The following is a 55905-nucleotide window of genomic DNA, read 5'->3' on the forward strand; positions in this document are numbered from 1 at the left end:
TGGTCGATTACTGGGCTGAATGGTGTGGCCCGTGCAAAATGATTGCGCCGGTTCTTGACGAGATTGCCCAGACTTACCAGGGCAAGCTGAAAGTCTGCAAACTGAACATCGACGAAAACCAGGAAACCCCGCCAAAGTATGGTGTTCGTGGTATCCCAACGCTGATGCTGTTCAAGAACGGCAATGTTGAGGCGACCAAGGTCGGCGCGCTGTCGAAGTCGCAACTGACCGCATTCCTGGACAGCAATATCTAAGCTGTTTTGCGAGCAAGCCCCGAAATATCGGGGCTTTTTTGTGTTTTAAGGCTAGACGTGCGCGTTTGCACGATGTTACATTCGGCCTCGCTGTATTTCCTATACAGCCCCCTGCATAGCCGTCGCCGACGCATTCCTTTTTGAATCACTTCGCGATCCAGTCGCCTTCAGTGCGGCGCGGCCTCCCAAGCTAATAGCTTATTTTCCCTCCTCACAATGATTACGTCATTCCTATGAATCTGACCGAACTCAAGCAAAAGCCGATCACTGAACTGCTCGAAATGGCCGAACAGATGGGCATAGACAACATGGCCCGCTCGCGCAAGCAGGACGTGATTTTCTCGCTACTGAAACGACATTCCAAAGGCGGCGAAGAAATTTCCGGTGATGGCGTGCTGGAGATTCTCCAGGACGGTTTCGGCTTTCTCCGCTCTGCTGATGCCTCGTATCTCGCTGGCCCAGACGATATCTATGTCTCGCCAAGCCAGATTCGCCGCTTCAACTTGCACACTGGCGATACCATCGTCGGGAAAAACCGCCCGCCCAAAGAAGGCGAGCGCTACTTCGCACTGCTCAAGGTCGATACGATCAACTACGATCGTCCAGAGAACGCGAAGAACAAAATTCTGTTCGAAAACCTGACGCCGCTGTTTCCCAACAAGCGCCTGGTCATGGAAGCCGGTAACGGTTCCACCGAGGACATCACCGGTCGCGTTATCGACTTTTGCGCCCCTATTGGCAAGGGCCAGCGTGGCCCGATCGTCGCACCGCCAAAAGCGGGCAAGACCATCATGCTGCAGAACATCGCCAGCAACATCACGCGTAACAACCCCGAGTGCCACCTGATCGTCCTGTTGATCGACGAGCGCCCGGAAGAAGTGACTGAAATGCAGCGCACGGTGCGCGGCGAAGTGGTTGCTTCGACCTTCGATGAGCCGCCAACCCGCCACGTGCAGGTTGCTGAAATGGTGATCGAGAAGGCCAAGCGTCTGGTTGAGCACAAGAAAGACGTGGTCATCCTGCTCGACTCCATCACTCGCCTGGCGCGTGCCTACAACACCGTAATTCCAAGCTCTGGCAAGGTATTGACCGGTGGTGTCGATGCCCATGCCCTGGAGAAGCCCAAGCGCTTCTTCGGCGCTGCGCGTAACATCGAAGAAGGCGGCTCGCTGACCATCCTCGCCACCGCGCTGGTTGAAACCGGCTCGAAGATGGATGAAGTGATTTACGAAGAATTCAAAGGTACCGGCAAAATGGAGCTGCCTTTGGATCGCCGTATCGCTGAAAAGCGCGTTTTCCCTGCGATCAATATCAACCGCTCCGGCACCCGCCGTGAAGAGTTGCTGACCGCCGAAGACGAGCTGCAGCGCATCTGGATTCTGCGTAAGTTGCTGCACCCGATGGATGAGATTGCCGCCATTGAATTCTTGATCGACAAGCTTAAAGCGACCAAGACCAATGACGAGTTCTTCATGTCCATGAAGCGTAAGTGATTGGTTTGCGGCCGTGTGTGCTGCGGTGATGCTGCGTTAGCAATTACCTCGGCCGCTCGTACACTGCGCGGCCTCGGTAATTTCTGCCTTGCCTGACCTTTGCGTACGCAGCCGCGGTTTGCGGTGAGTCGTGCTTAGATCAAGTGACTTATTGCGTTCCAAGATTTCACAAAAGCCGGGTAATCAGTACTGATCCCGGCTTTTGTGTTTGTGTGAATTGGCTTTTGGCCTTCTGAATAACCCAGCGGGGCGTTAAACTTTGCGCTTCGACGGCTCTGCCTGACACGAGGCTCCTGCATGCAGTATCGCGACTTGCGCGACTTTATCAGCGGCTTGGAAAAGCGCGGCGAACTCAAGCGTATCCAGGCTCTGGTTTCCCCGGTGCTGGAAATGACTGAAATTTGTGACCGTACCCTGCGCAAGGCCGGGCCTGCGTTGTTGTTCGAGAACCCGACCGGGTTCGATATGCCGGTGCTCGGCAACCTGTTTGGTACGCCACAGCGCGTCGCCCTGGGCATGGGGGCCGAGGCCGTCAGCGAGCTGCGTGAAATTGGCAAGCTGCTCGCGTTCCTCAAGGAGCCGGAGCCACCCAAGGGCCTGAAAGATGCCTGGGACAAGCTGCCGATCTACCGCAAGGTACTGTCGATGGCGCCCAAGGTGCTCAAGGATGCGCCGTGCCAGGAAGTAATCGAGGAAGGCAATGACGTCGACTTGAGCAAGCTGCCGGTGCAGACCTGCTGGCCAGGCGATGTTGGTCCGCTGATCACCTGGGGCCTGACCATTACCAAGGGGCCGAATAAAGAGCGCCAGAACCTGGGCATCTACCGCCAGCAGGTCATTGGCCGCAACAAGGTCATTATGCGTTGGCTCAGCCATCGCGGTGGTGCCCTGGATTTTCGCGAGTGGTGCCAGAAATACCCGGATCGTCCCTATCCGGTAGCAGTTGCCTTGGGGGCTGACCCCGCGACCATTCTTGGCGCCGTGACACCGGTTCCGGACAGTTTGTCCGAATACGCCTTTGCCGGCTTGTTGCGCGGTAACAAGACCGAGCTGGTCAAGGCCCGTGGCAGCGATCTGCAGGTGCCGGCCAGTGCTGAAATCGTGCTTGAAGGGGTGATACATCCCGGCGAGATGGCCGATGAAGGTCCCTATGGCGATCACACCGGTTATTACAACCAGGTCGATCGTTTCCCGGTGTTTACGGGGGAGCGCATCCCCCGGCGGAAAAAGCCGATCTATCACAGCACCTATACCGGTCGACCACCTGATGAGCCGGCGATCCTGGGCGTGGCGCTCAATGAAGTGTTTGTGCCTATCCTGCAAAAGCAGTTTCCGGAAATCACCGATTTCTACCTGCCGCCCGAAGGCTGTTCCTACCGCATGGCGGTGGTGACCATGAAAAAGCAGTATCCGGGCCATGCCAAGCGCGTAATGCTGGGTGTCTGGTCGTTTTTGCGCCAGTTCATGTACACCAAGTTCGTTATCGTCACCGATGATGACGTCAATGCCCGTGACTGGAACGATGTGATCTGGGCAATAACCACGCGTATGGATCCGGCACGGGATACCGTAATGATCGAGAACACACCGATCGATTACCTGGACTTCGCCTCGCCCGTTTCGGGCTTGGGGTCGAAGATGGGCCTGGATGCAACCAACAAATGGCCGGGCGAGACCACGCGCGAGTGGGGCAGGGCGATCGTCCAGGATGATGCCGTCAAGCGTAAGGTTGATGACATGTGGGCCGAGTTAGGGATTGATTGATGTGGGCCACGTTATGAAAGTCATCTTGCAGCCCTCGGGCGCCGAGGTCGAAGTGCAGCCTGGCGAGCCTATTCTCGATGCGGCGCGTCGCCAGGGCTTTGACTGTCCGCAGAGCTGTCGCAACGGCAACTGTCACATTTGTGCGGCGTTGCTGGTTGAGGGCAGGGTTAGCCAGAATGGCAGGGAGATCGATCACGGTGAATTATTCACCTGCCTTGCCGAACCCTTGGAGGACTGCGTCCTGCATTGGGATGGGGTGCTGGCGCCAGGCGAGCTGCCGGTGCGCGAGTTTTCTTGCCAGATTGTGAGCTGTACAGCGGTGGGTGGCGATGTTTATCGCTTGTGCCTGCGTGCGCCGGCGGGCAAGTTGCCCCGTTATCACGCCGGCCAGTACTTGCTGTTGCAGCGCGCAGAGGACGACTACACGGCATTCTCCCTGGCTTCCGCGCCACATGCCGGGCGCGACCTTGAACTGCACATCCTGGCCCGTGACGATGACACCCAGGCGCTGATCAAGCGCTTGCAACAGCAGGGATTCGTCCGCGTGCAATTGCCGTTTGGCGACACCCACCTGGCCGAGTTGCCTGATGGGCCCTTGGTATTGATCGCCGCAGGCACAGGCATGGCGCAGATGCACAGTTTGATCGAGCATTGTCGCCAGGCGGGCTTTAAATACCCCGTGCATTTGTACTGGGGCGCACGCAACCCGGATGATTTCTATGATTTACCGCACTGGGCCGACTGGCAAAAACTGGAAAACCTGACCCTGCATAAGGTTGTCAGTGATCAGTGTGGTTGGCAGGGCCGCTGTGGTTTGCTGCATGAGGCGGTCAGTGAGGATTTCAGTGATCTAAAACCGCTGCACGTCTATGCCAGCGGCTCGCCGCCAATGGTCTATGGCACGCTCGATGCCTTGGTTGATGCAGGCATGGATGCACACCAGATGCGTGCCGACGTCTTCGCCTATGCGCCGCGTGATTAGCTGAGCCGCATTCTTGGCCCGATAAGCCGTGCAGCCTTCACCCGAGGATGAAGGCTGCAGCGTTGCCTAGCGAACCTGGACCACGACCTTCCCAACAGCCTTGCGCTGACCGAGCAGGTTGATCGCATCGGCGGCTTTTTCCAGGAGGAAGGTTTCAGAAACCAGCGGCTTGAGTTTGCCTTCGGTGTGCCAGGCGAAGAGTTGCTGGAAGTTGGCCAGGTTGTCTTGTGGCTGGCGCTGGGCGAATGAACCCCAGAACACGCCGACTACCGCCGCGCCTTTGAGCAGCATCAGGTTTACCGCTACTTCAGGAATGCGTCCGCTGGCAAAGCCAACCACCAGCAAGCGACCATTCCAGGCAATGCTGCGCACCGCCAAGTCAAACAGGTCACCGCCGACTGGATCGTAGATGACGTCGGCTCCCTGGCCGTCGGTCAGACGTTTGACTTCTTCCTTGAGATTACTTTCGCTGTAATTGATCAGTTCATCGGCGCCCGCGGCTTTAGCCACTTCGAGTTTTTCCGCGCTGCTGGCTGCCGCAATCACCTTGGCGCCCATGGCCTTGCCGATTTCAACGGCCGCAAGGCCCACACCGCCCGATGCACCGAGAACCAGCAGGGTTTCTCCAGGCTGCAGGTTGGCGCGTTGCTTGAGGGCGTGCATCGAGGTTCCGTAGGTCATGCCGAAGGCGGCTGCACTTGGAAAGTCCATGGACTTGGGGACGGGCATCACATTGTAGCTGGGCACTGCCACTTGTTCGGCAAAGCTGCCCCAGCCGGTAAGCGCCATGACCCGGTCTCCGACTTTCAGGTGGCTGACCTTTTCGCCAACAGAGCTGACCACGCCGGCTGCTTCGCCGCCCGGAGAAAAGGGGAAGGGCGGCTTGAACTGATACTTGCCTTCGATGATGAGCGTATCCGGGAAGTTGACGCCCGCGCAGTGAACGTCAATGATCACCTCGTTCTTTTTCGCTTCGGGGTTGGTGGTTTCTTCCACAACCAGCGTCTCGGCCGGGCCAAAGGCTTTGCATAGCACTGCTTTCATCGGGCGCATCCTTATTCAAGTTATGAGCCGCAGTGTAGAGCGCCGATAAGGCTGGTCAACAAGCATGGTTGCTTGTAATGGTGCAGCATAAGCATTGTGCTTGGGGGCTGGCGTCGTAGTCGCTATGCTTGGCACAACCCTTACGGAGACTGAGTCCTGTGAAAGTCATACTCGCATTACTGATTGCCCTGATCCTGCCGTTGCATGCCATGGCCGAAGAAGCTGAAGCCGAAGGCGAGGCCGTGGCGCCTGCCGTTGCCTACATCAGCCTGACGCCGGCGTTGGTGGGCAACTTCGGTTCCGGGCCCAAGCTGAAGTTCTACAAGGCGGATGTGTCGCTGCGGGTGGCCGGGCCAGAGGCCGAAGCCAAGGTGGCACATCATGAACCCTTGATTCGCAATCAACTGGTGATGCTGTTTTCCCAGCAAACCGAGCAGGACTTGAGTGCGCCAGATGCAAAAGAGAAATTGCGCGAAGAAGCGCTCAAGCAGGTCCAGCAAGTGCTGACTCAGGAGGAAGGCGAGCCCTTGGTTGAGGATTTGCTGTTCAATAACCTGATCTTGCAGCAGTAGCCGCGCCAATGCCGTGCCTGTTCAGTCAGCTGTGCTGGCGATACAGGTGCGGTTGCGTCCATCTCGCTTGGCCTGGTACAGCGCCTTGTCACTGCGCTCGATAAGACTGTCCGGCAGGTCTTCGTCATCAGCGCTGATACTGGCAATGCCAATGCTCAGGGTCAGCCGGCCGAAGGGGCTGCGCAAGTGCTTGATGCGGGCCTCATCCAGTTTTTGGTGAAGTTGGGCGGCAATGTGGCTGGCGCCTTCGGCATTGGTGTTGGCCAGGATAATCGCGAACTCTTCGCCGCCATAGCGACAGGCTGAATCCCCTTCACGTTGCAGGCAGTCTTGCATGATCTCGGCAACCTTGCGCAAGGCGTCATCTCCTGCCAGGTGGCCGCGCTGATCGTTATAGGCCTTGAAGTAGTCGATATCGAGCATCATCAAGGTCAGCGGCGCGCCCGTGCGTTGCAGGCGTCGCCACTCACTCGCCAGTTGGCTGTCAAAGTAGCGCCGGTTGAACAGGCCGGTTAAGCCATCCTGCTGCGACAGGGTTTGCAGTTGTGCTTCAAATTTCAGGCGCTCACTGTTGTCGCGCGACACGCAGATCAGGTATTCGTGGTCATTGATCACCACCAGTTGTGCGCTGATTTCAGCCGGTTGAGTGCTGCCGTCGCGCCTGAGCAATTGGTGCTGTGACACATTCCCGCCCAGGGATTTACGCACCTCCCCGAGCCAGTTCTCATAGCCGGGCAGCAGGCTGTCGGGTTTATCTTTGAATAACTGGCTGAACAGCTGCGCGTCATAGCCAAGCGAGCGATAGGTCGCATGGTTCATGTAAAGGATTTCGCGGCTATGCGGATTAACAATAAACAAGCCGTCGGTGCTGGAGTCGGTCAGGTCGATGACCAGTTGCAAGCGTTCGCGACTCTCGATAAGCACGTTCTCGATGTGTTCGCGCTGCGATATTTCCCGGTTGAGACGGCGGTTGATGCGTTGCAAGTCGGTAGCGCGCTGATGGCTTTGCAGTGCCAGTGCCAAGGCGGCAACCAGCAAGGTGCTGATGATCAGGCTGGCGCTGAGGACAAAGGTCGGCAATGGCGAGCGCAGTTCATCCAGCAGCTTCTGGCTGGGTTTCAGGATGATAGAGAAATTTCGGTTATTGAGCAGGTGCAGGGAAATGCCCTGTTCAAAGCCAGCCTCTGTGCTGGGTTGTTCGCGGCTGTGGATGGGCTTGCCGTTTTCCATCAGGTAGGCGCTGAAATAATCGCGATCCACTTCTGATAGCAACTGGTCCATGAGCTGTTCGACCTTGAATACGCCCTGGATAAAGCCATCGAACACCCGCTGGCCTTGCTCGTTCTTTATAAAGAGCGGGGTGTACAAGACAAAGCCGCGCCCACCCTGAACCAGGGCGAAGCTGTTTGAGAACTGGGCTGTGCCGGTATCCCGGGCGCGTAATGCAAGCGGGTAATTGGGGTGATCGGGCTTGAGGACGAAGTCGAGCGCCGCTTCGTTGCCGGTAGTGGGTACCAGCCAGCGCATGTGCAGGTCCGGGCCGAGCCACTGAATCGATTGGTAGGCCTTGAAGTGATCCAGGCAAAACTGGCTTTCAAGCAGCCATTCATCTTGCGGGATACGCCCACGGTGGTTCCAGAGTTGTGCGATGCGATGCAGGTCATCAACCTGGTCATGCAGGCTGCTTTGCAACCGTCTTGCGAGATCCCTGGCCTGAAAGTCGACGCGCTCGGCGATGGATTTTTGCTGATCCTTAACCATCTGCTGCCAAACGGTCAGGCTGGCAAAATAAAGGCCACTTAAGAGCACTGCCAGTGCAAATCGAGCAATCCATGTCTGTGGCAGGCGTTGCGCCATATGGCTGAGTCCGTTGTATTGATAGTGGGTCGTCTTGTTATTGGGCTTGAGCAGCGAGTCGCACCACAGTCTACAAGTCGGGCGCGTCCCTAGTTTGTGGTGGCTGGGCGCATTTGCATGATTGTTTGCCAGTGAGCATCCGACACCGGCATGACGGAAAGGCGGCTACCTTTTTGCACAAGCGGCAACTCCAGTAGGCCATGCTGTGCCTTGAGGTCGGCGAGGCTGATAACCTGCTTGAAGGCTTCTACGAATTCGATGTCGACGGCGCTCCATGGATTCTTCTCGGCAGTGGCTTTTGCATCAAAGTAATGGCTTTTATCATCAAGTGCGGTTGGGTCGGGGTAAGCCTCGCGGTTGATGCGAGCGATGCCTGCAATGCCGGGTTGTGGGCAACTTGAGTGGTAGAAAAAGAATAGATCCCCGGTTTTCATGCTGCGCATAAAGTTGCGTGCTTGATAATTACGCACCCCATCCCAGCGCGCAACCGTTAAGCGCTGCAGATCATGAATTGAGAATTCGTCCGGTTCTGATTTCATCAGCCAATTGGGCATGAACTTTGCTCCATCAATTTAGTCCTTAACTCTTTAAGGATACCTGCACAGCGGTAAATTGCAGGGGCTCGGGTTGTAAGACGCCCAACAGTTGACCGTTGGGCACTTGCAATTGCCGAGCGCTAAGCACAAGCCCACAATGCCAGCGCTTTTGTGGGTTTGGTAGTTGCTGGATCTATAAAAAAAATGCCGCCGGTAACACCGTGCGCAGATTGCCTCAAAGGGGGAGGCATTCAATGAGACGTAAACCAGATTTATTGTGGGTGTTGGTGATTCTGTTCAGTTTGGGCGTGGTTACAACCGGTTATACACAGAGCCTGTGGGATCGTCAGGCTGATACTGCAGTGAGTGAGTCGCAGCAGTCATAGTTGAAAGGCGCTGCAGGACGCAGCGCAACTCAATGGAAGATTTTAGTGTCGCTGTTCAGTACCACTTCCGATCCGTTACCGTCGCGTTAAGCGCCAAATCCCACCTGGCCACGGCCAGTCTTTTGACCTGTTGGCATTCATGGGCGAGACCGAGAAGTGTCGGTTTGTGACAATTCTTGCGCCTTGCCCGGTAAGCCAGGCTGCGATCATAGAAGCCGCCACCCATGCCGAGGCGTCCGCCTTCGCTATCAAAGCCGACCAGCGGCAGCAGGATCAAATCGAGTGCCCAGACTTTGCGTTGCAGTGCTGGATTGGCGCTTGGCTCGGGTATTCCGAAACGATTGGCTCGCAATTTATCTGCAGGGCGAATGCGCTGAAACACCATTTTGGTGCGCGGCCAGGCATTTAGCACCGGCAGGTAAGTGGCTTTGCCGCGTCTCTGGGCGGCGCGCAGCAACAGTCGCGGATCTATCTCGCCGTCATTTGGCAGATACAGGGCGATGTGCCTGGCGCGACGGAAGACCGGATGCTGCGCCAGTTGCCGATACAGGTTGCGTGCCGCGCGGCGTTGCTCGCAAGGCGAGAGCTGGCGCCGCGCCTGACGTAATGTCCGGCGTAACTGGGCGCGACTGAGGAGGGCTGGATCGAGCATCGCGAACATCTGCAAGATCGCGTGCTGCCAAGGCAGGCAACACGCATGAATTGAGTGACTCCCCGACATGCCGCTGTCGGTGTAGCCCTTGAACCCGAAAGTTCAAGGTGGAGGTTGAAGGAGGCGTTAAGGCTTTCCGTCGAGCGGACATGCACACCGGCCCCAGCTTGCAACCCCCGGGGTTGTGCGTATCGGCTCAGGGACATGACCAACTGGCGCACACTTCAGGGAGCGGGGGCCAGTATACCTGAAAGCAGCGCTTTGATCAGCCCGGCCGACCACCGACATCATCGGCCAGTGCATTATCGACCCTTTGCAGCAGGTCTCGTACCTGTTCGCGGGTTGATGAAGTCTGCTGATCCAGGTCGTTCTGCTTGTGCAGCAACTCGTGGGTGATATTCAGTGCCGCCATCACCGCCACGCGGTCGGCGCCGATGACTTTGCCGCTGCTGCGGATCTCACGCATTTTGGCGTCCAGATAGCGCGCGGCGCCCTCTAAGTTGGCGCGTTCGTTCTGCGGGCAGTTGATGCAATATTCTTTATCGAGGATCTGAACGTTTACGGTATTCGACTGTGTCATGAGTCCTGCTCCAGGGCTTTAAGGCGCGAAATCATTGATTCGACCTTGTGCCGGGCCAATTCGTTCTTTTCAATCAGATGAGCGCGCTCCCCGCGCCATGCTTGCTCGTGTGCAATCAATATTTTGTTCTGGGCCTTGAGCTGCTCGACACGCTGGACAAGTAGCTCCAGTTTACTCGTCAGGGCTTGCAAATCGGCGTCTTCCATGGGGTCTCGCTAGGGCAGGGATTGATATATGACTAGAGCATTTCGTCACTTAGGATATAGGCGTGATGCGCTTCGGGGTCAAACTGCATGTGCCAATATACGACGCGGTGGTCATCCTGCAGACCTTGGTCGGCAGTTGCAATATCCTTCAGGCTGCCAGCTTGAGACTGCCGATCAGCAATTTGGTTGCCTACTGGCGTAGCGTCGATGGTCTTGGCGTGCCTGCCAATGCTAGGATACCAAGCCTCTATTCTAGTGATTGCGCTGTCTGGCGCCTAGTAATCTATGCCAACTTCTAGTTCTCCCTATTCTGCATTCGCCGCCTTGCTGACCAGCAACGGTTTTTCTATTTCTCCTGCTGAACTCCACGGCTTGCTGCTGGGCCGCAGTTGTGCCGGCGCCGGTTTCGAGGTCGACACCTGGATGGTCGATGCCGCCGAGCTGCTCGGTGCTGCGCCTGTTGATAACGTGCGCCAGGCGCTGATTGGCTTGCAGGAAATGGTCAAGGCCGAGCTGACCGGTAGCGAGGTTACCGTGGTCTTGTTGTTGCCATCCGATGATGCGCCCCTGAGCGAGCGTGCCGCTGCTCTTGGCCAGTGGTGCCAGGGCTTCCTTGGTGGTTTCGGCCTGGTTGCCGGCGACACCGCGCTCAGCACTGAAGCAATGGAAGTCTTGCAAGACCTGTCGGCAATCGCCCAGGTGCAAAACGCCTTGGAGGAATCCGAGGAGGGTGAAAGTGACTATATGGAAGTCATGGAATACCTGCGCGTGGCGCCATTGCTGTTGTTCAGCGAGTTTGCCAAACCTGAAGCGCCGGTCGAGAAGCCGTCGCTGCATTGATTTCAAGGGACCCCCTTAGCCATGATCAGCATCCCAAAGTCGGAATATGCCCGTCGGCGCAAGGCGCTGATGGCGCAGATGGAACCCAATAGCATCGCAATTCTGCCTGCTGCTCCGGTGTACATCCGTAATCGCGATGTCGAGCACATTTTCCGTCGGGACAGCGACTTCCAATACCTCTCCGGCTTTCCTGAGCCCGAGGCGGTGATTGCGCTGATCCCGGGGCGTGAGCATGGCGAGTACGTATTGTTTTGCCGTGAGCGTGATCCCGAGCGCGAGTTGTGGGACGGTTTGCGCGCAGGCCAGGAGGGCGCCATGAGCCGTTTTGGCGCAGATGACGCATTCCCTATCGGCGATATCGACGACATCCTGCCCGGCCTGATTGAAGGCCGTGAGCGGGTTTATTATTCGATGGGCACCAACCAGGAATTCGACCGTCACCTGATGGACTGGATCAATATGATCCGTTCCAAGGCGCGCCAGGGGGCGCAGCCGCCGAATGAGTTTGTCGCGCTCAACCACCTGCTGCACGACATGCGCCTGTACAAGAGCGCCAACGAGGTCAAGGTGATGCGTGAAGCCGCCGAGATTTCGTCGCGTGCCCATGTGCAAGCCATGCGCGTGAGCCGCCCCGGTTTGTTTGAGTTTCACCTCGAGGCCGAGCTGGATTACGAGTTCCGCAAGGGCGGGGCGAAAATGCCTGCATATGGTTCGATAGTCGCAGCAGGCAAGAACGCCTGCATCCTGCATTATCATGAAAATGACGCGGTGCTGAAGGACGGCGATCTGGTGCTGATCGATGCTGGCTGCGAGATCGACTGCTATGCCAGCGACATCACCCGCACATTCCCGGCCAACGGCAAGTTCTCGCCTGAGCAAAAAGCCATCTATGAGTTGGTGCTGGCCTCGCAAGAAGCTGCATTCCTCGAGATCGCCCCTGGTAAACACTGGAATCAGGCGCACGAAGCCACGGTGCAGGTGATTACCGCAGGTTTGGTGGAGCTGGGTCTGCTGGAGGGCGATGTCGAGCAACTGATCGCCAGCGAAGCCTACAAGGCGTTCTACATGCATCGCGCCGGTCATTGGCTGGGCATGGATGTACACGATGTTGGCGACTACAAGGTCGGTGGCGAATGGCGCGTGCTTGAGGTCGGCATGGCGATGACGGTCGAGCCCGGTATCTATATTGCCCCGGACAATCAGAATGTCGCGAAAAAATGGCGTGGCATTGGTGTGCGTATCGAGGATGACGTGGTCGTCACCAAAAAGGGTTGCGAAATCCTTACCACCGGCGTTCCCAAGACGGTTGCCGAGATCGAGGCACTGATGGCTGGAGCGGCCCAAGTTGCCTGAGTCAGCGCAACGCGTCGAGCTGGCAATCATTGGCGGCGGCCTGGTCGGTGCCAGCCTGGCGCTGGCGCTGCAGGGCGAGGCGAAAAAGCGCGGTTGGCGGATTTGCCTGATCGAAGCCTTCACGCCGGGCTCGGGCTATCAGCCAAGCTATGACGCGCGCTCGACTGCCTTGTCGTTTGGCTCGCAGCAAATCTATCAGCGCCTGGGCATCTGGCCGCAGATCGCCAAGCATGCCGAGCCCATCAAGCAGATCCATGTCTCTGACCGCGGGCGCTTTGCCGCTGCCCGCCTGAGTGCAGCCGATGAGGGCGTGCCCGCCCTGGGGTATGTGGTCGAGAACGCCTGGATTGGCGAGTGCCTGTGGCAGGCGCTGGACCAGTCGGTCGTGAGCTGGCGCAGCCCTGCACAAGTCACTCGTCTTGACGCGCTGGGCGATGGTTATCGGCTTACCCTGCATGATGGTACTGAGCTCGACTGCGACCTGGCCATTCTTGCCGAGGGTGGTCGTTCTGGCTTGCGCGAGCAGTTGGGCATCAACGTCAAGCAAACACCTTATGACCAGAGCGCCTTGATCGCTAACGTCAGCACCCGTGAGGCCCATGCTGGCCAGGCTTTCGAACGTTTCACCGACGATGGGCCTATGGCCATGTTACCGCTGGGGGGCAACCGCAGCGCCCTGGTCTGGAGGCGTTCGACCGCAGATGCAGAGCGTTTGCTGGGCGTGCCTGATGCCGCGTTTATCGAACAGTTGCAACTGGCATTCGGTTATCGTCTCGGGGCCATCAGCCAAATCGGCGAGCGACACCTGTATCCACTGGCACTGGGCGAGGCGCAGGAGCAAATCCGCCCGCACTTTGTGTTGTTGGGCACCGCCGCGCACAGCCTGCACCCCATTGCCGGGCAGGGCTACAACCTTTCATTGCGTGACACCATTGCCCTGGCAGACTGCCTGCTGGACAGTGCTGCGCCACTCGGTGACTTCGCCACATTGCAGGGTTATCTGCGCAGCCAGCAACTTGATCAACAGCTGACCGTGGGCTTTTCCGACCAGGTCACGCGCCTGTTCAGCTCTGGCGAGCCATTGCGCGTTGCCGGGCGTAACCTCGGGTTGCTTGGGCTTGACCTGTTGCCACCTGCCAAACGCTGGTTTGCACGTCAGGCCATGGGCTTGGGCACGCGATCGCAACCATGAGCCACAACCCGAAAAAAACGGCGCGCAAGGCGCGTTTGCTGCGTTGGGCAATGAATCTGTACCCGCCATACTTAGGCGCGGGTATTCGTGTGCGACATATCAGCGCGGACTTTCAGCGTGTCCAGGTAAAAATGGGCCTGGGCTGGTATAACCGTAACTACGTCGGCACCCAATTCGGCGGCAGCCTGTATTCGATGACGGATCCATTTTTCATGCTGATTTTGATGGAGAACCTCAGCCGTGACTACATCGTCTGGGACAAAGCTGCGAACATAGATTTTATTGCGCCAGGCAAAGGCCCGGTGTTTGCCGAGTTCAGCATTGATGACGCCCTGCTCGATACCATTCGTGCACGCACTGCCAAGGGTGAGAAATACTTGCCCGAGTTGCAGGTTGAAGTGCGCGATGGCGCGGGTACCCTGGTCGCCAAGGTGCACAAAACCCTGTACGTGCGGTTAAAGCCGCGCGCCAGGCAGGCCGCTTAAGGAATGAATATGCACGCGGATATGATCATTGTCGGCGCGGGAATGGTTGGCAGTACGCTGGCGCTGGCCATGCAATCGAGCGGGCTGGAGATTCTGGTTATCGACGGCGGCCCGATGCGCTTGGAACCATTCGATGCTGGCGCGCCATTCGAGGCGCGGGTCAGTGCCTTGTCCATGGCCAGCCAGCGGGTGCTTGAACGACTCAATGCGTGGTCGGGAATTGCTGCCCGCCGCAGCAGCCCATACCGCGACATGCATGTCTGGGACGGTGCCGGTACAGGCAATATTCATTTCAGCGCTGCCAGCGTGCACGCCGAAACACTGGGACATATTGTCGAGAATCGCGTTGTGCAAGACGCGCTGCTTGAACAGCTGCATGAAAGCACTATCGGCCTGTTGGCCAACGCCCGGCTGGAACAACTGCGTCGCTCTGGTCGTGAGTGGTTGCTGACCCTTGAAGATGGTCGCGAACTGCGTGCGCCGCTGCTGATCGCGGCCGATGGTGCCAACTCGGCGGTACGTCGTTTGGTGGGGACCGCAACCCGTGAGTGGGATTATCTACACCACGCCATCGTCACCAGTGTGCGTACTGAGAAACCCAACAAGGCCACCGCCTGGCAGCGTTTTACCGATGACGGCCCGCTGGCACTCCTGCCCCTGGCCAGTGATAAGCCTGACGAGCATTGGTCGTCGATTGTCTGGTCGACAGTGCCGAGCGAAGTTGAACGCTTGATGGCCCTTGATGACTCGCAATTCTGCGTGGAGCTTGGCAAGGCCTTCGAGCAGCGCCTGGGCAAGGTGCTGCACAGTGATCGCCGGGTCGCCATTCCACTGCGCCAGCGCCATGCCAAGCGCTACATTGAACAGGGGCTGGCGTTGATCGGTGATGCGGCGCACAGCATTCATCCACTGGCCGGACAGGGCGTCAACCTTGGCTTCCTTGATGCTGCTGTGTTGGCGGAGGTCTCGCTGCATGCCCTTGAGCGGGGCGAGTCGCCGGCCGATGAACGTGTGCTGAGCCGCTATGAGCGTCGGCGCATGCCGCACAACCTGGCGATGATGGCAGCGATGGAGGGCTTCGAGCGCTTGTTCCAGGCCGATCCCCTGCCGGTACGCTGGCTGCGTAACGCCGGGCTCAACTGGGTGGATGACATGCCCGAAGCCAAAGCGCTGTTCGTGCGCCAGGCGTTGGGCTTGAGTGGCGAGCTGCCACCGCTTGCCAAGGCTTGGTGCCCGTGGCCTGAAGCTCGGCGCCTGGGGTTGTGTAATCCGCCGTAACATCTGCGGACAGTCGTTTGTTGAGATGCCAAATGCTATTCAATATCATTTGCGCCTTAACTTATCGACTATACCAAGAGGCAACGCCCATGCAGCCAAGCAAGCGATTACTCGCCGCGTTTACCCTGACAGCCCTTGCCGGTGGCGCCCAAGCCGCTGATGAAGTGGTGGTTTACTCTTCGCGGATCGACGAGCTGATCAAGCCTGTGTTTGATGCATACACCGCCAAAACCGGCGTGCCAATCAAGTTCATCACTGACAAGGAAGCACCCCTGATTGCGCGGCTCAAGGCCGAGGGCGCCAACACCCCGGCGGATATGCTGATCACCGTGGATGCTGGCAACCTGTGGCAGGCCGAACAGGCGGGTGTGCTGCAACCCTTCAAGTCGGCAACCATCGATGCCAACATTCCGTCTCAATCCCGTTCAAGCCCCGACAGTTGGACCGGTTTGTCGCTGCGTGCGCGGACCATCTTCTATTCAACCGAGCGGGTAAAACCGAGTGAGTTGTCGACCTACGAAGCGCTGGCCGACAAAAACTGGGAAGGGCGCCTGTGCCTGCGTACCAGCAAGAAGGTGTACAACCAGTCGCTGACGGCCACGCTGATCGAAACCCATGGCGAGGCGAAGACCGAAGAAATCATCAAGGGTTGGGTGAATAACCTGGCCACCGATGTATTTGCTGACGACACTGCGCTGTTGCAAGCAATCGATGCCGGCCAGTGCGATGTCGGCATCACCAACACCTACTATTACGGTCGCCTGCACAAGGCCAACCCGGATCTAAAGGTCAAGCCGTTCTGGCCTAACCAGCAAGACCGTGGCGTGCACGTCAACCTGGCGGGCGCCGGTATCACCAAGAATGCACCCCATGCAGAGGCTGCCAAGAAGCTGCTGGAGTGGATGACCACTGAAGAAGCCCAGGCGTTGTTCGCGGGCCTGAACCAGGAGTTCCCCGCTAATCCGAAAGTCCCGGCATCTGAAGAGGTCCAGGCATGGGGCACCTTCAAGGCCGATGCTATCCCGGTTGAGGTCGCCGGTAAGCGCCAGGCTCAGGCCATCATGTTGATGGATCGCGCGGGCTGGAACTAAACACTGCGCTAGCTCGCCGATAGAACACGCCCCGGCATCGTCCGGGGCGTTGCTGTTTTTGCTTTGAGGATAGTGCGTGGCCCATCTTGCCCAGCGTCGCTGGTACCCCATCGCCTTTGTGGTCGCCTTGTTGGTGCTGTTGCCCTTGACGGTGATGCTGTTCAGTTGGCATGAGGTTGACCGCGAAATCTGGTCGCACCTGTGGCAAACGCAAATGCCCCGGCTGATTGGCAATACAGTGATTCTGGTTGCAGGCGTGAGTGTGGGCGTGACCCTGCTCGGCGTGAGCCTGGCGTGGCTGACCAGCCTCTGTGAGTTTCCCGGCAGGCGCTGGCTGGATTGGGCGCTGATGCTACCGTTTGCGATTCCAGCTTATGTGCTGGCCTTTGTATTTGTCGGGTTGCTGGATTTTTCCGGGCCGGTTCAGACGCTGTTGCGTGAGTGGTTTGGTGCGGGCGTGCGTTTCCCGAGCGTACGCTCGACCGCTGGTGTGATCAGCGTTCTGGTGCTGGTGTTCTATCCCTACGTCTACCTGCTCGCGCGCAATGCCTTTCTTGCCCAGGGTAAAGGCCTGATGGAAGCGGCGCGGGTGCTGGGGCATAACCCGTGGCAGGCATTCTGGTGCGTGGCGTTGCCGATGGCGCGCCCGGCAATCGGTGCTGGTCTGGCCCTGGCCATCATGGAGACGCTGGCCGATTTTGGCGCCGTCTCGGTGTTTAATTTCGACACCTTCACCACTGCCATCTACAAGACCTGGTACGGTTTCTATAGCCTGAGCAGCGCCACCCAGTTGGCCAGCCTGCTGTTGCTGGTGGTGATGCTGGTGCTTTATGGCGAACGGCGTGCGCGCGGTGCCGTTCGCCCAGCCAACGAGCGTCCATGCGGCAAAGCGCTTTAACAGCTCAGGGGTTTCAAGGCGCTGGCCGCCAGTGGTTGGTGCCTATTGGTCTTCGCTTGCGCCTTTGTGATTCCAATGCGCCACCTGCTGGTCTGGTTCTGGCAGCGCGGCCGTTTCGACCTGGATGAACGCTACACTGCGTTGATCCTGCATACCTTGTACCTGGGTTGTTTGGCTGCGGTGCTGACGGTCAGCGTCGCCTTGCTGCTGGCCTTTGCCCGGCGTATGACACCGACCCGGCTGATGCGCTCCACCGTCAGCCTGGCCAACACGGGCTATGCCTTGCCCGGCTCGATGTTGGCAGTAGCGATCATGCTGGCGTTCAGTTACCTCGATAACCAGTTGGTGATCCCGCTTTCAACGTTGCTTGGAGGCGCAGGCAAACCGCTGCTGCTTGGCAGCCTGGCAGCGCTGCTGTTGGCTTACCTGATCCGCTTTATGGCCGTTGCCTACGGCCCGTTGGAAAACAGCCTGGCGCGGATCCGGCCTTCATTGCCTGAAGCGTCGCGCAGCCTGGGCGTGGGTGGTGTCAGGTTGTTTTTCCGTGTTTACCTACCTTTATTATTGCCCGGGGCGTTATCTGCAGCATTGTTGGTATTTGTTGATGTACTCAAGGAAATGCCCGCTACCCTGTTAATGCGTCCGTTCGGCTGGGACACCCTGGCGGTACGGATTTTTGAAATGACCAGTGAGGGTGAATGGGCCCGCGCGGCATTACCGGCGCTGACGTTGGTGGCGGTAGGATTGCTGCCGGTGATCGGCTTGATTCGTCGTTCGGCACAGACTCGCGGCTGAGACCAAGGCGCTTGCAGCCGTTTGCGCGCCTTGGTGTACATCCAAGATGACCCGCCCGCACCTTGTAGATACAATGCACGCCATTCGCTGTAGCCAACCTCATTAGAATGGGTGTTTGCTGGCTGGCGCAAGGCCTGCTCGACCAGGCCGTTGTACAGGCGCAAACAGTGTTGCAGTTTTGCCAAAGCCCGGAAGGAGAACCCCATGGGGCAGCGCACACCTCTTTATGACCTGCACCTTGCCTTGGGTGCCAAGATGGTCGATTTCGGCGGTTGGGACATGCCGCTGCATTATGGTTCGCAAGTCGAAGAGCATCACGAAGTCCGCCGCGACTGTGGCGTGTTTGATGTCTCCCACATGACCGTGGTCGATATCCACGGTGATCAGGCAAAACAGTATCTGCAGCATCTGCTGGCCAACGATGTTGAACGCCTGCAAGAACTGGGCAAGGCGCTGTACAGCAGCATGCTCAACACCGAAGGCGGCGTGGTTGATGACCTGATGGTCTATCTGACCGAGTTTGGCTACCGGGTGGTGGTCAATGCCGCGACGCGGGACAAGGACCTGGCCTGGATGAACCAGCAGGCCGAGGGTTTTGCTGTGCAGTTGCATGAGCGTAGCGACCTGGCGATGTTTGCTATCCAGGGCCCCCATGCGCGGGAAAAAACCTGTGAGCAGGTCAGCCAGGCCTGTGCCGCGCTGATCAATCAACTGCTACCTTTCCAGGGATTGCCCGAAGGTGACTGGTTTATCGCGCGTTCGGGTTACACCGGCGAAGATGGCTTGGAAATCATGCTGCCGAGCGATCAGGCCGTGGCCTTTTTCAATGACCTGGTCGGTGCCGGGATTTCACCCATTGGCCTGGGCGCACGTGACACCTTGCGCTTGGAAGCGGGGATGAACCTGTACGGCCAGGACATGGACGAAAGCGTAACGCCCCTGGCCTCGAACCTGGCCTGGAGTGTTGCCTGGGAGCCAGTCAATCGGGATTTTGTCGGGCGCAAAGCCTTGCAGCAGCAGTTGCAGCGCGGTATTTCGACAAAGCTGGTTGGCCTGGTGTTGGAGGAGCGCGGCGTGTTGCGTGCCCACCAAGTGGTGCGTGTTGACGGTGTGGGCGAGGGTGAAATCACCAGCGGAAGTTTTTCACCGACGCTCAACAAGTCGATTGCCCTGGCACGCTTGCCTGTTGCAACCTGCGAGCGGGCTGAAGTCGAAATTCGCGGTAAATGGTATCCCGTTCGAGTGGTTAAGCCAGCCTTCGTTCGTCATGGCAAGGCGCTGATTTAATCCGGCTATTGGCGGTTCTGAAAAACAATTACAGAACTGTTTTGTATGACCAACGGTTTGGTTGAAAACTGTCGAAGTTGCCAAGCCCTGCTAAATTTTCATGACGGCGCGGTCGCCGTCATGCCATATGAGGAATCCGACATGAGCAATATCCCCGCCGATCTGCGTTACGCCTCCAGCCACGAATGGGCTCGCCTGGACGCTGATGGAAACGTAACAGTGGGCATTTCCGACCACGCTCAAGAAGCGCTGGGCGATGTGGTTTTCATTGAGCTGCCTGAAGTCGGCAAGACCTTCGCCGCGGGCCAGGCAGCGGGTGTGGTTGAGTCGGTAAAAGCAGCATCGGATATCTACGCCCCTATCGGCGGTGAAGTGATCGCGGTCAATGACTCGCTGGCTGACAGCCCGGAGAACGTCAACACCGATCCTTACGGCAGCTGGTTTTTCAAGCTCAAGCCGAGTGCCGCAGACGAACTCGACAAACTGCTCGATGCGGATGCGTACAAAGCCTCTGCGGACGCTTAAAACGCTGCAAAGTCCCGGCTCGCTGCGAGCCGGGACTTGCTGCCGGGTAGCTTTGACATGACCTGATCAACGCGGGTTTGAAAACCTTCGTGCAGATAGTTGAGAGTTTTCTAAGCTAATAAGGCCTCGTATTGCAGCGCATGAATGCCCGGTTGGGTGTTACAAGCGGGCGCAATGGCGAGGCCTTGTCATTTCTAGAGGCTCTCAACCATGTCTGCAATGCCGTCATTGTCGCAACTCAAGCAGCCGGATGCATTTCTACGACGCCACCTCGGCCCTGATGCCGCCGAGCAGCACGCCATGCTCGGTACATTGGACCTGCCTAGCCGGGCAGCATTGATCGAACAGACAGTGCCGCCGTCTATCCGCTTGACTCGACCATTGGCACTGCCTGATGCGCTGGATGAGCAAGCAGCGCTGGCCAAGCTGCATGGTTATGCCGAGCAGAACCAGGTGTGGACCAGCCTCATCGGCATGGGCTATCACAACACCATCACGCCGACCGTAATAGTGCGCAATGTGCTGGAAAATCCTGGTTGGTACACCGCCTACACGCCCTATCAACCGGAAATCGCTCAAGGTCGGCTTGAAGCGCTGCTCAATTTCCAGCAATTGACCATCGACCTGACCGGGATGGAGCTGGCCAGTGCCTCACTCCTGGATGAAGCCACGGCAGCGGCTGAAGCCATGGCCTTGGCCAAGCGGGTCGCCAAGTCGAAGAGCAACCTGTTCTTTGTCGATCACAATTGCCACCCACAGACCATTTCAGTGGTGCAGACCCGGGCCGAGGGCTTTGGCTTCGAACTGGTGATTGCCGATGTTGCGAGCCTCGCAGAACATCAGGTCTTTGGCGCGCTGCTGCAATATCCGGACAGTCATGGCGAGATCCGTGACCTGGAACCCTTGATCGGTCAGTTACATGCCCAGCAAGCGCTGGCGTGTGTCGCGGCAGACCTGATGAGCTTGCTGCTGTTGACCCCGCCCGGAGAACTGGGCGCCGATGTGGTGCTGGGCTCGGCCCAGCGCTTTGGCGTGCCCATGGGGTACGGCGGGCCCCACGCAGCCTTCTTTGCCACGCGCGATGCCTTCAAGCGGGCGCTGCCGGGGCGCATTATCGGCGTGTCTAAAGACTCGCGCGGCAATATGGCGCTGCGTATGGCACTGCAAACACGCGAGCAACATATTCGTCGTGAGAAAGCCAATTCAAACATCTGCACCGCGCAGGTATTGCTGGACAACATAGCCAGCTTCTATGCGGTGTACCACGGTCCGCAACGGCTCAAAGCCATTGCCCAGCGGATTCACCGGGTCACGGCAATTCTTGCGGCCGGCCTCAAAGCCAAAGTTATAGAGCGCGACAACCAGCATTTTTTCGACACCCTGACCCTGGAGGTGGGCGGTAGCCAGACGGCGATTATCGAGTCGGCGCAGGCAGCGCAAATCAATCTGCGAATTCTGGGGCGCGGCAAGCTGGGCGTCAGTCTTGATGAAAGTTGCGATGAGCACACGGTCGAGCGTTTGTTTGCGGTATTTCTGGGGGCTGATCATGGTTTGAGTGTCGCTGAGCTCGACGCCAGCGAGATCGAGGACGGTATTCCAGCGGACCTGCAGCGCCGCTCAGGCTACCTAGCGCACCCGGTATTCAATACCCATCACAGCGAAACCGAGATGCTGCGCTACATCAAGCAGCTCGAGAATAAAGACCTGGCGCTCAACCAGGCGATGATCCCGCTGGGCTCGTGCACCATGAAGCTCAACGCCACCAGCGAGATGATCCCTATTACCTGGCCCGAGTTTGCCAATCTGCACCCCTTTGCTCCGCTGGAGCAGGCCCATGGCTATGCCTTGATGATCAACGAGCTGGATGAATGGCTGCGCGCCATAACCGGATTTGATGCGATCTGCATGCAGCCCAACTCCGGGGCACAGGGCGAATACGCAGGCCTGCTGGCCATCAGCAAATATCACCAGAGTCGCGGTGACACACAGCGCAATATCTGTCTGATTCCGGCCTCGGCGCACGGCACCAATCCAGCTTCGGCGCAGATGGCCAGTATGCGCGTGGTGATTGTCGAGTGCGATGCCGAGGGCAATGTCGACCTTGCCGATCTCAAGCTCAAAGCGGCCGAGGCGGGTGATCGCCTCGCATGCCTGATGGCGACGTACCCGTCGACCCACGGTGTGTATGAAGAGGGTATTGTCGAGATCTGCGAGGTAATCCATGCCCACGGCGGCCAGGTCTATATGGACGGCGCCAATCTCAATGCCCAGGTCGGCCTGGCGCGCCCGGCGGATATCGGCGCAGACGTGTCGCACATGAACCTGCACAAAACCTTCTGCATTCCCCACGGCGGCGGTGGCCCCGGCATGGGACCAATCGGCGTGCGTGCGCATTTGGCGCCCTTTGTGGCCAACCACCCGGTGATCGAGCTGAAAGGCCCTAACCCGGAAAACACCGCAGTCAGCGCGGCGCCATGGGGCAGTGCGAGTATCTTGCCTATCAGTTGGATGTACATCGCAATGATGGGCCCGCAATTGGCTGATGCCACCGAGGTGGCAATCCTCAGTGCCAATTACCTGGCAAACAACCTCAAGGATGCATTCCCGATACTGTTCAGCGGTCGCAACGGTCGCGTTGCCCATGAATGCATCATTGATTTACGCCCGCTCAAGGCACAGACCGGCGTCAGCGAGGAAGATGTCGCCAAGCGCTTGATCGACTATGGGTTCCACGCGCCAACCATGTCATTCCCGGTGCCGGGCACGCTGATGATCGAACCGACCGAGAGTGAGTCCAAGCATGAGCTGGATCGTTTTATCGAGGCCATGTTGAGCATCCGCGCGGAAATCGCCAAGGTACAAAACGGTGACTGGCCCGAAGATGACAACCCCCTGGTGCGCGCGCCCCACACGCTGGCGGACATGGTCGGCATTTGGGAGCGACCCTACAGCATTGCCCAGGCCGTGACCCCAAGTGAGCACACTCGCCTGTACAAATACTGGCCGACGGTCAATCGGGTGGACAATGTCTATGGCGACCGCAACCTGTTCTGCGCCTGTGTGCCGCTGGACGCCTATCGCGAATAAGGCAGGTGCGCCGGTTATTTGATGGGCTCAACCAGGAGCAATACACCATTCTGGCCGGTGACCCGTACTGCGCTGCCAACAGGCAAGTCCGGGCCGCTGACCAGCCACAATGTATCGCCCGCCTTTATTTTGCCGCGCCCGCTGCTGATGGCTTCGTGCAGGGCGAACTGGCGACCCAGTAATTCGCTGCCGCGATCATTCAAGCCGGGTTGATCGGAGATTTTCCCAGCGTTGCGCTGGCGCCTCCACCATAAAACCGCGCTCAACACCGAGAGCACGGCAAACAAGACGAATTGCAGGGCCCAGGGCAATGCCGGAATCACATAGGTGATGATGCCTACACCAGCAGCGGCAACGCCAATCCACAACAGGTAACCGCCGGCACCAAATACTTCGAGTATCAACAGCAGGGTGCCTAGCGCCAACCAATCCCAGAACGTCAGGTGTTGTAGAAAATTGAGCATTACTTGGCCTGCTTGTCGCCGAAGGTGGCTTTGATGATTTCGCCAATGCCGCCGACCGAACCAATGATCTGGCTGGCTTCAAGCGGCATTAGCACCACTTTGCTGTTGTCGGAGCTGGCCAGCTTGCCCAGGGCATCGACGTATTTTTGCGCAACGAAATAGTTGACCGCCTGCACGTTACCATTGGCGATTGCTTCGGAAACCATGCGCGTTGCCTCGGCTTCTGCCGCAGCGGCTCGCTCCCGGGCCTCAGCTTCAAGGAAGGCGGCCTGGCGCTCGCCTTCAGCCTCAAGGATCTGCGCTTGCTTCTTGCCTTCAGCGGTCAGAATCGCAGCGGAACGCGAACCCTCGGCCTCAAGGATTTGCGCACGCTTCAGACGCTCGGCCTTCATTTGGCTGGCCATGGCGTTGACCAGGTCGGCGGGCGGCGTGATGTCCTTGATCTCAATGCGGGTGATCTTGATACCCCAAGGCGCGGTAGCTTCATCAACGGTGCGCAGCAGGCGCTCGTTGATGGCGTCGCGCTGGCTGAGCATGGCATCGAGTTCCAGCGAGCCCAGCACGGTACGGATGTTGGTCATCACCAGGTTGCGGATGGCGTGATCGAGGTTGTTGACCTCATAAGCGGCCTGTGCGGCATTGATCACCTGGGAGAAACACACCGCATCGATCTGTACGATGGCATTGTCGGCGCTGATCACTTCCTGGGGCGGAATATCGAGCACGGTTTCCATCACGCTGAGCTTGCGACCAATGCGGTCGACCAGCGGCACAATGATGTTCAAGCCCGGCTTGAGCGTGTTGGTGTAGCGCCCAAAGCGTTCAACCGTCCATTGTGAACCTTGGGGCACAACTTTGAAGCCCATGAAGACGACGGCGATTGCGAGGCCGACGAAGAGAAATATGACGCTGCCGATTTCCATGCAATTAATCCTTAATGTGGTCAGGCGTTGTTAGCAGGACATCTAAGCACAACTGAATTTTCAATGTCGCCAAGTGGCTCTCAGCAGAGGCATCGCGGCATCACAAAACGCTTTAATCACCATCCCCGACCTTGTCGCAGGCTGCCGGGTTAGCGTTGCTCGCTTTGTGGGGTCACGCGCAGCACTTCCTCGATTGTGGTCAGCCCGGCGGCCACCTTTTGCGCGCCAGACAACCGCAGGCTGCGCATGCCTTCCTTGAACGACTGGCGACGCAATGCAACCAGATCGGTCTCGGCGCTGAGCAGGGACTTGATCCCATCATTGAGCAACATGATTTCGTAAACCCCGGCCCGGCCGCGATAACCGGTGTCGCGACACTCCAGGCAGCCCACGGCCTTGTGCGCCCCGGTCGGCAGGGGCGCGTTCCAGGGCTTGGTCAGGCTTTGCCAGTCACTTTCGTCCAGCTCGTGCGGGGTTTTGCAGTGTGGGCAAAGTGTACGCACCAAACGCTGCGCCATGACGCCCAGCAGCGTTGCCTTGAGCAGGTAATGCGGCACACCCAGTTCCAGCAGGCGGGTAATGGCGCTTGGGGCATCGTTGGTGTGCAGTGTGGACAACACCAGGTGTCCGGTCAGCGCGGCCTGGATCGCCATTTCGGCGGTTTCAAGGTCACGAATCTCGCCGACCATGATGATATCGGGGTCCTGGCGCATCAGTGAGCGCACGCCGCTGGCGAAGGTCAGGTCGATATTGCTTTGCACCTGCATTTGATTGAAGGCCGGCTCGATCATTTCGATCGGATCTTCAATGGTGCAGACGTTGACTTCATCGGTGGCCAGCTGTTTCAGGGTGGTGTACAGCGTGGTGGTTTTGCCTGAGCTGGTCGGGCCTGTGACCAGAATGATGCCGTCGGGCTGGCCGGTCATGCCGGTCCAGCGCTTGAGGTCATCTGCCGAAAAACCCAGCTGGTCGAAGCTCTTTAGCAGCACTTCCGGGTCGAAAATCCGCATCACCAGCTTTTCACCGAAGGCCGTTGGCATGGTCGACAGACGCAGTTCGACTTCGCCGCCATCCGGGGTCTTGGTCTTGATCCGGCCGTCCTGGGGTTTGCGTTTTTCGGCAACGTTCATTCGGCCCAGGCTTTTCAAGCGGCTGACAACCGCCATCGTCACCTGCGGCGGGAACTGGTAAACGGTGTGCAGCACGCCATCGATACGAAAGCGCACGCTGCCTTGCTCGCGGCGTGGCTCGATGTGGATATCACTGGCGCGCTGTTGATAAGCGTATTGAAACAGCCAGTCGACGATATTGACGATATGCGCGTCGTTGGCGTCGGGCTCCTGGTCCTGCGCGCCAAGGTTGAGCAACTGCTCGAAGTTGCCGGTGCCGCTGACCTTCATGTCCACCGCAGTGGCGCCGGTAACCGATTTGGCCAGTCGGTAGAACTCGACGGTGAAGCGCTGGATATCAACCGGGTTGGCCACTACACGCTTGATAGGGCGCTTGAGTACATGGCGCAGGTCATCTTCCCAACTGCGCATCAGCGGCTGGGCACTGGCGATTGTCACCGCTTCCTGGCTCACCGCCACCGCGAGAATCTTGTGCCGCTGGGCGAAGGCGTAGGACATCAGCGGGGTAATCGCGGCGACATCGATTTTCAGCGGGTCGATGCGCAAATACGGCTGGTTGGCATATTCCGCCAGCCAGACCGTGAGGCTTTCAAGGTCGAGTTTCTTGCCGGGACGCGCTAGATCATCGAGCTGTTGCGCAGCCAGAAACTCCAGCGGGTGTTGTTGGTTCTTGACCGCACTTCGCCGGATCGCCAGGCACTGCTCGGCGTTGTCTTGATCCACCCGGCCTTGGGTAACCAGCTCGCGCAACAGGTCGCCAAGATCAAGTACGCGGTCGGGTGTGGACGAAGTCAGTACGGACATTGGTTTTCCTGCAGTCATTACGTAATGCACCTAGCTTGAAGCCAAGCGCGTGTCTTGTCAGCTAGCAGCTACTGATTCTGTAGATTAGTCGGCTGCACGTCGCTGTGCTGCGGCAGGTGGGCATCAGTTCAAGCGCGGCATAGGCTTTCCGCCTAGAAAGCTCGAAAGCGCAGGGCTCAACAACATGGCCTGGGCAATGGGTCTTGCTGGCTGCTAAAGGTTTGCCGAACAGTGCAGAGTAAGCGAACCCGATACAGGGCAATAAATCTGCCGCCTCGCCCGGCCAGGACTGTTTACAATATGACCGTGATTACTCCTGGCCATCAACATGGCTGAACCAGACAAGGAACCCGGCGCCATGGCCTCTCCAGATAAACAGCAAAAACGTGCCCAGCGGGCCAAAGCCAAAGCCAAGCAAAACCGTTCGGGCAAGTCCAGACCGAATGTGGTGCACCCGGTGCTGGCCAATCCGTTGATCAACGAGCCTTTCGATGATGTTGCCATCGACCTGAGCACCTTCGACTTCAAGGACATTGAAGAGAACGGTTTCGACCCGGCGCACTTCGACGACCTGTTTGAAGCGATGAAATACGGCGAAGGCATCAGCCTGCTCGCAATGTGCCTGGTTTTCTTGCAGTACCCGGTTCTGGAACTGGTGATCGCCGAGGAAGCACAAGACTCCGCCACCGACTTTATGATGGGCCTGCTGATCACCTATCGCGCAATCTTCCACGACGAAGACGAAGACACGGCAATCCAGTGGATCGGCGGCGAGGCCTTCCAAGCGGCCTACGACGAAGCATCGACCATCCTGCAAAAGAAAAATGCCCGCAGCGCCTGAGGTATTCGCACTTAAACGTGGGGAAGGAGATAGAGGCAGAACTTTGTTTTCGGCCAGAGGCGGATATCTTCCAGGGGCGGCTACCGGCCAAAAGCAGACGGTGAACCTTTTATATAATTGCATAGACTTGACCAGTCGTTTGCATTGGATTTGACCGGCACATGTGGTAGCTCGACGGGCAGAAGTCGGCTAGGACCAGTTACGATGCGCGGTCGATATCCGAACCATTCCGGCCAGCTGAAACTGCGACTGTTACCAACCTAGAGCCGGATCGTCGTATGTCAGTCGCTTCCCAGCTTCAAGTCGTTCGGCTGACGCTTCTCGATGGAGTACTTGAGCAGCGCCGCGCTGCGGAAGAAACCATGGGCAAACTTGCTGTAGGGCATGGTCAGAAAGAATGCCATCACCACCCCCAGGTGTATTGCTAGGAGCAAGGCCATTGCTCCAGTATCACGCCAGGCAAGTAAGGCCAGCCCCGTCAGGCTGATCAGAAGCAGCAGAAAAATAAAGCCGCGATCCATCGGACGCTGAGCAGCATCTCCATGGGCTGGATCTCGACGATAGTTCAGCACCAGTAAACCCACAGGACCAATGAACAAGCCGATACCACCCACTATTCCCAGCATCACCGGTAAGCTGAGCACCGGGTAAGGCGCCTCCAAACCCAGCAGGTAATGATACAGAGTGGCGACGCTGGTGGCTGCAAAGCACAGCATGAAGCCGTAGAAGGTCAAATGGTGAAAGCGACGACGCCACAGGGTGAAGCGATCACTGGCATTGTTGCAACCCAGGCCATGGCCACCGTCGAGGTATTTGAGCTTGAGCACTGCGCCCGAGGCTTCAGCCACTGCGGCTCCGCTGACGATGGCTTGCGTCTCGGCCGGAGAGATCCGCCGCCAGAAACGCGTCACCCCAATCAGCAGCGCTAGAACTGCAAAACCAAAGACACCGCCAAACATCAGAGCCAGGGTGTTATGCGGAAAGATCGCATAAAAGTCGCCGGCCAGTGGCCCAGGAAACAAAGTTCCGCGAGCCAGAAGGGTCAGCACCAGAAATAGCGCCAGACCGGCCGCTGAGGCCAACGCCAGGGTCAGGCCATTGTGCTTGTATAGCGCGCCGAAGCGTGCCGGCCAAGCGTACTCGGTGTAGGTATCAAGGCGGACCTTCGCCATCGCCTGGGGCACATTGACCGCGAACTCATGAGGGGCTGCATACTGACAAGCATGCAGGCAGGCGCCGCAGTTGTGACACAGGTTCGCGAGGTAATGGATGTCAGCCTTTTTGAATTCAAGGCGCTGGGTCATCGCTGGGAATACGGCACAGAAACCCTCGCAATAGCGACAGGCATTGCAGATATTTAGCTGCCGCTCGACCTCCGCTTCATCGAGGTTGAGCACCGAAATCAAGTTGTAGCCTTCGGCGCAGTCACTATCTTCACGGATATGCGGATCAGACAACTGCATGTTCTTGTCCTTCAGGAGTCACTTGGGAGGAGTAGCCGGCCGCCGCTGCCGCCTGGATGCCGGCAATACGGCCGAAAGCAGTGCCGATACTCATGCCGACGCCAGCCGTATAGCCTTTGCCCAGCACATTGCCGGCCATCATTTCACCGGCAACGAATAGGTTCGGGCTGGGCTTGCCTGCAAAATGAACGGCGGCGGTCTCGTCGGTTTTCAGGCCTAGGTAGGTGAAGGTGAGACCGGGCTTGAGGGCGTAGCCGTAAAAGGGCGGCGTATCAATCGGTCGAGCCCAGTGGGTTTTCGCCGGGCTGAGCCCTTCGGTATGACAGTCATCGAGCTGGGTATGATCGAAGCGGCCCACACGGCAGGCCTGGTTGTAATTCTCGACAGTCTTGATGAATACGGCCTCTGGAATATCCAGCTTACGGGCGAGTTCCCCCAAGCTGTTGCCCCTAGTGCCGGGGAATACAGGTGGCATGAAGTTGCCAACGGCCTTCTGATCGATGATCGAAAAGCCCACCTGGCCCGGCTGCTGCGCCACAAGACGCCCCCAGATGGCGTAGCGCTTAGGCCAGAAGTCTTCACCCTCATCATAGAAACGCTGCCCTTCGCGATTGACCACCACCCCGAGCGAGACGCAGTCGATACGAGTGCAGATGCCGCCGTCATACAGTGGCGCACGGGCGTCGATGGCCACCATATGGGCCTGCGTTGGGTCGCCAATTTTGTCTGCCCCGGCTGCGATCATGTGCTGCAGCAGGACCCCCATGTTGAAACGGGTTCCACAAATCAGAAAATTACCAGCCGGCCACTCGCCTCTCTCGTTTTGGCCCCAAGCTTCGCGCAACCATTCGCGGTTGGATTCGAACCCACCGGCAGCCAGCACGCACGTGCGCGCTTCGATCCGCTCTGCGGGTAGACACACGCCATTCACTACGCGCTCAGGGATCTGCGCAGCCACAAAGCGGCCATCCGCTAATTCCAGCGTATCCACCGGGGAGTCATAGCGAATCTGCACGCCCAACTTCTGCGCACTGCGGTAGTACGCATTGACCAAAGCTTTGCCGCCCCCCATGAAGAACGCGTTAGTGCGCGCAACGTGCAAGGCTCCTGAGAGCGGAGGCTGGAAGTGCACGCCATGGCTGCGCATCCAGTCCCGGCATGTCGAGGATGCCCGGATGGTCAGACGTGCAAGCTTCTCATCGGTGATACCAGAGGTGACCTTAAGCAGATCCTGCCAGTACTCCTCCTCCGGATAAGCCTCGACGAGCACGTCTTGCGGCGCATCATGCATGCAGCGCAGGTTGCGTGTGTGCTGAGAATTACCGCCGCGCCATTCCCGCGGCGAGGCCTCAAGCAACAGTACACTCGCGCCAGCCTCACGGGCCATGAGGGCTGCACACAAAGCGGCATTTCCGCCACCAATCACTAAAACATCAAACATATCGCCTCCTGTTTGCAAGGAGTCGATACTTCCGCCCCCTACTGTGAGGCGAATGTAGAACGTGCCCTAAATACTCGAAAGGCCCATTCCAACGAGAGGGCTTTAGTTTTATTAAAGACTTATCAGCGAGTCTTTGGTGCCTCGCTCAGCAAGCTTGATCCGGGCCAGCAACCGCTGCGTACGAGCTCGCGGGCGACGTCCACAATCACTACGCGCGCGGCCAGGGCCGCAGGAGAAAGCTCATCGTCGGACAGGCTAGCCAGAAGATTGCGGCGCCCTACATGGGCATCGCTGATCTGCACCACCCGCAAGCCGGACTCGCCCGAGCGAGCTGCAGCGGCGCCAGGCTGAATGGTCGCCGCATAGCCGGACCTGACCGTGTCCATCAGCACGGCCAGACCATCGATTTCCATGATGATATTAGGCTCTATACCCGTTCGCTCAAAGGCGCTCACTAAGGTACTGCGCAAGCCATGCTGCAGGCTGGGCATAACCAGAGGCAGGTTTCCCAGTTGCTGCAACTGGATGCTTTCGCCAGTGGGAGCTCCCTCGAGCGTGGGGGCCGCGATGACGAACAGGGTCTCATCTAGCAAGGGCATAACGCTCCAGCGCTTGCCGGTGTCGGTTTGAAACAGCACAGCGAGATCGAGCTGGCGGGCATTCAGCTGGGTCGCTAGGTGGCCCGAAAGACTCTCCACCAAATGCAACTGGATATCCGGATACTTCTCGCGCATCGCGCTGATCAGCGGCAGGGCCAGAACCGATGCGGTAGTGGGCGGTAAACCGACACTAACGTAACCACTCATGCGGCCCCGCTGCGCCGCTTGCACGGCATTTTCGGCCTGCCGCAGGGTGAGCTGGGCGTGATGCTGAAAAGCAACACCCGCGTTAGTCGGTACTACTCCAGTCGAAGTGCGGCTAAGCAGGCGCGTGCTCAATTCGCTCTCCAGCTTGCTAATTTGCTGGCTCAAGGCCGAGGTTCCGATGCCCAGTTCGAGCGCGGCGCGCCCCAGGCTTTTGTTCTCCAGCACAGCCAAGAAATAGCGTAACTGCTTGAGTTCCATAAGCTCATACCACCTTACTGCTGACGTGAGGCGGCCGCCGAAATATCAGTCGACATTACGAGGCGGCGACGCCAGAAGGAATGCAATGGGCCGGTTGTGGCTCGATTTTCAGCCTATGTGCAACATCAGTATGCAGGAGCTGAGCTTTGCTCACGACAGAAGATTCAGCGAAATGGCCGATGCTGTCCAGAAGCAAGCGATCAACTCGCGGAAAGCATAAAGCGACACAACGTTTGCTGAGAACGTTGTATCGCCTGCCGAAAGCCTGGAGGGTGCTGGCGCTATTCGATTAGTCCAAACTCACCGGCCAAGGACTTGAATTGATCAACCTGCTTATAGACAAACGCTTGTAACTCTTCGCCCGTCATCGCCATCGGCAGCAAGTCGCGCTGCTCACGCTGCTGGGTGAAGGCTTCGCTAGCCAACAGCACATCAAACTGCTGTTTCCACCAGTTATAATCCTCATCGCTCACTTCCGGCCCCATATAGAAACCACGCACAATGGGCCAGCTCGCATCGCAGCCCGATTCCTTGAGCGTGGGGATGTCGGCCAATTTACCCGGCAATCGCTGATCTGACATTACGGCCAGAACCCGCACCTTGCCCGCTTCAAGTTGTGCAGTCGATTCACCAATTCCGCTGGTTATCAGTTGCACGTGCCCGCCAAGCAATGCGGTAACTGGCTCGCCACCTCCTTCAAAGGCAACGTAGCGCAGCTTCTGAGGGTTGACGTTGGCACACCGGGCGATCAGTGCAGCTTGCATCCAGTCCTGACTACCAATCGTGCCGCCAGCCCCAATCACCAAGCTCGCGGGATCTTGCTTCAACGCCTGAACCAAGTCGTCGAACGTACGCAAGGGAGAGTCTTGACGCACGGTAATGGCACCGTAATCGGTGCCGATGGCCGCTAGCCACCTAACTGCCTTTTCGTTATAGCGACCAAATTTACCTTGGGCTAGGTTAAGTAGGGAGCCGCTCGACCACGCGGTAATGGTGCCAGGCTCATCTGGACGTTGAGCGACCACCGCGTTATAGGCAACGGCACCAATACCACCCGGCATGTAGGTAACTCGCATCGGTCGCTTCAGCAGACCCGCATCCTTCAAACCTACCTGTGCGAGTTTGCAGGTAATATCGAAACCACCACCCGGTTTTGCCGGGGCGATACACTCTGGTCGCTTGGGTTCGGCCTGCAACTGCGTGGAAAGCAACAACGCGGACATGGCAAGTGTTAGTGAGGACAGTACAGTCTTCATTTAGGTCTCCTTCAGGAGTCTTGTTGTTGTAGAATATGGCACTGCTCAATCGTGGCGAAACTGGCGTGTCGGTAGCACAGACTCAAGGTGCTGGCGGAAACACGAGCCAGACTCCAAGCAATGGACAGTTACTAATGACACCGCCGGTTAGCAGCTTTCTGAGTCAGTACAAACGATAGGGAGCCTATAGACGTGGCGAAAGCCCGCATTCCACATGAGGTGTTTATTTTTGCTAAAGACCAGGGGCTGTTGACGTATCAGCGTGACGCTCTTAGTCCGCCACTCATTCGCGCGCTTCTCTTGCTTCCCCCGCAATAACTGCCGAAAGCGAACTGAATCGCCTCGAGGTAGGGGCATCCGAAGGTCTGCTAGTGGCCGATTGCCGCCAGTTACAACGAGAGCATCTAACACAGTGTTAGCTGCTAGCGCCTCAGTTGTCCTTGAACGCACTTAGGCATAGATCCACAAAACTGCGCACTTTGGGGTCCATGTAGCGGCTGGATGCGAACACCGCGTGGACGGGCGCAGGCACCTCTGCCCATCCGGGAAGCACACAGCTCAGCGTGCCTTGGACCACATGCGGTTCAGCCATAAAACGGGGCAACTGTGTGATCCCGAGCCCGGTAAGCACGAGGTTTCTCGCAGAGACCGTACTGTTGACCGCACAGCGCGGGGACGCCGTAACCTTCTCGGTTTTCGCGCCGTTGACCAGCGCCCAGTTGGCGCGCCCGCGCGTCGTCTTCATGATCAGGTCGTGATGCTTCAGGTCAGCGACCGATGTAATTGCGGGGGCGCGTTTCAAGTAATCGGTGGCCGCATACAGCCCGTAATCCACTTCGCCGAGCTTGCGCGCGGAAAGGCCTGAGTCGTTCAGCGCGCCAACGCGAATGGCGACATCAAACCCTTCGTGAATGATGTCCACCAGGCGGTTTGTATATTCCGCCTCAACCGTCACCTTCGGCGCCAACCGCAGGAAGTCCGCCACCCAATTGTCCACCACCATCGTGCCGAACTCAGAGCCGGCAGTGAGCTTGAGCAGCCCCTTTGGTTCTCTGGACTGTTGTGCCACCGCCGCCTCGGCGGCCTCGGCAGCGGTAAGGATGCTCATGGCACGCTCGAAGTAGTCGCGCCCGACTTCAGTCACGCTCAGACGGCGCGTCGAGCGGGTCAGCAACTGGGCACCAAGCTTGTCTTCCATGCGACTGACAATGCGGCTGACGCGCGCCTTGTCTGTGCCTAGCCGGTCAGCCGCCAAGGTGAACGAGCCATCGGTGACGACGGCTGCGAAGACGCGCATTTCGGGTAAATCGATTGATGTATTCATGGACAACAGTATTTGATCGTGGGGCGTATTTATCAAGCCATGGGGCAAATCTAAAGTGCGGCCCATACAACAAGCCGTATGCCATCGACACAGCGGTGATACCCGCTGGATGCGGTTTTAAGCGGCCCGTAAACCAGACGCTCCCACCTGTTGTTGTGCGTTCGGCTTGCTTGCATGGCTTCTCACGGCGGATGTGTGTCTTACGCACGTGCCGCGCCGTTCTCCCCCTAGAAGGAAAGACTCAAGATGACACTTACCATCGGCATCATCGGCTCCGGGCTTGTCGGCAAAGCGGTTGCTCACCTGGCCACTGCAGCAGGCTACAACGTGGTTATCAGCAACTCCCGCGGCCCCGATTCGCTGGCTGGGCTGATAACAGAACTGGGCTCACGGGCTCGCGCTGGCACCGTTGATGAAGCGATTGCCGTTGCCGATATCGTTTCGCTGGCAATCCCTCTGGCAAATTTCGAAACCCTTCCCGCTGACAAACTCGTCGGCAAGGTGGTCATTGACCAAACCAACTACTACCCAGGCATCGGCGATTTTCGCCGCGCGGATCTCGACAATGGCGAGCTGACATCCAGTGAGCTGGTGCAGAAGCACCTGTGGGGTTCGAAGGTGGTAAAGGGCATCCACAACATCGGTTGGATCCATATGCAGCACAACGCCCGCCCGGTGGGCGATGCCGAGCGCACTACGTTGCCGATTGCCGGTGACGACCGTGATGCCAAGGACGCCGTGGCCCGCTTCATCGAGGCCGTTGGTTACAACGTGGTCGACGCGGGCTCACTGGAAGACAGTTGGCGGATCGAACCCAATACGCCGATCTATTTCTGGCCTTATGCGCCCGCAATCGCACCGGGTTTGTCCGATGCCGAGGCCAAAAAGGTCTATCAGCAGCCCGGCACCCCAATAGCTCCTGAAAAGGCCCGACAGTTGATCCGCAAGGCCGAACGCCCTTCTCCGATTGGCGGAACGCTGGAGGGCATGCCACCCATCCATATTGCGCTGTTCCTGGAGTTGGCCAGCGCCAATACGCTAAAAAAATAGACTCCACACCGAGCGCCCTTCGAGGGCGTTCGGTGCCTTGTTTTGCCAACGCTAAGCCATGGGTTCTGTCCGCAACATCCCGCCAATTCCTGAAACTATATTGTTGTCTGTAAAAGCAACGGTGTGTCGCTAATCGCTATATTTTTCTACTTCTCACGTTTGAATACAGTGGCCTTCCACGGTAGCAACGGGATGTAGAAAACACATGAAGATTGGCATTCTGAACACCGGCAACGTTGGCAGCCGACTCGCACGAGCCTGGGCCGGCGCAGGCCACCAACTGGTACTGGCCAAAGATGGCGAGGATCGCAAGATCGCACCTCTGCTGGCCGAACTGGGCAACCGCGCCACCCTCAGTACCCTCAAACAGGCAGCAGACTTTGGCGACGCCGTGTTGTTCTCGGTTTACTGGCCTCGGACGGATGCGCTTGTTGATGAGATAGGCGACGCGCTCGACGGCAAAATCGTGATCGAAACCATGAACCCCCTCGGCGTCACCAAAGACTTCGTGCACTTTCATGATGTCGAGTTTATGCGCGACAACTCGACCGCCGAGTACCTGCAAAAACGCCTACCCAACGCTCGGGTAGTTAAGGCGTTTAGCCAACTGGCCGCGCCTGTGCTCGAAGCCGCTGCCTGGGCCTCGTCGCCCACCAAGGCAAACGTTTTCTATGCCACAGACGATCAACAAGCCGGGCAAATCGTTCGGCAACTGATCGAAGACGCTGGCTTTACCCCCATCAACGCCGGCCCTCTGAAAGTTGCCCGACAGCTGGAGCAACTGGGCGTGCTTCTGCATCAGATCGCCGAGCATGAATACAGCGGCGACGCCGACCTGATTCGACTGGGCGCTGCCATTGTCGAAGCAAACCCAGGCCCGATCCTGCGCCAACGTACCGTTTGAACGGACGCTTACCGATCAGTTGATCATCCCTCCAGATTCACAAGGACACTCACATGTCACAGTCACTTATTGGAAAAACTGCGTTGGTCACCGGAGGCTCGCGCGGCATCGGTCGCACGATTGCTGAACGTCTCGCGCAAGAGGGCGCTACGGTGGCTCTGACGTACAACGCAAACAAAGCCGCTGCTGACGAAGTAGTCGCTGCCATCAGAAAAGCCGGTGGCAACGCCTTCGCACTTCACGCCGACCGGGTCGATGCAACCGCTATCGCCGCACTTTTCGAAGAGCTAGACAGCGAACTCGTCGACCGCAACGGCAGCAATGGACTCGATATTCTCGTCAACAACGCTGGCAACTCTGGGTGGGGCGGCCTAGCCGATGCCAGCCCGGAAAGCTGGGACACGATCTTCGCCGTCCACGCTCGCGCGCCATTCTTCGTAATTCAATCGGCGTTAAGCCGCTTCGTGAATGGCGGGCGGATTATCAACCTGTCCTCCAGCCTTGGTGCCCGCCCTTTGCCAGTCGTGCCGATCTACTCCATGGCCAAGGCAGCGATCAATAACCTGACTCATGCACTGGCAATGGAACTGGGCCCGCGCCGTATCACCGTGAATGCGGTGGCACCGGGTTGGGTGCGAACCGACATGAATGCCGCCGTGCGCGAGAACGCTGAGATGGTCGCCGCTATTGAGGCCGATACCGCATTGGGGCGCTTCGGTGAAACCGCCGATATCGCCGCAGTGGTCGCGTTTCTGGCTTCTGACCAAGGGTGTTGGATTACCGCACAAGTGATTGAGGCGAGCGGCGGATACAAACTCTGATTCACGGTTATACAGCGGTCTGATAGGTGCAGATTACGGCGATCGTTGTATTTTCTCCCGGGCCGCATCTAGCCGGATAGCAATATCTGGCTAGATCGCCGCATAAGCAGCTAGTACTCCTTTTGCTCCGACGTTTGCAACGCTTCGTCGACTTCAGGTACTGACAGTACCTTCAAGCTTTGTACGAGGCATCGTTTCTGGGATAAAGCGCGAGAAGAGAGCCTTCGGAGTTGCATCCGCTAATGACGACAGCGGATGCGCATTTGGCTCGATCATCAAACCCCTGGCGAGCCCTGTTCAACCAGAGCCTGCCAAGTCTTAACGCTGGGACGTTCTTGCATCCTGGAATGCCAGGCGCGCAACGCGACGCACGCTTCGGGCACCGCCAGCTTTACGAGGCCGGCGAAGATCATCCCGCCCAGAAGGGCGATGTCGGCCATCGAAAATGTGTCGCCGGCAACGAAAGGCTGATCCATAAGCAGACTGTCAAAATAATGCATGCCCCTGATCGCTTTCTCGCCCATTTTTTCGCCCCATTCAGCATTCTGGTACAACTCGACCTTCGGGCCTAGGCCTGGGGTAGCGTGATGGAAATACATGCTCACGGCATCGAGAAACTCAATTTCGGCGCGCTTGGTCATCATATGAATAAGCCCTTTCTCCAGAGCCGTTTTGCCGGAAAGGGTCGGCTCACCGTCGAGGCTGTCCAGGTACTGGGTAATTGCAGTGCATTCGGCGATCAGCGTGCCGTCCCCGAGTTCAAGCACTGGCAGGGTGCCGGAGTAGTTTATGGCGAGAAACTCAGGTGCCTTGTGCTCGCCGGTCCAGAGGTTTACCGATACGAACTCGACCTTTGATAGAAGGCCCTTCTCGGCCAGTGCGATACGTACTCGCGCTGGGTAAGGGCCATTGAACCAGTCGTAAATCTTCATTGAGGGAGCAGCGAAAGCCACTCGCTGATGCGGTGCAGTAGTCATCTGGAAGCCTACCTGTCAATTGGTAGGTAAAGCATGAGCCAAAGATTATGTCGCCGTCAACGCCAACCTACCAATTGGCAGGTAACAGCCAAATGAGTAAAGTACGCGGCACGAAAATGCGGCAAGGTGAGGCAGGCGACGTGAGTGAAAACGCTCGAGAGGCAATATTGGCGGCTGCGAAGTCAGCTGCACAGTTGCACGGATACAGCGGTATCAATTTCCGCAGCATCGCCGAAGAGGTTGGCATAAAAAACGCGAGCATCTACTACCACTTTCCCAGCAAGGCAGACTTGGCTGCCGCCGTTGCCGAACGCTACTGGCAGGACACGCTGGCTGCGCTGGAAGTCATACGGCTCGCTACCCCTGATCCGCGCCAGTGTGTGCAGCGGTACTCGTCCATCTTCCGTCAATCATTGGTGAACGGTAACAAACTCTGCCTGTCCAGCTTCATGGCCGCTGAGTACGAGGACCTACCCGATCAAGTGAGCAAAGAGGTCGAGGCCTTCGCGAACGTCAACGTGAGGTGGCTTGCTGAATGCTTGACGGACGCTGGATTGAGCGATGTGTTGAACAGTGAGCGTCGTGCTCGTGCCATCTACACCGCTATCGCAGGCGCACAGTTAATCGCGCGTACGAGGTCGGACATCGCTTTGTTTGACGATTTGATGTTGAGCTACCAGGAAGCGGGGTTGATACCAGCCTGAGCTCACGGCATTCATCACAGTATTTCCGCAACGTGCATGTAAACGATTCGGGCGTCGGCCTTTCCGGCCGTTGGACGGTGTCAATGTCTGCTTGTGGCCGAAAGCTGACACTAGTGACGGGCAACTCTCGGCCAATGCAGGTATTTATGGCTGCCCACCGCTCTACTAGATTACGCCATATCGCTCTGGCTAAACTCCTCGGCCAGGAAGTCGATCAGTGTGCGTACCGAGGGCAACAGGCCACGGCGCGACGGGAATATGGCGTGAACGATGCCGCACTTGGGCGCCCATCCCGGCAGCATCTCCACCAGCTTGCCAGCGGCCACGTCTTCGCGCACTGCCACCCAGGGCAGATGAACGATACCCAGACCGGCCAGTACGCCGTTGCGCAGGGCTTGCAGGTCGTCGGTTATCATCCGTGGCTGGTGCGCGATCACCTGCCGTCCATCGTCCGGGCCGAGTAGCTCCCACTGATAGTCCCGCCGTGACCCTCCCCAGTACAGGCTCGGCAAACGGCCCAGGTCCTCGGGCTTGAAGTTCTCTGGCAGCGAGGCCAGCAGGTCCGGGTGGCCGACCAGACGCTGGGTACTGGCGCCCAGCACTTTCATTATCATGTCGGTGTTTTCCAGCGGCGGGGAGCGCACCCGCAAGGCCACGTCGAAACCTTCATGCAGCAGTTCTACCCGGCGGTTGGTGCTCTCGATGTACAGCTCCACCAGCGGGTACTTGAGCATGTAGCGGGTCAGCATTGGCCCGACCCAGGAATTGAGCAGCGTTGTCGGGCAGGCCAAGCGCACCATGCCGCGCGGCTCGGCGCGGTTGCGTTCGATTACCTCCGCCGCGCCTTCGGCCTCCACGCGCATGGCCAGACAGCGCTGGTAATACTCCTGGCCGATCTCGGTAAGCGACAGGTGCCGGCTGGTGCGATGCAGCAGGCGCAAACCTAGGCGATCCTCAAGCTGGGCGATGCGCCGGCTGAGCTTGGATTTGGGCATCTCCAGCGCGCGTCCGGCTGCGGCGAAGCCGCCTTGTTCCACCACCTGGGTGAAGTAGTAGAGGCTGTTGAGGTCTTCCATAGATCGTTCCCTAAATAGAACGCTAGAGGCAATTTTCATAGTCTAGTGCATTGATCGTCTCGAATTTAATATTTCTTCCATGCAGTGACGCACTGCAAGGCAAACCAAACTCACCGGCATAGCCGGAACCCACTGAAAGTAAATCGAGGACTTCACCATGACCAACGCCACTTACAACCGCCTGGACAAAGACAATGCTGTCGTTCTTCTGGTCGACCATCAGGCAGGCCTGCTCTCCCTGGTTCGTGACATCGATCCGGACAAGTTCAAGAACAACGTGCTGGCGCTGGCTGATATCGCCAAGTTCTTCAACCTGCCGACCATCCTCACCACCAGCTTCGAAACCGGCCCCAACGGCCCACTGGTACCGGAGCTGAAGGAAATGTTCCCGGATGCGCCGTACATCGCCCGCCCTGGCCAGATCAACGCCTGGGACAACGAAGACTTCGTCAAGGCGATCAAGGCCACCGGCAAGAAGCAGCTGATAATCGCCGGTGTGGTCACCGAAGTCTGTGTGGCGTTCCCGGCCCTGGCGGCCATCGAAGAAGGCTTCGACGTGTTCGTGTTGACCGACGCTTCCGGCACCTTCAACCAGATCAGCCGTGACTCGGCATGGCAGCGCATGACCCAGGCCGGCGCGCAACTGATGAACTGGTTTGCCGTAGCCTGTGAGCTGCACCGCGACTGGCGCAACGATGTGGAAGGTCTGGCCAAGATCTGCTCCGACCATATCCCGGACTATCGCAACCTGATCACCAGCTACACCGCTTTGACTGCGGGTAAGTGATCTTTCTGAGAGGCAGAGCCGGAGTTCAAATTAGGCTTCGGTTTGCCTCTTGGCATTGCAGCAGGCGCTAGCGCAGGTGCTCTCGGCGTCCGCGTTTCTCTGTGCCATTGAGCACAGATATGCAGTTTTTTCTTCGTGCTCTTGGCCATCATCCTGCGACCACGAAGCAACTTCCTTACATGGAGAATCTGTGATGGCAAACCAAGGTAACCTTCCAGCAAAGAAAACTGCTAGCTTCGGTGTCGCCTGGGAGGGGCTGTACGGCTATGTACAAGCCGTTCAGGTCAAGGACACAATCTATCTTTCAGGGCAGTTGAGCCATGATTCCAAAGGCGATCTCATCGCCCCCGCTGACCTGAATCCGGAGGGAAAACCTGCTGATTTTTCCGCGATGGAAGCGCAGATGCGGCAGACCTACAAGAACATCGTCGATTTGTTGGCGGAGTTTGGTGCGGGGCTGGAGCACGTGGTAGAGGAAACTCTTTTCGTGATCGACGTTCCAGCGGCGTTCGCTGCAGCCGGTAAGGTTCGCAAGGAGTTTTATGGCGCCGAAATTCCACAGGTCGCCAGCAATCTCATAGGCGTATCTGGCCTTGCGTTCCCACAGCAGCTGATCGAAATCACTATCCGTGCAGTGGTTGAGTAATTCAGCTTACAGACTGCTGCCAGCTCGAGCGTGCATCAAGCCCGGTTTGGGCCACGGTCATCGCCGAGCGTCCCTGCATTGAGCTAGAGCGCTTGTTCCATAAAAGGAAAAGGTTCTCAGCATGCAGGAACTCCGTGAATTTCAATTGCTGCTACATCAGGCCGTAAGTCAGTGTCCACTTTTTGGCCGACTCCTGCTTGATGCTAAAGACTCAAAGCGGCCAGAAGTGACCAATCGATCTAGTCCTGATCACTGCCTACTTGGCTAGACCGCAATAAAATCATCGCACACAACAGCTGAATTTGATCTGACAACCCTGTGTTCAAGCCTACAATTGTCAGATCAAATCGCGATCACTGCAAATTAGCCACATCAAGCTTGTACATTCCTTAGCGCGACCAATTGTTTAAAGCCATTAAACCGTCTAAGACGCTGGCAACGTCCTATCAAAGAAGCTGTGCCGATCACCATCTTCTCCCGTCGTAAAAGCGGCGCCCTCGATGTGGTAGACCGTCGGTTCTTCTGGGAAATATTGCTCTAAACGTGCCATGAACACCTGATGGTCTTCACTCGCTTCGAAGCCCTTGTGATCCTCAAGGGATTGCCAGCGCACAATCAGGTTGAATCGTTCGGGCGTCTCTATTCCTTGGGCGAGCATGTGCCCGCCGTAACCCTTTGCCCGCCTGAGCAAAGGCGTGACCTCTGCAAAGGCATGCTTGAAGTTTTCGATATGTTCTTTGTGAACTGGCAGCAAAGCGATTTCATAAATCATGGGACATCCTCTCAATTTGAGTTCAACGGTTGAACATTCGCGCTGACGAGATGAGCCTGTGGCTCGACTGCAATCGCGATTTTTCCCCGGAGACCGTTATTGCGGCTCTCCAGCAGAGCATGGGCGAGACCAATGTCTGCAAGGGAGTAGACCGCGCCTACATGGGGTCGCAACTGACCACGTTCGACCAATGCACTCAACTCATCGAGCTTGCCGCGGTTTTGTCTGGTGAAAACGAAGTGGTAACTGGCATTCTTACCCCAGGCCTGCACCAGGTTTTGTGGCTGGGCAATGTCTACAATCGAGACCACGCGGCCAAGTTGCGCGAGCGCGTCGGGGCTGCGCGACAATGTGTTGCCGCCGATGGTGTCGAACACCACATCGACCCCGTGGCCATCGGTTTCACGCAGGATGGCGTCGACGTAATCCTCTTTCTCGTAATCAATGACTACATCGGCCCCCAGGCCTCGGGCGAACTCAAAGTTTGCTTCGCGTACGGTGGTGAACACCTTGGCGCCCATGGCTTTTGCCACTTGGATCGCAACATGGCCGACGCCTCCCGCGCCGCCGTGGACCAAGATGCTCTCCCCAACTCTGAGTGCCGCACGCACGACCAATGCTTCCCATGCTGTTCCGCCAACCAGGGTCAGGCTGGCTGCTTCGAGATGGCTCAGCGTCGATGGCTTCTTGCCGATAATGCTTTCGGCTGCAACGTGGTACTCGGCATAACTTCCAGGGCCGTCAAAAATTTGCGGGGTGTACCAGACTTCATCGCCAGGCACGAAATTCGTCACACCTGGCCCGACGGCTTCAACAACACCGGACACGTCATGCCCCGTAATGGCTGGCAGTGGCACATAGTCGGAATAGTCGCCACGTCGAACCTGGAAATCCAACGGATTGATAGAGGTTGCGTGTACCCGCACCAGAACTTCTCCTGCACTTGGCACTGGCTTGGGTACGTCACTTAGCTCGAATGATTCCGGTCCACCAAATGATTTAAGTATTTGCGCTTTCATTGTATATCCTTGTTTCGGTAAAAAGAGATATCGAGATTTTTCGATATTAAAAAACGGAAAAATTTACGGACGTTTCTCTTGGCTCAGTTCATTTCTAATGTCCTCTTCGGTAAAACGGAATATCGGGATTTATCGATATTTGATGATAAAAAATTACAGCTCCTTGCCTATGATCTCGGCAAGAGCACTTATGTTTGCTTCATTGCGCTTGTAGTAGGTCCATTGCCCGATGCGACGGACTTCAACTAGGCCCACTCGTTGCAGTGTCGCCAGGTAATCGGACACCGTCGATTGCGACAGGCCGACGCCTTCTTGAATGCTGCTTACACAAACCCCGACCGCATGAACGTCCCCTTCATCTTGTGGGGGGAAGTTTTTCTCCGGATCTTTCAACCCCTTGAGGATTTCAAGACGCGTGCGGTTGGAGAGGGCTTTGAATATTTCGATCAATTCCATGGGCTGGATAATATCGAGATTTACCGATATGTCAATGCGGTAATCAGCCGTCCGTCTGACATGCAATCCGAGAGTCGCTGCATTTAGGAGGCAGACATAGACGCAGACCTTACAGCTGTAGGCCGCTTGTGAGGGGACGATCTGTACTCAATTCGCTCTCGTCTTTTGAGGTCCGTGCGCTGCAAAGCGTAGATACAACTGCAAGGGGCCAGAACTGGTTTACATGTCGTACCACGGGGCGTAGAGCAGTAAACAGCTGCACAAGGTGAAGAAGAGAAGCTGATGATCGAGCCACGGGACATTTTGCACAAAGGCCCCCCAGGGTGGTGAACGAACTGCTACCAACCACCCATGGATTTGATTCGGTGGTGCGGGCTCTGCTTTTAGTGCTGGCGACATGCTACTTTCGGTCAGCGACGGACAATGTCTGCTGGCCGAAAGTGTCAGTGCTAGCAGGATAACTTCTTACGAAGTGATTAGCGGACAGCTAACTGCGCTGGGCCTCCTTCGAAGCGTGACACCGCAACGAGCAGTGCCTGGATCGACGCTGTCACGATGTTCGTGTGGCCACCGGCGCCGAATCGAGAGCCAGCCATGCCGGGCCAGGCCACTTCGACCAACGCAAGGGCCTGGGCTTGCGCGCCAGCACCCAAACTGCGTTCTTCGTAGCCGTCGACGCGGATGGGCAGGCCGGGGCCGGCCACTGCCGCGTCGATCGGACCCTTGCCCACGCCACGCAGACTTTGTTGGTGGCCGTTGGATAGCTCGATTTCCAGTATCAGGGCCTGGCCAGCGTCGTCCTCGAACAGTTGATGGCTGACATAGACAAGATTTCCACCCGAGCGCGCTGGTGCCAGGTAGGTGCGCTGGAAGAGTTCCCAGAGCTCGCTGCTGGCTAGTTCTGTCTCGCTGCTGTCCGCTACTTTCTGCACGATAGCGCTGAACTCCACCTGCATCCGCCGTGGCATCAGCACGTTGTGGTCTCGCTGCAGCAGGTAGGCAATGCCACCTTTGCCTGACTGGCCGTCGACCCGCACGATACTGTCATAGGTGCGTCCGCGCTCCTTGGGGTCGATTGGCAGGTAGGGCACTTCCCAGAAACCCTTGGGATCCTGTACGGCAAACCCCTTGGCGATGGCGTCTTGATGTGAGCCGGAGAAGGCGGTGAACAACAAGTCCCCGACATAGGGATGGCGCGGGTGGATTGGTAGTTCGGGGCAGGCCTCGGCAATTCGTGCCACTCCGGCGATATCGGAGAAGTCCAGGTGCGGGTCTATGCCTTGGGTGTAGAGGTTCAACGCCAGGGTTACCAAGTCGAGGGTGCCGCTGCGCTCGCCATTGCCGAACAAGCAGCCCTCCACGCGCTGGGCGCCTGCCAGCAGCGCCTGCTCGGCGCAGGCTACGCCAGTGCCGCGATCATTGTGGGGGTGAACCGATAGCACCACATGCTCGCGACGTTCCAGGCGCCGGTGCATCCACTCGATCTGGTCGGCAAAGACGTTTGGCGTCGCCACTTCCACAGTGGTTGGCAGGTTGATGATGATCGGCCGGTCGGGGCCGGCATCCCAGGTGCGGATGGCGGTGTTGCACATGCGCAGCGATACCTCCAACTCGGCCATGCAGAAAGTTTCCGGGGAGTATTGCAGCACCCACTCGGTCTCAGGGTGCACGGCTACCTTCTCCTTGAACGACTGCACGTGACGCATCACCAACTGCTCGATTTCGTCCACCGAGAGGCCGAAGACCACGCGCCGCCACACCGGGGCGATGGCGTTGTACAGGTGCACTATCACTCGCCGCGCGCCAGCTACGGCGCGCACGGTCTCGTCGATCAGGTCGTCTCGCAGCTGGGTCATGACCATGGGTGTGACGTCATCGGGAATACCATTCTCGTCGATCAACTGACGGATGATCTTGAAGTCGGTGCTTGAGGCAGCCGGAAAGCCCATCTCGATCTCCTTGAACCCCTGGCGCACCAGCTCGTTGAACAAGCGCAGCTTGCGCTCCCGGCTCATCGGCTCGAACAGCGCCTGGTTGCCGTCGCGCAGGTCGGTGGACAACCACACCGGCGCCTGAGTTAGGCGGCGCGAAGGCCAGCGGCGGTCAGGCAGGTCTATGACGGGGGAGGGGCGGTACCTAGTTTGTGGATTGCGGAGCATGGGCTGGGCCTCGAACGGGAAAACGGGTGGTATCGATCTCCCCTGTCCGCCATGGCGGTCTGCTTAAGGTCGGGATCTGGGGGAGATCGCAAGTCGCCGCCGCTCAGGCGGCAACAGACCCCGGCCGTAGCTCAGGGTTAGTAGCGTTAGTGAGGGTGGCGCAGCGTTCATGGCATGGTTCCGCAGAGACATGCGCCCAGTATAAGAAGCTGCAGGCCCGGATATTTACGGCAAATGGTCCATCGTTATCGCCAAATGGTCATTTCTGCGGCTAAGCTAGCCTGCCGCATGCCTTGGACTTGCCCATGGTCGACCACAGTTCTCTGTTCTACGATTCCCTGGCCATGCCAGTCACCGGTGTTGCGGTAGACTACCCCAGCGGCCATCAAGTGCCTGCCCACAGCCATCCCCGCGCGCAGTTGATCTATGCCATCTCCGGGGTGCTGGTGGTGGAGACCCCAGTGGGGCGATGGGTCATACCTCCGACCCGAGGCGTCTGGTTGCAGGCTGGCGTCGAGCACTCCCTGCGCATGCGCGGCACAGCCTGCATGCGCAGCCTGTTTGTTAACCCCGACGCCATCGAAGGGCTGCCGGTGGGCAACTGCGTGATCGATGTGTCGCCACTGCTGCGAGAACTTATCCAGGCTGCTACCCAAGTGCCAGCGCAGTACCGGGCAGAAAGCCGGGACGGTCGCTTGATGCGTTTTCTACTGGACGAACTTCGCAGCCTTCCGGTATTGCCTTTCCACTTGCCTTGGCCGAACGACGAACGCATAGCCCAGGTCTGCCGCGCCCTGGAGCAGAATCCGGCGCAGGAGGGTGGTGCCGAGTATTGGGCGGAACAACTCGCGATGAGCCCGAAAACCTTCCACCGGCATTTTCTTCGCAGCACCGGCATCACCTTCGGTCGCTGGCGCCAACAGGCGCGCCTATTGCTCTCGCTGGAGGCCCTGGCCGAGGGCCTGCCGGTGCTGCAAGTGGCCCTGCAGCATGGCTATGACAGCCAGAGTGCCTTTGCAGCAGCGTTCCGCCGACAGTTCGGCGTTCCGCCTTCGAGCTTCTACAGCTGAGCCTGGAACAGGGCTCGGAATATTGTTGGTCAAGGAGCAATTGGAGACAGGTTGGTTTTATGAAGCCAACAGCTACCCGCTGTTGGCATATCGACAAAACAGGGGCTTGGTCGTGTCTGAAAACAGCACGTCGGCATGCGATGACATGCCAGACTCTGGACTGCACTGGATCTAACCACGTAACTCCTGAACAAGAAAATCCAGAAACACCCGGGTTTTAAGTGGCACACGTTGCGCGCCGGGATAGACCGCATTGATGGAAATAGGAGGGGCTTGCCAGTCACACATCACGGCTACCAGGCGACCTTCTTCGAGCGCTTTTTCCACAATGAAGGTCGGCAATAGAGCAATGCCCATTCCCGCCTCGGCCGCCTGTGCTAGAAGATCCCCGTTATTGGCATGCAAGGGGCCAGTCACCAATACGTTCTGGGTTTCTCGACCATTGCTGAGTTGCAGGCTGACACCACCTTGCAGGTAGCCGTAGTTCAGGCATTGGTGCGTGGCCAGGTCGCGCGGCACCTTGGGTATTCCATTAGCCTGCAGGTAGCAGGGGGACGCTACCAGCACGCGCGGCGCGGGTGCCAGGTGCCGAGCCACGAAAGACGAGTCTGCCAGGCTGGCGATGCGGATAGTCACATCAAAACCGCCCTTTACCGGATCGACTTGCTGGTCGCTGAACACCAGTTGCAACTCGACCTTAGGATGCAGTTGATAAAACTTGGAAATCAACGGCCCTAGCCGACACAGGCCGAACGACATGGGCGCATTGATCCTCAGCACGCCCTGGGTTTCAGCCAGCCCGCTGCGGGCCCGTTGTTCTGCTTCCTCCAGTGAGGCGAGCAGCTCGCGGCAGGCATCGTAGTAATCACTGCCGGCCTCCGTCAGATGCAAGCTGCGAGTGGTACGCAGTAGCAGTTGCACGCCGAGTGAGGACTCCAGCGCTTGGATCTGCTTGCTGACTTTTGAGCGAGGTACCCCAAGCATTCGGGCTGCTGCCGCAAAACCGTTGGCGTTGACTGTAGCTACGAAAGTGCGCATGCAATCTATGCGGTCCAATATTGTCCCCAATTTGGAATCAATGATTCTCGATTTTATGGGATTGTCCCTTATTAAGGCTAGCCCTAAAGTGGCATCCACAGCGCCGGTACAGGCCAGCGCCAAACGACGGCACTACTAATCAGAACCACATGCCTTGGAAGGAAACGCCCATGTCTAACCGCGAACTGCTCAACCCGACCAATTCTGCCCTGATCCTGATCGACCACCAGCCACAAATGGCATTTGGCGTGCATTCCATTGACCGCCAGACCTTGAAAAACAACACGGTCGGCCTGGCCAAGGCCGCCAAAATCTTCAACGTACCTACCATTTTTACCTCGGTGGAAACGCAAAGCTTCAGTGGCTAAAACTGGCCGGAGCTGCTCTCGGTGTTCCCGGAGCAACAGCCGATCGAGCGCACTTCAATGAACTCCTGGGAGGACAAGAAACTGGTGGAAGCCGTCAAGGCAACCGGGCGCAAGAAGCTGATCATCGCGGCGCTCTGGACTGAAGTGTGCTTGACCTTCCCGGCGCTTGAAGCTCTGGCGGAAGGCTACGAGGTGTACATCGTGACCGATGCCTCGGGTGGCACGACCAAAGAGGCCCACGATATGTCTGTCATGCGCATGGTGCAGGCAGGCGCGATCCCTGTGACCTGGCAGCAAGTGCTGCTCGAATACCAGCGCGACTGGGCTCACAAAGATACCTATGAGGCCGTGATGGGCCTGGTGCTTGAACACAGCGGTGCATATGGCATGGGTGTCGATTACGCCTACACCATGGTGCACAAGGCACCTCAGCGCACCGTTTCCTGATCTTTTCATTTGATGGCATCGCAACTCTTCAGACTGGTCGCGATGCCTTTTTCAGTCGAACCCTTACTTGAATGGATATAACTATGAACGCCTTGAAAAATAGCCTGACCGCTTTGACACTCGCTGTTTCCCTTGGCAGCGCCTACGCTGCTGAACCTGTTGCAGAACATCATACCCAGGCATTTCTCGATGCTCTGGCCGCCGGTGGCGGAACGCCAATCGAACAGTTGAGCCCGAAGCAGGCCCGAGCTGTTCTGACTGGCGCACAGACGTCAGTAAAGGTGGATCTTTCCGGCACCGAGGTTAGCGAACGCACCATCACGGCAGATGGCAAGACGATCAGGCTGACCATCGTGCGCCCCGAAAAACAGACCGGCGAGCTGCCTGCTTTCATGTTCTTCCATGGCGGTGTATGGGTGCTGGGCGACTACCCGACCCATGCTCGCCTGATTCGTGATCTGGTGGTCGGCTCTGGTGCCGTAGCTGTATATGTCGACTATACGCCGTCGCCTGAGGCGAAATATCCAACCGCCATCAACCAGGCCTACTCTGCAACGCGCTGGGTGGCGGAGAACGGCAAGGAAATCGGTGTCGATGGTAGCCGCCTGGCGGTCGCAGGCAATAGCGTTGGTGGCAACATGGCAGCGGTTGTCAGCTTGATGGCCAAGGAGCGCAAGGCCCCCGAGTTGCGTTTTCAGCTTCTGCTCTGGCCGGTTACGGATGCCAATTTTGAAACCGCTTCGTATCGCCAGTACAGCGAGGGGCATTTCCTCACAACTGGGATGATGAAGTGGTTCTGGGATAACTACACCACTGATCCAAAGCAACGTGCCGACATCCATGCCTCACCGCTGCGCGCGACATCAGAGCAACTCAAAGGGCTGCCGCCAGCCTTGATCCAGACTGCCGGTCTAGATGTACTGCGTGACGAAGGCGAAGCCTATGCACAAAAGCTGGATGCGGCTGGTGTCGATGTCACTTCGGGGCGCTATAACGGAATGATCCACGATTACGGGCTGCTTAACCCTCTGAGCGATATTCCTGAGGTCAAGGCAGCAATGCGCCAAGCTGCCGGTGAACTGAAGGCCCACCTGAACTGACGGGCCAATGACCTCTCAGCGGTGGTGTTTCCCGCCGCGGGAAGTGGCTCATCTGCAGCGACATAAAGCCAAAGCCCGGCATTGCCGGGCTTTGTCATGCCAAGCGTTTGTCCGTCTCGTATGAGGGGCGGTTATCTCCGGGTTTGGTAATTTTTCTGTTCGCCGTAGTTATTGCCCATTAGCGACGCGCATAGATCGGTCCAGGCCTTGGTTGCCGGCTTGTCGCGGACCTAGCCTGATCAGGTTTTAAGCATTCTGCTTCGCAAACCTTTGGCTGGCTACTGGCTTTAGGTTTAAAGTCAGGATTAAGGTTAATAGCTTTCTGGGTGAGATATGAGAATAGGTGAACTGGCGAAAATCAGCGGCTTGGCGCCTTCACGCATTCGCTTCTACGAGGCCAGCGGCCTGATCAAGTCCGTCGAGCGCAAAGCCAATGGCTATAGGGATTACGCGCCTGATACCGAGTGGGTTTTGCAAATCATTACCGGCGCTCAGGCCGCAGGTTTTTCATTGGAAGAGATCCGGCAGTTAATGCCGATGAATGCCAATGGCTGGCAGCACGATGAGTTGCTTGATGGGCTTAAGCAAAAGGTTGCGGAAATCGAAATCCTGCAGCAACGGCTTTCCCCGAACAAAGCCCAGCTTCTGCTGGTCATCAAGGGTATCGAGGCTAAGCCCGAGGGCATGGCCTGTGCGGACAATGCGCAGATGTTGTTGCATCGCCTGCGTGATGAGGCTGGGGCTTCAGGCCGGGGTGATGCTGTCGCTGCCAAGGGTAAAGCCGCCCGCCAGGTTTCCAAGGCCTGACGGGCACAACAGATCCTAGGGTTCGCCAACCAGGGTTGCCAGCGGTTGCGGTGCGTAGAGCGCGCTCTGGAACTCAGGTACGTATTCGTACTTCATCAGCTTGCCTAGTTTCAGGGTGCGGATGTAGTTCGACAGGCTGCCGTCGCCCAATGTAAGGGTGGCCGAATCCGCACTGCTGCTCGAGCCATGGCTGAGCTGGCGGGAAACGGCATATCCATAGGCCAGCTGGCCTTGGTGATCCAGGTTGGTGAAGCTGCTCGTGACGATATCAATATCACGCGATAGATCGTCGAGCTTCTTCGCAGTGAAGGACAGATCCACTTTTCCGGTCTGGCTGTCGGTGATGGCATAGACCACAGACTGGGCATCCTCCTTGCGCTCAATCTCGGTCAACCATTTCGGCAGGTTGTAACCGACAACACCGCGCACCCGCGCAAGCTCTGTATTGACCGGCAATTTGAGTACATAACCCCAGAAGTCGCCAGACATCGACTGACCGACCAGTGTCAGCGGACCCAGGTTGGAGTGGCCGGGCTTGTTGGTGATGATGGACAACGCGATTTCGTTATAGGTGTCGTTATCGCAATGTTCGTAGTGGTACGCGGTAAAGGCGATCAAGCCACGACCTGGCCAGATCTGCAGGGGTTGCACGCTGTCCAGTACTTCAGCTGGCATCAGTGCTCTAAGCCTGTCCAGATCTGCCGTATAGACAGCCGTGACGCGACTGTTCTGGTAGTAAAAGTTGGGTGAGTAGGATTCAAAGCCGATATCAACCTTGTTCTTCTCCAGCCCTTTGAACCAGCTCAGGTCGACGCCCGGTACTTCAGTTGCAATCACCGACAGCGGCGGGTTGGAGCGGAAGCGGTCGTACAGCCCGCCCTTGACGACGGGCACCTGGTGACCTGCGATATCGATCAGGGTCGTGTCGCTTTGGCTGGGCATTTCCGGCGTCTGCGCCAACGCATGGCTGGTAATGGTGCTGAACAGCAATCCTGTTAAAACGATGCTTGTGAATTTCAATCTGTGTCTCTCCAAGTCGAGTGCATCTGCTTGATGGCGTCGGCCAGGGCCACATTCAGAAAAGCGGCTTGAAATAACCTTAACGTTAAACTTAAGTTTAAGGTCAAGCGTAAAAACAGGGGCAGCTCGCGCGTGGGTTTTCAGCAGGTATGAAGAGGTGTCAGCGTATTGCCCTGTCTGCTGCAAGCTGGCTTACCACCGCTTCAGCTACTGCTTTTGGCGATTGAGGGGTTTGTCCCGTTACGAGCCTGCCGTCGGTGATGACAAATTAAATGAAGGGCAGCCAGTTCTTGCGATAGCGCGCACCCTGGCTCACCAGTGTGCTCTCGAGGAAAAAGGGCACTTGGTTGTTCATGCCTGAAAGGCGCTCCTCCAGATTGGAGAATCCGGTGAGACTCTTGCCCTTGACGATCAAGTGGCCTTGCTCATCCCTTAGCTCAAGCAGGCCTGCAACGCCATGACAGACAGCCGATACAATACCACCCCGGTTGTAGATGGTTTCAGCTGCGCGCCGCAGATCTGGATTCTTCGGGAAATCCCACATCACGCCATGGCCTCCGGTGAAATAGATGGCGCTAAACCGCGCCGGGTCGATATCGGCAATAGGTAGTGTGTTTTGCAAGCGGGCGCGAAAGGCCGGGGACTGCAAGTGCTTGCGGGCAGCCTTGTCCATGTAGAGCCAGCCAAGGCTGCGCTCATCCAGTGGAACCGCGCCACCCTTTGGGCTGGCAAACACCGTTGTGTAGCCGGCCGCCTCCACCACATCGGTGAAGTGCGTCAATTCGGTCAGCCACAGCCCCGTGGTGTCGGCTCGCGACGGATAGCTGGCGTGATTGGTCATGATCACCAGTATCTGGCGATCCTCCACAATTGCGGTTGAAACATTGGGTTCAGCCTTTGCAAAAGTCATGAAAGCACCGCCTATCAATATCCAGGTACAGGAAACAAGGGTCTTGAGCATCATTCAGGCTCGGTTCGTTGTGCGGGTCCTTCATGCTCAGCTTAAACCTCGCTTTAAGGTCAACCCCTTTGTTGCTGGTGCGCTGGCTAATTCGTCGACGCTTCTCGGTGAGGGTCAAATAACATCAAAAAGACATTGACCTTAAAGTTCACTTCAATCTTAAAGTGATTCCATGTCAATTGAGGATCGCCCCATGAATGTGTTCGACACCCTGCAACTTCCCAATGGTTCGACTATCAAGAACCGCATCGCCAAAGCTGCCATGGAAGAGAACATGGCGGACCTGGAGCAAGCGCCATCCGAAGCACTGATGCGCCTTTATCAAGCCTGGGCCGACGGTGGGGCGGGGCTGATCATCACCGGCAATGTGATGGTCGACGGCCGCGCCATGACTGGGCCGGGCGGTGTGGTACTGCAGGATGAGCAACAACTGGAGAAGTTCAGACGCTGGGCGCGAATCGGTCGATCAGGTGGAGCTCAGTTCTGGTTGCAGATTAATCATCCAGGCCGGCAGATGCAGGCAAATCTCGGGCAAAAGACCTGGGCGCCGTCGGCGATACCATTGAGTCTGGGCAAGCTTTCTAAACGATTCGCCACGCCTCATGCGATGAGCCAAAGCGTGATTGAAGAGGTGATTCAGCGTTTTGCCAATACTGCCCTTCTTGGCGAGCAAGCCGGTTTCACCGGTGTGGAAATCCACGCTGCCCATGGTTATTTATTGAGCCAGTTCCTTTCGCCTCTGACCAATCAAAGAACCGACGACTGGGGCGGCTCCCTGGAAAACCGGGCGCGTTTGCTGGTCGAGATTGTCAAGGCGGTCAGGGCCGTGGTTTCTAAGGATTTCGCGGTGGCGGTCAAACTCAATTCGGCCGATTTCCAGCGGGGTGGATTCACCGCCGATGACGCCAAGAAGGTGGTTGAATTACTTAACGACCTGGCTGTGGAACTTGTGGAATTATCTGGCGGCAGTTATGAAGTCCCTGCCATGCAGGGCGAGGCGCGTGATGGCAATACTCTGGCTCGCGAGGCCTACTTTGTAGAGTTCGCGCGTGACATCCAGACCGTGGCCAGAATGCCCATAATGGTCACCGGAGGCATACGGCGGCGCCCGGTTGCCGAAATGGTCGTCCAAAGCGGCGTCGACATGGTGGGTATCGGGACTGCCTTGGCCATTGATCCGTACCTGCCCCGTGATTGGTTCCAGGGTAAGGATAACGCTCCGCAATTGCCGCCGATCACCTGGAAAAACAAAACCGTCGCGTCTTTGGCGAACATGGCGGTCGTCAAGTTTCAATTGCTCAAACTCAGTCGCGACAAGAAAACCCATCCGAATGTGTCACCGCTGCGCGCGCTTGTCCTGCAACAGCTCGCAGCGATCTTTCGCACTCGTCAATATCGAAACTGGGTAGAAAAGCGTCCCATGTGAGTCGATGTTGATTTCAATCGCTCTTGGATTCGAGTACGCGTGGCCTAATGAGATATCTTGTCGGGCCGCTCAACCCTCCAAGGAAGCCAATGCTGAGTTCACTGGTAGTTAATGGTCAGCTTCTCACCAATGATCGGCCAGAGCCGGTGGTGCCCTGGTGGAGTTTTACTAAAACAGTCCTGGCAGCTACAGCCTTGACGCTGGTGCGTGATGGGCTGGTGGGCCTGGACGACAGAGTCGCTGGCCAACCTTTTACCTTGCGCCAGCTACTGCGGCATGAGGCCGGGCTCGCCGATTATGGCGAGCTTGCGGAGTATCACGCAGCCGTTGCCAATAATGAGCCAGCATGGTCGGCGGATGAAATGATGCAGCGCCTTGATGGGGCTCGGCTTCGATACAGCCCCGGAACCGGCTGGCGTTACTCGAACCTTGGCTACTTGCTTGTCGGTCGGCTTATTGAACGGCTGACTGACCTGACGCTTGATGATGCGTTGACTCAACGGGCGCTCATCCCTTTGGGCCTGATGAATGTTCGCTTTGCCAAAACGCGAGCAGATTTACAAAGCACCCATTTGGGACGTGCCGATTATGATCCCGCGTGGGTCTATCATGGCGTGCTGCTTGGCCCGGTTTCGCAAGCTGCGTTATTTCTGGATCGACTCTTCGCTGGGGATCTTCTGTCCATGGAGTTGCTTCAGCAAATGCAGGGCGCACGAGTATTGGGCGGTCCGATTCCCGGGCGGCCATGGATCACGCCGGGCTATGGCCTTGGTGTAATGCAGGGCTCAATTGATGGCGGCCATTCCCTATGTGGGCACACAGGTTGCGGGCCAGGCAGCGTAATTGCCGCCTACCGTATCAGCCATGGGGACGCTTCGGCCTGCTGTGCCGTGTTTGAGGCGGGCGCCAGTGAAGGGGCTGTGGAGTTTCAGGTTGTCGAGCGGCTGATGCAAGTCTTGCGGCAGAAGGGGGCTGAAAGCGTCTAGACCTGTTTGCGTCCCCTCCTGCTTGTTCGGCCTGTACCACATGCCTGGCCAGCGGCTGCAGGGCCGCTGGCCAATAAAGGGGAACACCTTACTTGTCGCTGGCCATCAGCAAGTTGGCTAGGGCCGTGTAGGCTGGCAGTGAAGTCGGATCGATCCGTGAGTTAGTCGCCACCGGATAGGAAGCAAAGCGGGCAATCACCATTTCGGCCTTGGGGTCCACATAGATGGTTTGGCCGTAGATACCACGCGCGGTAAATACCTGATGGTCGTTGCTGGCGACGCACCACATATTGCGGTAGCTCCAGCCCGGCAAGGTTTTGTAGCCTGTCTTGGCAAATTGGCTCTGGTCCCCGCCCTTGCGGATATCGGCAACCACGCTTTCGGGGATGATCTGCTGGCCGTTGAAGTGGCCATTGAGGCGCATGGCTTCGCCGAAGCGGGCCATATCCCGCAGGCTGGCATTGAAACCACCGCCGGCAAAGCCAGTGCCTACTTCATCAACCATGAGATAGGCGTCCTGTTCTGCACCCAGTTTGCTCCAGATCCGCTCTTGCAGCAGTTCGGCAAAGGGTTTGCCCGTTGCCCGCTGAACCACCCAGGCCAGGGCGTCGGAGTTGACGGTCTTGTAGGCAAACGCCTGGCCGTGCTCGCCTTCGACCTTGAGTTTTTGCAAGAAGGCGTACAGCGAAGTGGCGCCAGTGTAGCCGGCAGGACGCGGGATCAGATGCCCAGCGCGGCCGTATTCCCAAACCCCGGCCTTGGGGTCGGCATAGTCTTCGGAGTAATCGATGCTGGTGGTCATATCCATCACTTGGCGCACGGTGGCATTGCCAAAAGCGCTGTCCTTGAGTTCCGGTACATAGCGTGACACCTGCGCGTTTTCGTCCAGGGTCCCGTCGGCAACCAGCATCGCCGCCAGGGTGCCGATAAAGGATTTTGTCACGGAAAAGGCAATGTGCTGGCCTTCAGGTTTTAGCGCGCCAAAGTAGCGTTCGTACACCCGTTTTCCACGATGCAACACCACGATGCCATCGGTGTAGTTGGCCGCGAGCGATTGTTCCCACGTCATGGGTTTGTCGCTGCCTATGGGGGTGAACGTCAGGCTGTCGATATCGTCTCGTTCCGCGCGGGGTAAAGCGCTTATTGCGCCCCTGCCGCGGGACACCTGCACCGTAGGCACTACTTCACGGATATGGGAGAACGACCAGCGAGTGAAAGGAAATTGCAGGAAATTGGAGAAATTCACCACTTTTTCTGCTGCTGGCGGTATGCCTTGCATCAAGCCCAGCTGTTGTGGGGTGCTGGCTTTTGCATCCAGCGGCGTAGTTTCGGTGGCAGCAGAGATAGTCTGGTTTATAAGTAAACCGCCTATCAGACTCAACAACAGCGAATTGCGTCTAAAACTCATACAGGCTTCCCTTTGGCAGTTTTCGTTCGGCGCTAT

The 55905-nt window shown here is 57.6% G+C and carries 50 protein-coding genes, 1 other RNA gene and 3 pseudogenes (1 of these 54 cut by a window edge); 29 read left to right on the top strand and 25 right to left on the bottom strand.

Annotated elements, in window-relative coordinates; translation table 11 throughout:
• The 4 genes from trxA to PSES9_RS0118085 all read left to right on the top strand — a co-directional run.
• Window positions 1-254 carry the 3' portion of a thioredoxin TrxA gene (gene trxA / locus PSES9_RS0118070; protein ID WP_010489350.1) on the top strand. 73 nt of this gene lie to the left of the window's left edge, so 254 of the gene's 327 nt are visible here — the last part of the coding sequence; the start codon falls outside the window, past its left edge; the stop codon is at window positions 252-254.
• 233 nt (window positions 255-487) lie between these two features.
• Window positions 488-1747: a transcription termination factor Rho gene (rho, locus tag PSES9_RS0118075; RefSeq protein ID WP_010489351.1), complete on the top strand. Its 1260-nt coding sequence runs from the start codon at window positions 488-490 to the stop codon at window positions 1745-1747.
• Between the two features lie 297 nt (window positions 1748-2044).
• Entirely contained in the window at window positions 2045-3511 is a 1467-nt protein-coding gene (ubiD, locus tag PSES9_RS0118080) for a 4-hydroxy-3-polyprenylbenzoate decarboxylase (protein ID WP_010489352.1), read from the top strand.
• Window positions 3512-3524: 13 nt separating this feature from the next.
• Window positions 3525-4493: a CDP-6-deoxy-delta-3,4-glucoseen reductase gene (locus PSES9_RS0118085; RefSeq protein ID WP_010489353.1), complete on the top strand. Its 969-nt coding sequence runs from the start codon at window positions 3525-3527 to the stop codon at window positions 4491-4493.
• A 66-nt stretch (window positions 4494-4559) separates the two neighbouring features.
• Here the strand turns inward: PSES9_RS0118085 and PSES9_RS0118090 are convergent, their stop codons facing one another.
• Entirely contained in the window at window positions 4560-5537 is a 978-nt protein-coding gene (locus PSES9_RS0118090) for an NADPH:quinone oxidoreductase family protein (RefSeq protein ID WP_010489354.1), read from the bottom strand.
• A gap of 209 nt (window positions 5538-5746) precedes the next feature.
• Between PSES9_RS0118090 and PSES9_RS0118095 the strand changes: the two genes are divergently transcribed.
• Window positions 5747-6109: a flagellar basal body-associated FliL family protein gene (locus tag PSES9_RS0118095; protein WP_238530403.1), complete on the top strand. Its 363-nt coding sequence runs from the start codon at window positions 5747-5749 to the stop codon at window positions 6107-6109.
• Window positions 6110-6130: 21 nt separating this feature from the next.
• On the opposite strand, the gene PSES9_RS0118100 is transcribed toward PSES9_RS0118095, so the two are convergent.
• The gene (locus PSES9_RS0118100) at window positions 6131-7966 is read right to left on the bottom strand and encodes a sensor domain-containing diguanylate cyclase (protein ID WP_010489356.1); all 1836 of its coding nucleotides are present in this window, start codon (window positions 7964-7966) and stop codon (window positions 6131-6133) included.
• 89 nt (window positions 7967-8055) lie between these two features.
• On the bottom strand, window positions 8056-8520 hold the full coding sequence (locus PSES9_RS0118105; protein ID WP_010489357.1) for an EVE domain-containing protein: 465 nt from the start codon (window positions 8518-8520) through the stop codon (window positions 8056-8058).
• A 236-nt stretch (window positions 8521-8756) separates the two neighbouring features.
• Between PSES9_RS0118105 and PSES9_RS25545 the strand changes: the two genes are divergently transcribed.
• Window positions 8757-8888, top strand: a complete 132-nt coding sequence (locus tag PSES9_RS25545; protein WP_274377991.1) for a hypothetical protein — start codon at window positions 8757-8759, stop codon at window positions 8886-8888.
• A gap of 55 nt (window positions 8889-8943) precedes the next feature.
• Here the strand turns inward: PSES9_RS25545 and PSES9_RS0118110 are convergent, their stop codons facing one another.
• The 4 genes from PSES9_RS0118110 to PSES9_RS0118120 form a co-directional block, all read right to left on the bottom strand.
• Entirely contained in the window at window positions 8944-9540 is a 597-nt protein-coding gene (locus tag PSES9_RS0118110) for a 5-formyltetrahydrofolate cyclo-ligase (RefSeq protein WP_010489358.1), read from the bottom strand.
• Between the two features lie 55 nt (window positions 9541-9595).
• Window positions 9596-9774: non-coding RNA, 6S RNA (ssrS, locus tag PSES9_RS24710), on the bottom strand.
• A 31-nt stretch (window positions 9775-9805) separates the two neighbouring features.
• Window positions 9806-10120: a cell division protein ZapA gene (locus tag PSES9_RS0118115; RefSeq protein WP_010489359.1), complete on the bottom strand. Its 315-nt coding sequence runs from the start codon at window positions 10118-10120 to the stop codon at window positions 9806-9808.
• Complete coding sequence (locus tag PSES9_RS0118120; RefSeq protein ID WP_010489360.1) at window positions 10117-10326, bottom strand: TIGR02449 family protein; 210 nt, start codon at window positions 10324-10326, stop codon at window positions 10117-10119. Before PSES9_RS0118120 ends, PSES9_RS0118115 begins: the two co-directional genes overlap by 4 nt.
• A gap of 285 nt (window positions 10327-10611) precedes the next feature.
• Here PSES9_RS0118120 and PSES9_RS0118130 point away from each other — a divergent pair, with 285 nt between their 5' ends.
• The 10 genes and pseudogenes from PSES9_RS0118130 (at window position 10612) to gcvP (ending at window position 23157) form a co-directional block, all read left to right on the top strand.
• Window positions 10612-11166, top strand: a complete 555-nt coding sequence (locus PSES9_RS0118130; RefSeq protein ID WP_010489362.1) for a YecA/YgfB family protein — start codon at window positions 10612-10614, stop codon at window positions 11164-11166.
• 21 nt (window positions 11167-11187) lie between these two features.
• Window positions 11188-12519 carry a Xaa-Pro aminopeptidase gene (pepP, locus tag PSES9_RS0118135; protein WP_010489363.1) on the top strand — a complete coding sequence of 444 codons (1332 nt, stop codon included), beginning with the start codon at window positions 11188-11190 and terminating at the stop codon, window positions 12517-12519.
• Complete coding sequence (gene ubiH, locus PSES9_RS0118140; RefSeq protein WP_010489364.1) at window positions 12512-13711, top strand: 2-octaprenyl-6-methoxyphenyl hydroxylase; 1200 nt, start codon at window positions 12512-12514, stop codon at window positions 13709-13711. Before pepP ends, ubiH begins: the two co-directional genes overlap by 8 nt.
• The gene (locus PSES9_RS0118145) at window positions 13708-14196 is read left to right on the top strand and encodes a DUF4442 domain-containing protein (protein WP_010489367.1); all 489 of its coding nucleotides are present in this window, start codon (window positions 13708-13710) and stop codon (window positions 14194-14196) included. Before ubiH ends, PSES9_RS0118145 begins: the two co-directional genes overlap by 4 nt.
• A 9-nt stretch (window positions 14197-14205) precedes the next feature.
• Window positions 14206-15474 (top strand): 2-octaprenyl-3-methyl-6-methoxy-1,4-benzoquinol hydroxylase, encoded by a 1269-nt coding sequence (locus PSES9_RS23880; protein WP_010489369.1) that lies wholly within the window; start codon window positions 14206-14208, stop codon window positions 15472-15474.
• An 89-nt stretch (window positions 15475-15563) separates the two neighbouring features.
• Window positions 15564-16565 carry an extracellular solute-binding protein gene (locus PSES9_RS0118155; protein WP_010489371.1) on the top strand — a complete coding sequence of 334 codons (1002 nt, stop codon included), beginning with the start codon at window positions 15564-15566 and terminating at the stop codon, window positions 16563-16565.
• Between the two features lie 76 nt (window positions 16566-16641).
• Window positions 16642-18258, top strand: a pseudogene (locus PSES9_RS23885) (ABC transporter permease).
• A 204-nt stretch (window positions 18259-18462) separates the two neighbouring features.
• Window positions 18463-19545 carry a glycine cleavage system aminomethyltransferase GcvT gene (gcvT, locus tag PSES9_RS0118165; protein WP_010489373.1) on the top strand — a complete coding sequence of 361 codons (1083 nt, stop codon included), beginning with the start codon at window positions 18463-18465 and terminating at the stop codon, window positions 19543-19545.
• A 141-nt stretch (window positions 19546-19686) separates the two neighbouring features.
• A complete protein-coding gene (gene gcvH / locus PSES9_RS0118170; RefSeq protein WP_010489375.1) occupies window positions 19687-20070 on the top strand; it encodes a glycine cleavage system protein GcvH in 384 nt (127 codons plus the stop codon).
• 210 nt (window positions 20071-20280) lie between these two features.
• Window positions 20281-23157 (top strand): aminomethyl-transferring glycine dehydrogenase, encoded by a 2877-nt coding sequence (gene gcvP, locus PSES9_RS0118175; protein ID WP_010489377.1) that lies wholly within the window; start codon window positions 20281-20283, stop codon window positions 23155-23157.
• A 14-nt stretch (window positions 23158-23171) separates the two neighbouring features.
• Here gcvP and PSES9_RS0118180 read toward each other — a convergent pair whose 3' ends face one another.
• The 3 genes from PSES9_RS0118180 to PSES9_RS0118190 form a co-directional block, all read right to left on the bottom strand.
• Window positions 23172-23621 (bottom strand): NfeD family protein, encoded by a 450-nt coding sequence (locus tag PSES9_RS0118180; RefSeq protein ID WP_010489379.1) that lies wholly within the window; start codon window positions 23619-23621, stop codon window positions 23172-23174.
• A complete protein-coding gene (locus PSES9_RS0118185) occupies window positions 23621-24544 on the bottom strand; it encodes an SPFH domain-containing protein (protein ID WP_010489381.1) in 924 nt (307 codons plus the stop codon). The genes PSES9_RS0118180 and PSES9_RS0118185 overlap by 1 nt, the downstream gene beginning before the upstream one ends.
• Window positions 24545-24693: 149 nt before the next feature.
• Complete coding sequence (locus tag PSES9_RS0118190) at window positions 24694-26478, bottom strand: GspE/PulE family protein (RefSeq protein ID WP_010489382.1); 1785 nt, start codon at window positions 26476-26478, stop codon at window positions 24694-24696.
• Window positions 26479-26836: 358 nt separating this feature from the next.
• Between PSES9_RS0118190 and PSES9_RS0118195 the strand changes: the two genes are divergently transcribed.
• The gene (locus PSES9_RS0118195) at window positions 26837-27319 is read left to right on the top strand and encodes a hypothetical protein (protein ID WP_010489383.1); all 483 of its coding nucleotides are present in this window, start codon (window positions 26837-26839) and stop codon (window positions 27317-27319) included.
• A gap of 281 nt (window positions 27320-27600) precedes the next feature.
• Here PSES9_RS0118195 and tcuB read toward each other — a convergent pair whose 3' ends face one another.
• The 5 genes from tcuB to PSES9_RS0118225 all read right to left on the bottom strand — a co-directional run bounded on the left by tcuB (window position 27601) and on the right by PSES9_RS0118225 (window position 33867).
• Window positions 27601-28782 (bottom strand): tricarballylate utilization 4Fe-4S protein TcuB, encoded by a 1182-nt coding sequence (gene tcuB / locus PSES9_RS0118200; protein WP_010489384.1) that lies wholly within the window; start codon window positions 28780-28782, stop codon window positions 27601-27603.
• The gene (tcuA, locus tag PSES9_RS0118205; protein ID WP_010489385.1) at window positions 28769-30223 is read right to left on the bottom strand and encodes an FAD-dependent tricarballylate dehydrogenase TcuA; all 1455 of its coding nucleotides are present in this window, start codon (window positions 30221-30223) and stop codon (window positions 28769-28771) included. Before tcuA ends, tcuB begins: the two co-directional genes overlap by 14 nt.
• A gap of 122 nt (window positions 30224-30345) precedes the next feature.
• Window positions 30346-31287 carry a LysR family transcriptional regulator gene (locus tag PSES9_RS0118210; protein ID WP_010489386.1) on the bottom strand — a complete coding sequence of 314 codons (942 nt, stop codon included), beginning with the start codon at window positions 31285-31287 and terminating at the stop codon, window positions 30346-30348.
• A gap of 281 nt (window positions 31288-31568) precedes the next feature.
• Entirely contained in the window at window positions 31569-32543 is a 975-nt protein-coding gene (locus PSES9_RS0118220) for a Bug family tripartite tricarboxylate transporter substrate binding protein (protein ID WP_010489387.1), read from the bottom strand.
• A 430-nt stretch (window positions 32544-32973) separates the two neighbouring features.
• Window positions 32974-33867: a LysR family transcriptional regulator gene (locus PSES9_RS0118225; protein ID WP_029529640.1), complete on the bottom strand. Its 894-nt coding sequence runs from the start codon at window positions 33865-33867 to the stop codon at window positions 32974-32976.
• A 246-nt stretch (window positions 33868-34113) separates the two neighbouring features.
• Here PSES9_RS0118225 and PSES9_RS0118230 point away from each other — a divergent pair, with 246 nt between their 5' ends.
• The 3 genes from PSES9_RS0118230 (at window position 34114) to PSES9_RS0118240 (ending at window position 36642) form a co-directional block, all read left to right on the top strand.
• Window positions 34114-34917 carry an NADPH-dependent F420 reductase gene (locus tag PSES9_RS0118230; protein ID WP_010489389.1) on the top strand — a complete coding sequence of 268 codons (804 nt, stop codon included), beginning with the start codon at window positions 34114-34116 and terminating at the stop codon, window positions 34915-34917.
• Between the two features lie 205 nt (window positions 34918-35122).
• The gene (locus PSES9_RS0118235) at window positions 35123-35821 is read left to right on the top strand and encodes an NADPH-dependent F420 reductase (RefSeq protein ID WP_010489390.1); all 699 of its coding nucleotides are present in this window, start codon (window positions 35123-35125) and stop codon (window positions 35819-35821) included.
• Window positions 35822-35874: 53 nt separating this feature from the next.
• Entirely contained in the window at window positions 35875-36642 is a 768-nt protein-coding gene (locus PSES9_RS0118240; protein WP_010489392.1) for an SDR family NAD(P)-dependent oxidoreductase, read from the top strand.
• Between the two features lie 275 nt (window positions 36643-36917).
• On the opposite strand, the gene PSES9_RS0118245 is transcribed toward PSES9_RS0118240, so the two are convergent.
• Window positions 36918-37574 (bottom strand): glutathione S-transferase, encoded by a 657-nt coding sequence (locus tag PSES9_RS0118245; RefSeq protein WP_010489394.1) that lies wholly within the window; start codon window positions 37572-37574, stop codon window positions 36918-36920.
• A 185-nt stretch (window positions 37575-37759) separates the two neighbouring features.
• On the opposite strand from PSES9_RS0118245, the gene PSES9_RS0118250 reads away from it, so the two are divergent.
• Window positions 37760-38323: a TetR/AcrR family transcriptional regulator gene (locus PSES9_RS0118250; protein ID WP_010489396.1), complete on the top strand. Its 564-nt coding sequence runs from the start codon at window positions 37760-37762 to the stop codon at window positions 38321-38323.
• A gap of 170 nt (window positions 38324-38493) precedes the next feature.
• Here the strand turns inward: PSES9_RS0118250 and PSES9_RS0118255 are convergent, their stop codons facing one another.
• Window positions 38494-39399 carry a LysR substrate-binding domain-containing protein gene (locus PSES9_RS0118255; RefSeq protein WP_010489398.1) on the bottom strand — a complete coding sequence of 302 codons (906 nt, stop codon included), beginning with the start codon at window positions 39397-39399 and terminating at the stop codon, window positions 38494-38496.
• Window positions 39400-39556: 157 nt separating this feature from the next.
• Here PSES9_RS0118255 and ycaC point away from each other — a divergent pair, with 157 nt between their 5' ends.
• Both ycaC and PSES9_RS0118265 read left to right on the top strand, forming a co-directional pair.
• Entirely contained in the window at window positions 39557-40186 is a 630-nt protein-coding gene (gene ycaC / locus PSES9_RS0118260; RefSeq protein ID WP_010489399.1) for an isochorismate family cysteine hydrolase YcaC, read from the top strand.
• A gap of 193 nt (window positions 40187-40379) precedes the next feature.
• Window positions 40380-40832 (top strand): RidA family protein, encoded by a 453-nt coding sequence (locus tag PSES9_RS0118265; protein ID WP_010489402.1) that lies wholly within the window; start codon window positions 40380-40382, stop codon window positions 40830-40832.
• Window positions 40833-41256: 424 nt separating this feature from the next.
• Here PSES9_RS0118265 and PSES9_RS0118270 read toward each other — a convergent pair whose 3' ends face one another.
• The 4 genes from PSES9_RS0118270 to PSES9_RS0118285 form a co-directional block, all read right to left on the bottom strand.
• Window positions 41257-41604, bottom strand: coding sequence for an antibiotic biosynthesis monooxygenase family protein (locus tag PSES9_RS0118270; RefSeq protein WP_010489404.1), 348 nt, complete (start codon window positions 41602-41604; stop codon window positions 41257-41259).
• Window positions 41605-41615: 11 nt separating this feature from the next.
• Complete coding sequence (locus tag PSES9_RS0118275) at window positions 41616-42623, bottom strand: zinc-dependent alcohol dehydrogenase family protein (RefSeq protein ID WP_029529641.1); 1008 nt, start codon at window positions 42621-42623, stop codon at window positions 41616-41618.
• A 153-nt stretch (window positions 42624-42776) separates the two neighbouring features.
• On the bottom strand, window positions 42777-43079 hold the full coding sequence (locus PSES9_RS0118280; RefSeq protein ID WP_010489408.1) for an ArsR/SmtB family transcription factor: 303 nt from the start codon (window positions 43077-43079) through the stop codon (window positions 42777-42779).
• A gap of 476 nt (window positions 43080-43555) precedes the next feature.
• A complete protein-coding gene (locus PSES9_RS0118285) occupies window positions 43556-45238 on the bottom strand; it encodes a 2-isopropylmalate synthase (protein ID WP_029529642.1) in 1683 nt (560 codons plus the stop codon).
• 305 nt (window positions 45239-45543) lie between these two features.
• On the opposite strand from PSES9_RS0118285, the gene PSES9_RS0118290 reads away from it, so the two are divergent.
• Window positions 45544-46308, top strand: coding sequence for an AraC family transcriptional regulator (locus PSES9_RS0118290; protein ID WP_010489411.1), 765 nt, complete (start codon window positions 45544-45546; stop codon window positions 46306-46308).
• A 171-nt stretch (window positions 46309-46479) separates the two neighbouring features.
• On the opposite strand, the gene PSES9_RS0118300 is transcribed toward PSES9_RS0118290, so the two are convergent.
• Window positions 46480-47364 carry a LysR family transcriptional regulator gene (locus PSES9_RS0118300; RefSeq protein ID WP_029529643.1) on the bottom strand — a complete coding sequence of 295 codons (885 nt, stop codon included), beginning with the start codon at window positions 47362-47364 and terminating at the stop codon, window positions 46480-46482.
• A 152-nt stretch (window positions 47365-47516) separates the two neighbouring features.
• Here PSES9_RS0118300 and PSES9_RS23890 point away from each other — a divergent pair.
• The 3 genes and pseudogenes from PSES9_RS23890 to PSES9_RS0118315 all read left to right on the top strand — a co-directional run bounded on the left by PSES9_RS23890 (window position 47517) and on the right by PSES9_RS0118315 (window position 50068).
• A pseudogene (locus PSES9_RS23890) lies at window positions 47517-48161 on the top strand (hydrolase).
• Between the two features lie 83 nt (window positions 48162-48244).
• Window positions 48245-49261, top strand: a complete 1017-nt coding sequence (locus PSES9_RS0118310; RefSeq protein WP_010489415.1) for an alpha/beta hydrolase — start codon at window positions 48245-48247, stop codon at window positions 49259-49261.
• 333 nt (window positions 49262-49594) lie between these two features.
• Window positions 49595-50068, top strand: coding sequence for a MerR family transcriptional regulator (locus PSES9_RS0118315; RefSeq protein ID WP_010489416.1), 474 nt, complete (start codon window positions 49595-49597; stop codon window positions 50066-50068).
• Between the two features lie 15 nt (window positions 50069-50083).
• Here PSES9_RS0118315 and PSES9_RS0118320 read toward each other — a convergent pair whose 3' ends face one another.
• Together PSES9_RS0118320 and PSES9_RS23895 are read right to left on the bottom strand one after the other, a co-directional pair.
• A complete protein-coding gene (locus PSES9_RS0118320; RefSeq protein ID WP_010489417.1) occupies window positions 50084-51088 on the bottom strand; it encodes a hypothetical protein in 1005 nt (334 codons plus the stop codon).
• Between the two features lie 160 nt (window positions 51089-51248).
• A pseudogene (locus tag PSES9_RS23895) lies at window positions 51249-51998 on the bottom strand (type 1 glutamine amidotransferase domain-containing protein).
• A 244-nt stretch (window positions 51999-52242) separates the two neighbouring features.
• On the opposite strand from PSES9_RS23895, the gene PSES9_RS0118330 reads away from it, so the two are divergent.
• Both PSES9_RS0118330 and PSES9_RS0118335 read left to right on the top strand, forming a co-directional pair.
• Window positions 52243-53475, top strand: coding sequence for an NADH:flavin oxidoreductase/NADH oxidase family protein (locus PSES9_RS0118330; RefSeq protein WP_010489419.1), 1233 nt, complete (start codon window positions 52243-52245; stop codon window positions 53473-53475).
• A gap of 89 nt (window positions 53476-53564) precedes the next feature.
• Window positions 53565-54461, top strand: a complete 897-nt coding sequence (locus PSES9_RS0118335) for a serine hydrolase domain-containing protein (RefSeq protein WP_010489420.1) — start codon at window positions 53565-53567, stop codon at window positions 54459-54461.
• A gap of 88 nt (window positions 54462-54549) precedes the next feature.
• On the opposite strand, the gene PSES9_RS0118340 is transcribed toward PSES9_RS0118335, so the two are convergent.
• The gene (locus tag PSES9_RS0118340; RefSeq protein WP_010489421.1) at window positions 54550-55869 is read right to left on the bottom strand and encodes a serine hydrolase domain-containing protein; all 1320 of its coding nucleotides are present in this window, start codon (window positions 55867-55869) and stop codon (window positions 54550-54552) included.
• Window positions 55870-55905 lie beyond the last annotated feature (36 nt).

The sequence above is a fragment of the Pseudomonas sp. S9 genome (genome assembly GCF_000222125.1).
GTDB lineage: Bacteria > Pseudomonadota > Gammaproteobacteria > Pseudomonadales > Pseudomonadaceae > Aquipseudomonas > Aquipseudomonas segetis.

Excerpts from the sequence above, each read along its gene's own strand:
- rho (WP_010489351.1), top strand. The coding sequence starts at position 488 with ATGAATCTGACCGAACTCAAGCAAAAGCCGATCACTGAACTGCTCGAA.
- ubiD (WP_010489352.1), top strand. The coding sequence starts at position 2,045 with ATGCAGTATCGCGACTTGCGCGACTTTATCAGCGGCTTGGAAAAGCGC.
- pepP (WP_010489363.1), top strand. The coding sequence starts at position 11,188 with ATGATCAGCATCCCAAAGTCGGAATATGCCCGTCGGCGCAAGGCGCTG.
- ycaC (WP_010489399.1), top strand. The coding sequence starts at position 39,557 with ATGACCAACGCCACTTACAACCGCCTGGACAAAGACAATGCTGTCGTT.
- PSES9_RS0118225 (WP_029529640.1), bottom strand. The coding sequence starts at position 33,867 with ATGAATACATCAATCGATTTACCCGAAATGCGCGTCTTCGCAGCCGTC.
- PSES9_RS0118110 (WP_010489358.1), bottom strand. The coding sequence starts at position 9,540 with ATGCTCGATCCAGCCCTCCTCAGTCGCGCCCAGTTACGCCGGACATTA.
- PSES9_RS0118210 (WP_010489386.1), bottom strand. The coding sequence starts at position 31,287 with ATGGAACTCAAGCAGTTACGCTATTTCTTGGCTGTGCTGGAGAACAAA.
- PSES9_RS0118255 (WP_010489398.1), bottom strand. The coding sequence starts at position 39,399 with ATGGAAGACCTCAACAGCCTCTACTACTTCACCCAGGTGGTGGAACAA.
- gcvH (WP_010489375.1), top strand. The coding sequence starts at position 19,687 with ATGAGCAATATCCCCGCCGATCTGCGTTACGCCTCCAGCCACGAATGG.
- PSES9_RS0118090 (WP_010489354.1), bottom strand. The coding sequence starts at position 5,537 with ATGAAAGCAGTGCTATGCAAAGCCTTTGGCCCGGCCGAGACGCTGGTT.
- PSES9_RS0118195 (WP_010489383.1), top strand. The coding sequence starts at position 26,837 with ATGGCCTCTCCAGATAAACAGCAAAAACGTGCCCAGCGGGCCAAAGCC.
- PSES9_RS0118310 (WP_010489415.1), top strand. The coding sequence starts at position 48,245 with ATGAACGCCTTGAAAAATAGCCTGACCGCTTTGACACTCGCTGTTTCC.
- PSES9_RS0118130 (WP_010489362.1), top strand. The coding sequence starts at position 10,612 with ATGCCAACTTCTAGTTCTCCCTATTCTGCATTCGCCGCCTTGCTGACC.
- PSES9_RS0118155 (WP_010489371.1), top strand. The coding sequence starts at position 15,564 with ATGCAGCCAAGCAAGCGATTACTCGCCGCGTTTACCCTGACAGCCCTT.
- PSES9_RS0118100 (WP_010489356.1), bottom strand. The coding sequence starts at position 7,966 with ATGGCGCAACGCCTGCCACAGACATGGATTGCTCGATTTGCACTGGCA.
- PSES9_RS0118145 (WP_010489367.1), top strand. The coding sequence starts at position 13,708 with ATGAGCCACAACCCGAAAAAAACGGCGCGCAAGGCGCGTTTGCTGCGT.
- PSES9_RS0118330 (WP_010489419.1), top strand. The coding sequence starts at position 52,243 with ATGAATGTGTTCGACACCCTGCAACTTCCCAATGGTTCGACTATCAAG.
- gcvP (WP_010489377.1), top strand. The coding sequence starts at position 20,281 with ATGTCTGCAATGCCGTCATTGTCGCAACTCAAGCAGCCGGATGCATTT.
- PSES9_RS23880 (WP_010489369.1), top strand. The coding sequence starts at position 14,206 with ATGCACGCGGATATGATCATTGTCGGCGCGGGAATGGTTGGCAGTACG.
- PSES9_RS0118270 (WP_010489404.1), bottom strand. The coding sequence starts at position 41,604 with ATGATTTATGAAATCGCTTTGCTGCCAGTTCACAAAGAACATATCGAA.
- PSES9_RS0118220 (WP_010489387.1), bottom strand. The coding sequence starts at position 32,543 with ATGAAGACTGTACTGTCCTCACTAACACTTGCCATGTCCGCGTTGTTG.
- PSES9_RS0118340 (WP_010489421.1), bottom strand. The coding sequence starts at position 55,869 with ATGAGTTTTAGACGCAATTCGCTGTTGTTGAGTCTGATAGGCGGTTTA.
- PSES9_RS0118280 (WP_010489408.1), bottom strand. The coding sequence starts at position 43,079 with ATGGAATTGATCGAAATATTCAAAGCCCTCTCCAACCGCACGCGTCTT.
- PSES9_RS0118235 (WP_010489390.1), top strand. The coding sequence starts at position 35,123 with ATGAAGATTGGCATTCTGAACACCGGCAACGTTGGCAGCCGACTCGCA.
- PSES9_RS0118240 (WP_010489392.1), top strand. The coding sequence starts at position 35,875 with ATGTCACAGTCACTTATTGGAAAAACTGCGTTGGTCACCGGAGGCTCG.
- gcvT (WP_010489373.1), top strand. The coding sequence starts at position 18,463 with ATGGGGCAGCGCACACCTCTTTATGACCTGCACCTTGCCTTGGGTGCC.
- tcuA (WP_010489385.1), bottom strand. The coding sequence starts at position 30,223 with ATGTTTGATGTTTTAGTGATTGGTGGCGGAAATGCCGCTTTGTGTGCA.
- PSES9_RS0118120 (WP_010489360.1), bottom strand. The coding sequence starts at position 10,326 with ATGGAAGACGCCGATTTGCAAGCCCTGACGAGTAAACTGGAGCTACTT.
- PSES9_RS0118185 (WP_010489381.1), bottom strand. The coding sequence starts at position 24,544 with ATGGAAATCGGCAGCGTCATATTTCTCTTCGTCGGCCTCGCAATCGCC.
- PSES9_RS0118230 (WP_010489389.1), top strand. The coding sequence starts at position 34,114 with ATGACACTTACCATCGGCATCATCGGCTCCGGGCTTGTCGGCAAAGCG.
- PSES9_RS25545 (WP_274377991.1), top strand. The coding sequence starts at position 8,757 with ATGAGACGTAAACCAGATTTATTGTGGGTGTTGGTGATTCTGTTCAGT.
- PSES9_RS0118085 (WP_010489353.1), top strand. The coding sequence starts at position 3,525 with ATGAAAGTCATCTTGCAGCCCTCGGGCGCCGAGGTCGAAGTGCAGCCT.
- PSES9_RS0118265 (WP_010489402.1), top strand. The coding sequence starts at position 40,380 with ATGGCAAACCAAGGTAACCTTCCAGCAAAGAAAACTGCTAGCTTCGGT.
- PSES9_RS0118095 (WP_238530403.1), top strand. The coding sequence starts at position 5,747 with ATGGCCGAAGAAGCTGAAGCCGAAGGCGAGGCCGTGGCGCCTGCCGTT.
- PSES9_RS0118190 (WP_010489382.1), bottom strand. The coding sequence starts at position 26,478 with ATGTCCGTACTGACTTCGTCCACACCCGACCGCGTACTTGATCTTGGC.
- PSES9_RS0118275 (WP_029529641.1), bottom strand. The coding sequence starts at position 42,623 with ATGAAAGCGCAAATACTTAAATCATTTGGTGGACCGGAATCATTCGAG.
- PSES9_RS0118335 (WP_010489420.1), top strand. The coding sequence starts at position 53,565 with ATGCTGAGTTCACTGGTAGTTAATGGTCAGCTTCTCACCAATGATCGG.
- PSES9_RS0118285 (WP_029529642.1), bottom strand. The coding sequence starts at position 45,238 with ATGCTCCGCAATCCACAAACTAGGTACCGCCCCTCCCCCGTCATAGAC.
- PSES9_RS0118115 (WP_010489359.1), bottom strand. The coding sequence starts at position 10,120 with ATGACACAGTCGAATACCGTAAACGTTCAGATCCTCGATAAAGAATAT.
- PSES9_RS0118290 (WP_010489411.1), top strand. The coding sequence starts at position 45,544 with ATGGTCGACCACAGTTCTCTGTTCTACGATTCCCTGGCCATGCCAGTC.
- PSES9_RS0118105 (WP_010489357.1), bottom strand. The coding sequence starts at position 8,520 with ATGCCCAATTGGCTGATGAAATCAGAACCGGACGAATTCTCAATTCAT.
- tcuB (WP_010489384.1), bottom strand. The coding sequence starts at position 28,782 with ATGCAGTTGTCTGATCCGCATATCCGTGAAGATAGTGACTGCGCCGAA.
- PSES9_RS0118315 (WP_010489416.1), top strand. The coding sequence starts at position 49,595 with ATGAGAATAGGTGAACTGGCGAAAATCAGCGGCTTGGCGCCTTCACGC.
- PSES9_RS0118180 (WP_010489379.1), bottom strand. The coding sequence starts at position 23,621 with ATGCTCAATTTTCTACAACACCTGACGTTCTGGGATTGGTTGGCGCTA.
- PSES9_RS0118245 (WP_010489394.1), bottom strand. The coding sequence starts at position 37,574 with ATGAAGATTTACGACTGGTTCAATGGCCCTTACCCAGCGCGAGTACGT.